Below are 46,572 nucleotides of genomic sequence, written 5' to 3'. Positions count from 1 at the left end.
CTCGGCCTGGCGCAGAAAGCCAATGATCTGCTCTTCGCTGAATTTGCTTGTTCTCATGTCCATCATTCTCCGGGTGGATGGACTTCTTGGAAATTTGGCTGGTACGGTTTATGGGGGGCAGGTCAGTGATGGCGTACTTATTTCGCCTTGCGCATAGCTTGGGACAACTCAACTTCACCGTGACTTGCAAGAACTTCAGCGGCATTGAGGCGGTCTCGGTCCTCACAGTTCTGGCTCAGCTTGGCCTTACCTTCCATCCGTGTGATGGTGATTTCAATGCCAACAATGGCTTTAAGCATGCCGTCAATGAACTCGGGGGTTGAATCTCCCATCTTCCATGGTTTTTCTTCTATGGCTTCATGCTTGCGAGTCAGGCGACCCACCACGCCACGCACAAACTTTTCCGTGTCCTGAACGACCATGCGTCCATGCACGTGCACGACCTCGTAATTCCAAGTGGGTACTTGGCGATGGAATTCGTGTTTGCTGGGATACCAGTTTGGGGATATGTAGCTTTCTTCGCCGCGAAAAATCACCAATGCGTCTATCCCATTGCCGCATTGTTGCCATACGGGATTGGCCCTCGCCACGTGCGCCGTGAGTACACCACGGGCAGCATCCAGTTCGAAAGGAATGTGATTGGCGTCCAGGCCTTCGGGGGTCATAGTCACCAGAACGCCCAAAGGGTGGGCCTGGATGATCTGTTGCATAAGCTCGGCATTTTTGATCGAAAAGTGGGCTGGAATGTACATGGTCTCAACGGGTCTCTGAAGAATTTGATGACCGGATTTTCAGACGATTCTGGTTTACCATGAAGATCTATTTTTGATTAAATTAAACATACCAGTTGATCATGCAAAAAATCGGATCGGTCCAGCGGGTCTGTGAAATTTTCCGACTCAAGATTCATGCTGGAGAACTCAGCCCGGGCGAAAAACTGTCCTCAACCCGGGCATTGGCATCCGATCTGGGCGTCTCTCGGTCTACTGTGGTCACCGTTTACGAACAACTCGCATCCGAGGGGTATATCGAAACAGCACCTGGTTCACGCGCTCGCGTGTCCTTGAACTTCCCTCTCCTCGCGAAGGCACATCGTCCATCCCTAAAACCTATTCAAAGCGAGCAACGCAAGCTGTCGGCCTACGGGCGACGTACCTCGGCATTGAAGTTACCTGTAACGCCTGAAATCAAACCAAGAGAAATCAACTTTCTCTACGGCGCCATTGCGGATGAAGACTTTCCCCGGCTCATGTGGCGAAAGCTCTACAACCAAGCGCTCATGAAGCGGCAATCAAGCCTGTACTATGCCGCGCCCGAAGGTGCAGCCGAGTTGCGTTCCGAACTTCAGGGCTATTTGCTGCGGGCAAGAGGTTTGTCGTGCTCTCAAGAGCAAATCATCATTGTTCAGGGCGCACAACAGGCCATTGATCTTTGTGCGAGGCTGCTGGTCGACCCAGGGTCTGAAGTATTGATGGAAGAGCCTTGCTATTTGGGTGCACGACTCAATTTTGAAGCCATGGGGGCTAAGGTGTCGCCGATCACCGTCGATGAGCAAGGGCTCATGTGCGACCAGTTGCCCAATGTCAAAAATGCGCTGGTCTATGTGACCCCGTCTCATCAATTCCCGCTTGGGTCCGTCATGTCCATCAGCCGCCGTCGTGAGCTCTTGGCGTGGGCGGCCAGAAACCGCTGCTGGATCATCGAGGACGACTATGACAGTGAATTTCGCTACGGCTTAAGACCTGTGCAGACGCTGCAATCGCTGGATGTCGATGGCTCAGTCATCTATATCGGGACGTTTTCAAAAACGCTTTCACCGCAGTTGCGACTCGGGTATCTGGTGTTGCCTGCGGAACTGGTGAATGTTTTCCGCCAGGCCAAGCAACTGACAGATAGACATACGCCGAGTCCTGATCAGCTAGTGATTGCCCAACTCATCCAAAGTGGGGCCTACGAAAGACATATCAGGCGGGTCAGAAGGGCGAACGAAAACAAAAGGGCTGTGCTGATCGAGGCGATCCACAAATTCCTGCCCAAACGTGTTGGAGTTGAAGGTACTGCTTCAGGTTTGCACATCGTCGTCTGGTTGGAAGATTTTCAAATCGAAGATGAACCAAATCTGATCGCGCGCGCCAAAGCTATGGGCATAGGCATTTGGAGCATCACGCCGCTTTACTCGGCAGGCGACAAGCTCAGACGGAAAAAGTGTGCCGGATTGGTTATGGGATATGCCGGGTTGACGCCGACTGAAATCAAAAAAGGTGTTGCGCGATTGGCTCAAGCAATTCAGCAGAACTGAGTTCGTTCAATGGCTCCAAAGGACCTGTCCCGGCAATCTCAAGAACACTCTTTTGAATGGTCATGATGGAGGGCCAGCATCACATAAAACCGCGTGCAATCGGTACGGTTCAAATTTGGGTTTTGAACGCGCTAGCTCAAGAGGTTTTGAGCAGAAAGCCGTCTCAACAGTTCGAATACCCCATCAAAGGGGTACTTTCTTCAAGAACGCGGAAAGCTTTGGAAGAAAAAAATCAATCAGATCAATCACTTGCAAACAGGTGTTTGAAGGATTGAAATATTGAAAGAAGTCACTGGCGGAGAGGGAGGGATTCGAACCCTCGGTAGGGTCGCCCCTACGCCTGATTTCGAGTCAGGTACATTCGACCACTCTGCCACCTCTCCGGGTCTGCGTCGTATTGGGCGAAGGCCAGATTCTAGCAGCGCAAGTCAGCCGCCAAGGCGCTCGGTGCCGCCCATGTAGGGGCGCAGCGCCTCGGGCACGGTGATGGAGCCGTCTGCGTTTTGGTAGTTCTCCAGCACGGCCACCAGCGTGCGGCCCACGGCCAGGCCCGAGCCGTTGAGGGTGTGCACCAGTTCGTTCTTGCCCTGCGCGTTTTTGAAGCGCGCCTGCAGGCGGCGCGACTGAAACGCCTCGCAGTTGGACACTGAGCTGATTTCGCGGAAGGTGTTTTGCGCGGGCAGCCAGACTTCGAGGTCGTGGGTTTTTGCCGCACCAAAACCCATGTCGCCGGTGCACAAGGCCATCACGCGATATGGCAAACCCAGCTTTTGCAGAATGGCTTCGGCGTGGCGGGTCATTTCTTCTAGCGCCTCGTAGCTGCGCTCGGGATGCACGATTTGCACCATTTCCACCTTGTCAAACTGGTGCTGGCGAATCAGCCCGCGCGTGTCGCGCCCAGCGCTGCCGGCCTCGGAGCGAAAACACGGCGTATGGGCGGTGAGCTTGATGGGCAGTGCCTCTTCGGGCAGCACGGTATCGCGCACAAAGTTGGTTAGTGGCACTTCGCTGGTGGGGATGAGGTAGTGGTAGGACTGCTCGGGCGCACTGACCGTTCCTTCTCCGCCACGCTCCGCCGAGGCTGCACTGTCCCGCTCAGCGGGCTGAGCCATGCCAAACGGCACCTTGAACAAATCGTCTTCAAACTTGGGCAACTGCCCGGTACCCACCAGGGACTCACGGTTGACCAGGTAGGGCGTGTAGCACTCGGTGTAGCCGTGCTCCTGGGTCTGCACATCCAGCATGAACTGGGCGAGCGCGCGGTGCAGCCGGGCCACGGGGCCCTTCATCACGCTAAAGCGCGCGCCGGAGAGTTTGACGCCCATCTCAAAGTCCAGCCCCAAGGGCGCGCCCAAGTCCACGTGGTCTTTGACCGCAAAGCCAAAGTCCTTGGGCGTGCCCCAGCTGCGCAGCACCACATTGCCGTGCTCATCGGCGCCAGGGGGCACGCTGGCATGCGGCAGGTTGGGCACGGCCAGCAACAGGGCCTGCATGTCGGATTGGATCTGGTCCAGGCGCGCGGCAGATTGGTCCAGCTCGGTCTTGATGCCCGCCACCTCGGCCATGGTGGCTTCCACCTGCGCTGCGGCACCTGGCCCTTGGGACTTGAGCACGCCTATTTGCTTGCTGAGGGTGTTGCGGCGGCTTTGCAATTCTTCGGTGCGAATTTGGTTGGCCTTGCGCTCGGTCTCCAGCGCGGTGAAGGCTTCCACATTCAAAAACGGCTGGGGCGATTTGCGGTTTTCCAGGCGCGCGACCACCGAGGCCAGGTCTTTGCGAAGTAAGTTGATGTCTAGCATGGTTGTTGGGGCAAGTAGCAGATAGTCAGGCCAAGGTGGCCGGGTCCAGATTGGCGCCGCAAAGAATCAGGCACACGGTCTCATTCGGGGCGCAAGCGTACACACCGGTTTGCAGTGCGGCCAAGCCCAGCGCGGCGGCGGGTTCTACGCCAAGTTTAAGCTCCCGCCACAGCCAAATCTGCGCTGCGCGGATGGCGCTGTCTTCCAGCAGGTAGGCGTCTTTCACATAGCGTTGCGTCACGCTCCAGCCGATGGCGCCTATGCGCCGCGCGCCCAGCGCGTCCGCAGCGATGCCCCCCACCTCCACATCGACCGGCTCGCCAGCTTGTCGTGCCGCCACCAGCGTAGGCGCCAGCACCGGCTCCAAGGCGACCACGCGGGCGCGGGCTTCAAACCAAGCCGCAACGCCGCCCACCAGACCGCCACCACCTACGCTCACCAGCACGCTGTCGGGCACGCCGCCTTGGGCTTCGATCTCGGCGGCCAAGGTGGCAGCACCGGCGACCACCTCGGGCTGGTCGTAGGCGTGCATCGCCAAGGCACCGGTTTGCAGTTGTCGCGCAAGGCAAGCCTCATGGGCCTGCGCGTAGGCAGAGCCTGCCACCACCACGTGTGCGCCCAGTTGGCGCAAGCGGGCGCGCTTGGCCTCGCTGGACACCTCGGGCACGAACACCTCGCAGCGCACGCCCAGCATCTGCGCCGCAGCGGCGGTGGCAATGCCCGCGTTGCCGCCCGACGCAATCACCACGCCGCTGGCGGGCACCGGCTGCGCCAGCATGCGGTTGAGCATGCCACGCGCCTTGAAGCTCCCGCCCACTTGCAAGTGCTCCAGCTTGAGCCAGACCTCGCGGCAGGGCAGGCCCAGCTGCGCGCCGGGCAGTTTCCACAAGGGGGTTTCGCGCAGAAAGCCACAGTAGCCACCGTGCAGGCCCTGCTGCGCAGCGGCGATGTCGCTGCGGGTCAGCGCAGGTGCCGTCATTCGCGGTCCAGGCGCAGGCCTTTGGGCAGGGGAAACTTCACCGTTTCCTGGATGCCATCGACCTTGCGCACCGACACCGCGCCCATGGCACGGATGCGGTCAATCACCGCTTGCACCAGCACCTCCGGGGCGGAGGCACCGGCGGTCAGGCCCACGCGCTGGCGGCCCTCGAACCACTCGGCGCGCAACTCGTCGGCGTGGTCGACCATGTGGCTCTCGGTGCCCAGCTTGTGAGCCACTTCGCGCAGGCGGTTGCTGTTGGAACTGGTGGGGCTGCCCACCACAATGACGATGTCCACCTGCGGACTCATGAACTTCACCGCGTCCTGGCGGTTCTGGGTGGCGTAGCAAATGTCTTGTTGCTTGGGCTCGCGCACTTGCGGAAAACGCGCTTTAACGGCAGCGGCGATCTCGGCGGCGTCGTCCATGCTCAGGGTCGTCTGGGTGACTACCGCCAGCTTCTCGGTTTGGTTGGGGGCCACGCGCGCCACATCGGCCACGTCTTCGACCAGATGGATGCCGCTGTCGAGCTGCCCCATGGTGCCCTCCACCTCGGGGTGGCCCTTGTGGCCGATCATGATGAATTCAAAACCCTCTTTGTGCAGCTTGGCCACCTCCACATGCACCTTGGTGACCAGCGGGCAGGTGGCATCAAAAATCTGGAAGCCGCGCGCCGTCGCCTCGTTTTGGACCGCGCGGCTGACACCGTGGGCCGAGAACACCAGCGTGGCGCCGGGTGGCACGTCGTCAAGGTCTTCTATGAACACCGCGCCCTTGGACTTGAGGTCGTTGACCACATAGGTGTTGTGCACAATTTCGTGGCGCACGTAAATAGGCGCACCAAACTTGGTGAGGGCGCGCTCGACAATCTCGATGGCCCGGTCTACGCCGGCGCAAAAGCCGCGCGGCTCGGCCAACAGAATTTCTTGGGGAGGGTGGCTCATAGCACTCCAATCAGTTGTACTTCAAAGGTCACAGGCTGACCCGCCAAGGGGTGGTTGAAGTCAAACAGCACCGCCGAATCGTCGCGCATCTGCAGCACCACACCGGCAAACTGGCCCTGCCCATCGGGGGTAGGAAACTGCACCACGTCGCCCACCTGGTAGGTCTCTAGCGGATCGCCCATGTCGCGCAGCACCTTGCGCGCCAGCCACTGCTGCATGTCGGGGTTGCGTGGTCCAAAGGCGGCACCGGCTGGGAGCTCGAAGGTGCGCCGGGTTCCCTCCTCCATGCCCATCAAACACTGCTCCACCGCAGGTGAGAGTTCGCCCGTGCCCAAACTCAGTGTGGCGGGCTTGTCGCTAAAGGTGTTGATGATGTCGCCATTGGGCCCACCGAGCCGGTAGTGCAAGGTGAGGAAGGATCCCGCCTCGACGCGGGGAAGCACAGTGGTCATACAAGTCCCGATAAACTGGCCCGTATTGTAGAAAGCTGGACACCATGTCCGTCAAAGACCTCCCCCGCGAAGCCCGTCCCCGCGAAAAGCTGCTGGCCCGTGGTGCCGGGGCCTTGGGTGATGCGGAGTTGCTGGCGCTGCTGCTGCGCACCGGCATCGCCGGCAAAGGCGTGCTGCAAATGGCCGACGAGCTGCTGCAAATTCGCAGCAAGCGCCCAAGCGCCGACGCAGCGCCCGGCTTTGGCGGTATCGCAGGCTTGCTCAACGCTACCGCTGACGACCTTAAAGTGGTCAAAGGACTGGGGCCGGCCAAGCGCGCAGAGATCATCGCGGTACTGGAACTGGCGCGCCGCGCCGTGGCCCAGCAATTGCAGGAACGCGCGGTGCTGTCGGACCCCAGCACCGTCAAGCAGTACCTGCAATTGCACCTGGGCCAGCGCCATCACGAGGTGTTTGCGGTGGTGTTTTTGGATGCACAAAACAAGCTGCTGTGTATGGAGGAACTGTTTCGCGGCACCCTCACCCAAACCAGCGTGTACCCGCGCGAGGTGGTGCTGCGTGCGCTGCACCACCAGGCGGCAGCGGTCGTGCTGGCACACAACCACCCCAGCGGCACGGTGCAACCCTCGCGCGCTGACGAGGCCCTCACCAGCACCCTCAAGTCCGCGCTGGCGCTGGTGGATGTGCGGGTGCTGGACCACATCATCGTGGCACCGGGCAACGCGCTGTCCATGGCCGAGAGTGGACTGATGTGAGCTGCTGCCCATGAAAGTCAACACCCTGTCCGACCTCAAAAAGGTCAAGAAGGAAATTGAGCGCCAGGCCCAGCGCGCCGCCGCTTTGGCCGCCGAGCAAGCGGCGCAGGCGCAAAGGCAGATCGAGCAAGCGCAGCGGCTGGCGGCGCAGCGCAACCTGTTCCAGGTGGCGGTGGGCAAGGTGGCGCCGCTGCCCCATGCGGGACGAGCCGATCTGACACCGCAGCGTCCCGCGCCAGTGCCCATTCAGCACCAGCGCGACGAGGCAGCTGCCTACCAAGAGGCCATCAGCGACACGGTGGATATCAGCAGCTTGCTAGATACCGACGACCAGCTCAGCTTTCGCCGCCCGGGTGTGGGAACAGATGTGACGCAAAAGCTGCGGCGCGGCAAGTGGTCCATCCAGGCGCAAGTCGACTTGCACGGCATGCGCAGCGACGAAGCCCGCAGCGCACTCACCGAGTTCATCAAAGACGCCCACAAGCGCGGCATCCGCTGCGTGCGGGTGATTCACGGCAAGGGCTTGGGTTCCCCTGGCCGCACGCCGGTGCTCAAGGACAAGGTGCACCGCTGGCTGGTGCAAAAGGCCGAAGTTGTGGCCTTTGTACAAGCACCGCCAGCGCAAGGCGGTGCGGGTGCGCTGGTGGTGTTGCTGCAGCCGGTGCGCAAGGCGGTTGGCGCGGCGTAGAGCGGTAGCGCCTCTAGCGCGCGCAGGACGCTTAGGACACTGAGCGCAGTTTCAAGATTCCGTCACACAGCTTTCACAAGCTTGTCTGATCATTCCCCGTGCACTGGAAGAACACCAGCGCACTCACACCCCTGAAGTGCTTCGCTTTGGACCACTTCAGCGTGGTGACACATCAATCCATTGGGAATGTCTATGAAACTCAAATCCACCTTTGCAGCGCTGGCTGTCGCACTTGCGTCCTTCAGCGCCCAGGCCCAAACCGAAATTCAGATGTGGCACTCCATGAGTGGCGCATTGGGTGAGTGGGTCAACGATCTGGCCAACGGCTACAACCAAACGCAAAAAGATTACAAAGTCGTGCCGGTGTTCAAAGGCAATTACGACGAATCGATGACCGCTGCCATGGCAGCGTTTCGCGGTGGGAATGCCCCGCACATCCTGCAAGTTTTTGAGGTTGGCACCGCCACAATGATGTACAGCAAGGGCGCCATCGTTCCGGTTGCCAAGGTGATGAAAGATGCAGGCTACAAGTTTGACCCCTCGGTGTACATCCCTGCGGTGGCTGGCTATTACACCGCGCCCAACGGTGACATCCAAAGCCTGCCGTTCAACAGCTCAACGCCCGTGTTCTGGTACAACAAGGACGCGTTCAAGGCGGCTGGTCTGGACCCCGAATCGCCTCCCAAAACCTGGACTGAACTCACCCTTGCCGCGAGCAAGCTCAAAGCGAGCGGCCACAAGTGCCCCTACACCACCGCATGGCAAACCTGGGTGCATCTGGAAACCTTTTCTGCCTGGCATGACGTGGAGTTTGCAACCCAGCGCAATGGCTTTAAGGGCTTGAACGCGCGCCTGAACGTGACCTCGCCGCTGCATGTGCGCCACATCGAAAACTTGGCCAACATGGCCGCCAATGGCCTGTTCGTTTACAAGGGCCGCGCGGGCGCTGCCGGCGCGACATTTGAGTCCGGTGAGTGTGCGATGTACACCAACTCCTCGGCTGCGTATGCAGGCATCAAGCGCAACGCCAAGTTTGCATTCGGTGTGGGAACGCTGCCCTATTACCCCGACGTCAAAGGTGCGCCGCAAAACACCATCATCGGTGGCGCCAGCCTGTGGGCGATGGCCGGCAAAAAACCCAATGAGTACAAGGGCGTTGCAGGGTTCTTCAACTACTTGTCCAGCACCGACGTCCAAACGCAGACGCACCAGCGTACTGGCTACCTGCCCATCACCAAGGCAGCGTATGAAGCCACCGAAAAGTCCGGCTTTTACAAACAAAATCCTGGCACCGATGTTTCGGTAACACAGATGGTTCGCAAAACCACCGACCGCTCACAAGGCGTGCGATTGGGCAGTTTTGTGCAGATTCGCACCATCATGGACGAAGAGCTGGAGCTGGTTTGGGCGGGCAAGAAAAGCGCTAAAGACAGCCTGGCTGCCATCAAGACGCGCGGCGATGAATTGCTAGTGCGCTTTGAGAATGCCAATCGCAAGTAAGCGATAGCAAGGCAACGCTGCGGGCCCGACTTGCCATCTGAGGCAAGTCGGGCCCCACTGGCTGATATTTCCGCCCACGCCTTTCGCTGCAATTTGCGAAGCCCCTCTCCCCATGAGCACCGAGAAACGCGTTCGATTCAAGTCCACATGGCTGCCCTGGGCCTTGGTAGCTCCGCAGTTGGCGGTGGTGGTGCTCTTCTTCTTTTGGCCAGCGGCTCAAGCCCTGCTGGAAAGCGTCTATGAGTCCGACGCGTTTGGCACCAGCGCAAGCTTTGTGGGTTTAGACAACTTCCAGCGTCTGTTTGCAGACAGCACCTACCTCCAGTCGTTTACCACCACTGCCATCTTTTCGGTCCTTGTTGCAGGCCTGGGGCTGACCATTTCTCTGCTGCTGGCAGTCATGGCCGACCGGATCGTTCGCGGGGCCTTCTTCTACAAGACGGCTCTGATTGTTCCCTACGCGGTGGCGCCCGCAGTGGTGGGCGTTTTGTGGGTGTTCATGTTCGCGCCGTCGATGGGGGTGGTGAGCCATGTGTTGCAGCAGGCAGGCATCCCTTGGAACCACCTGCTCAACAGCACCCATGCGATGGTGCTGATCGTGACGGCGGCGGTGTGGAAGCAAATCTCTTACAACTTCTTGTTCTTCCTGGCCGCGCTGCACTCGGTTCCCAAGAGCTTGATTGAGGCGGCGGCTATCGACGGGGCCGGTCCGTGGTCCCGCTTTTGGACCATTCAACTGCCACTGATCACGCCCACGGCGTTTTTCCTGCTGGTGGTCAACATCGTCTATGCATTTTTCGAGACCTTCGCCATCGTGGATGCCACTACCAATGGGGGCCCAGGCAAGGACACCGCCATTCTTGTGTACAAGGTCTACCAAGACGGCTTCAAGTCGATGGACCTTGGCGGCTCTGCGGCACAGTCGGTGGTGTTGATGGCGATCGTCATTGCGCTCACCGTGGTGCAGTTTCGCTTTGTCGAAAAGCGTGTCAATTACTGACGCAGCATGGAGCCCAAGCCATGATTGAACGGCGCCCGTTCTCCACCTTTCTCGCCCATGCGCTGGTCAGTGTTGGCGTGCTGCTGGTGGCGTTTCCGGTCGCTTTGGCCATTGTTGCCGCGACGCAAACCAGCGAACAGATCGCCCAAAGTTTTCCGATGTCGATGGTGCCCGGCGACAACCTGTTCGCCAGCTTTCACCAGGCGCTTTTTGGCGGCCAAACCGGCAAGGGCAACACCCTGCCGGCCGTTGCGCCCATGCTGTGGGTCAGCCTGGTCAGCGCCCTGACGATTGCGATTGGAAAAATCGCCATCTCGCTGCTCTCGGCATTCGCGATCGTGTACTTCCGCTTCCCGCTGCGCAACCTGGTCTTCTGGATGATTTTCATCACCCTGATGCTGCCCGTGGAAGTGCGCATTCTCCCGACCTACGCGGTGGTGTCATCTTTGGGCATGTTGGACTCGTATGCGGGCCTCACGCTGCCGCTCATTGCCTCGGCAACCGCCACTTTTTTGTTCCGCCAATTCTTTCTCACCGTGCCCGATGAGTTGGTAGAGGCCGCGCGCATCGATGGCGCAGGCCCCATACGCTTCTTCTTCGATGTGCTGCTGCCGCTGAGCCGCACCTCCATTGCCGCCTTGTTTGTGATCCAGTTCATTTACGGCTGGAACCAGTACCTCTGGCCCTTGCTAGTCACCACGCGCGAAGACATGTACCCCATCGTCATGGGCATCCGGCGCCTGATGGCCGGCGGTGACGCTGCCACCGAATGGAACGTGGTCATGGCCACCGCGCTACTGGCCATGCTGCCCCCGGCCTTGGTCGTGGTTCTGATGCAGAAATGGTTTGTCAAAGGCCTGGTCGACACCGAGAAGTAATTCCACACATGGCAGCTATCACACTCACCCACCTCTCCAAGATCTATGGGCAAGGGGCCAAGGCCAACCGGGTCATCCATGACCTCAGCGCAGAAATCGCCCATGGAGAGTTCATCGTCATCGTCGGCCCTTCGGGTTGCGGCAAGTCCACGCTTTTGCGCATGGTGGCGGGCCTCGAAGAGGTTTCGGGTGGCACCATCGCCATTGGCGATCGCGTGGTCAACACGCTGGAGCCCGCCGAACGCGATATCGCCATGGTGTTCCAGAACTATGCGCTGTATCCGCACATGAGCGTGTTCGACAACATGGCGTATGGCCTGAAAATCGCCAAAGTGCCGATGGCCGAAATCAAGGCCCGGGTCGACAAAGCCGCAGGCATTCTTGAACTGGGCGGTCTGCTGCAACGCAAGCCGCGCGAGCTGTCTGGCGGCCAACGCCAGCGGGTGGCCATGGGCCGCGCCATCGTGCGCCAGCCGCAGGTCTTTTTATTTGACGAGCCACTGTCCAACTTGGACGCCAAACTGCGTGCCCAGACCCGCCTCGAGATCCAAAAGCTGCACCGGGAGTTGGGTATCACCAGCCTGTTCGTGACGCATGACCAAGTCGAAGCGATGACCTTGGCCCAGCGCATGGTGGTGATGAATGCGGGGCACATGGAACAGTTTGGAACCCCAGAGGAGGTCTACAACCGACCGGCCAGCACCTTTGTTGCCAGCTTCATCGGCTCGCCCCCGATGAATTTGCTGCACCAGGCGCCCAACACACCGGCGGGACGCATTCTGGGCATTCGTCCAGAGCACATGGATATCAGCGCAAGTGGTTGGCCACTTGTCGCAGAAACCGTGGAGTTGCTGGGCGCCGAACGCTTGGTTTACGCCCGCTTGGGAACAGAAACCCTGACCTTGCGCCTGGATGCCTCGCATCCCGCGCCATCGGCGGGCGATTCGTTCTGCGTCACCCCACGCCCCAACCAACTGCACTGGTTTGACGCCCAAACTCGCCGACGCCTTCCTGATGCCTGAGCGGCGTCAGTGACGCCAGCGTCAAGAGCGCACGATCAGCACGGTGCGGTCGTCCCAGAAGTCGTGGGGCGTACTGCATTTGATGTGCGCAAAAGGCCCGATTTTGAAGGGGTCCTTGGTTTCCACCGCAAGCCATGCGGCCTCCCAGCTTGCAACGGTAGGCTCGGCCCCTGTTGCCATGTAGCCATCGGTAAAAAACTCCAATGAATCCACTTCTGCGCGGGGTCGGCTAAAAACCAGTAGGTCCGGCCCCTGGACCCGGTTGCCATCGAGCACAGCGTAGCCCAGGCTGTGGTCGGGACGGTTCATATAGGGTGGCTGTCCTTTGCTGATGCCTTGGGCCAGCAAGGTAGGGATCTGTTCTACGGCGTCAGGCGCGAGCAGATGCCGCAGTTGATCGCTGACAGTGCAACTCAAGTGCTGCAGCACCTCCTCAGACAAGGCAACACCCATCCCAAGCGCGATGGTTTGCCGGGTGCGCAACTCCAAGCTAATCCAGTCGTCGGGAGCCACAGAAGGTGACGCCATTGCGCGCTTGAACAATGCCACACGCGCCGCGGTGAAGATGGCGTCCACCGGCTTGTGGACTTGCACCTGCTCGCTGCCATTGATACGCACGCCAGAGTCTCCAACCAGCAAGAAGTGCAAGGTATCACCCGCATCGAGTGCCAAAGCGGCTGTGGTGGCCGCTTGAACTCCCGCCACTCCCTTGGCACGCAGCGCGGCCGAAAGATGCGATCCCATGCTTTGCAACAGTTGCAAACACGAGAACTCGGATGGCGGCCGGGTCAGGACAAAGTTTTGCGCCGCCAGTGCGCACTGCAGGGCCGCAAACCGGCCTGTGCTGAGCCCCCCAATGGTCTGGCCAGTAAGCGATGTTGCGCCATCGAACACGCCGTACAGGCGGCCTTGCTGGTACACCACGACATCGTCGGGCAATGCACGTCCGGACTTGTCCTTGCTAACGCACAGCGCCTCGACGTGTGGAAAGTGGGGAACCATTGCCATCTCACCCGCACGTTACGCAGCGGCGGACACATTTTGGCGCGCCGGATCGATGTCGCCAAAAAGCATGGACAGACCGATGCTCACCGAGGTGACCGCAATCAACAGCCCCGAGTAGGCTGCAGCCAAACCAAAATCTCCGCCGACCGCTTGTTGATAGGCTGCAATCGGCAGCGTCTTGGTCGCGCCGGTGTACAACACGATGGAGGCCGAAAGTTCATTGAAGATTTCCAGCCATGCCAACACCATGCCCGCAAAGATTCCTGGTCGCATCAAGGGCAACATGATTTTTGTGAATGTGCCCATTGGCCGGGCACCCAAGCTGGCAGAGGCATCTTCCAGAGAGATATCGATCTGATGAACCATACTGGCGGACGACCGGCTGACATAGGGCAGGCGGCGAATGACATAGATGATGACGATGATCGATGCCGTGCCAGTCAGCAACACAGGGGGAGTGTTAAACACCTGGACAAAACCGATTCCGAGCACCGTGCCCGGAACAATGAAGGGCACCATCAGGAAGAAGTCCAGGCAGCGACTGAGCACGGTTTTTTGTCGTGTCAGCACATACCCCAAAACCGCACCAAGTACCGTGACGATCACCAAGGCCGTGCCGGCAAACACCAGGCTGTTGGTCAGTGCGTTGCCCATGAGCGCAAACGCCTTTTGGTAGTTGCCCAAGGTCAGCTCGGGCTGAAAAACGGCACCCCGGACCTCCAGAAACGAGGAGACCAGGACCACAATGATCGGTGCATTGGCAAGCAGCACCACGCCAATTGCCGCGCCCGCTAGCAAGCCTTGTTGGGTTTTGCTGGGCGTCTTCAGGACCGCCCTCTGGGAGCCATCGTTAAAGACGCGGTTGGACCGGTTAAGCCATTGCCCCAGGCCCACCACCAAACCCGCCATCAGCACCAGCACCACCGAGGTGACTGCGGCCATTCCGGGTTCTTCGCCGATCTCGCTCAGAAACAGGTTGTATGCCAACGTGGCCAGCACCTGAAAGCGCTCACCCTCACCCAGCAGATTGGGCAAACCAAAATCGGCCAAGACAGCCAGAAAGACCAGCATTGCCGAGGTGACCACTGCGGGCCGCAGCAAGGGCAAGGTAACGCTGAAAAACACTCCCATAGGCCTGCGTCCCAGCACACTGGCTGCCTCCTCTACGCTGTGGTCGAGTTGCCGCATCGCTGCGGCGACGATCCAGAAAACGATCGGATACAGACTCAATGCGCTGGCCACAATGATGCCGGTGGGGCCATAGATGGTGGGTGTTTGCACCCCCAAGTCATGTGCCCACTGGGTCACGATGCCGCCACGTCCAAGCAAAATAATCCAAGCGTAGGCGCCAATAAAGGGTGGCGACATCATGGATAACAGCACCAGCACACGCAGCACGGGCTTGCCAGGAAAGGCAAATCGCGAAAACGCATAGGCCAGTGGAACCCCAATAAGCAGCGCCAACAACATGGTGCCAGTGGCGACCGCCAGGCTGTTGTAGGTCGCCCGCATGAAGTAGGACGAAGAGAAAAACGTGATGTAGTTCTCCAGACCAAACCGTTGGCTGTTTTGGCCAATCAGGCTTTGCCGAGCCAGCTCAAAGAGGGGCAAAACGACAAACGCAGAGCACAACACAAGCCCTGCAATAACGACCCAGCGCCACACATCGGTCGAGTGTCTGGAAGAGGCCACAGGTCTACCTAAGGCGCTCGCCCGATTCGGCATCAAACACGCACGCGCCCAAGGGATTGAAGCGGATAGAGCGCGGGCCTTGCACACTGGGCGCAAGCACTGTGCAAGCCATATCGAACACCAGCAAGGCACCTTGCGATGTGCGCACGCGGTACTGAAGGCGGGTCCCCAAGTAGGTGGTGAGCTCCACGCGGACATGGTCCCAACCTGGCAGGCTGGGGTCGTCACTAAAAGTCACGGCGTCCAAGCGAATGCCCAAATGAACCGCCCGGCCATTCCAATGCTGAGCGCCCGGCCAGGGCAAGACCTGTTCCAGCGCCAAGCGATGATCGCCATCGGTGCGCAACTGCACTTCGTGCGCATTCACCTCCAGCACGCCTTGGACCCAATTACAGCCGCCGACAAAGTCCATGACGAAGGCCTGATGGGGGTCGCCATAAATGCTTTGCGGTGTGCCCAGCTGGGCAATAACGCCCGCATTCATCACCGCGATCCGGTCTGACACCGCTAGCGCCTCTTCTTGGTCATGGGTCACGTAAAGCGTGGTGATACCTAAGTCACGTTGCAGCAATCGGATCTCTTGCCGCATTTCAATGCGCAGCTTTGCATCCAGGTTAGAGAGCGGCTCGTCCATCAGCAACAGCGTGGGATTGATCACCAGTGCGCGGGCCAGGCCAACGCGTTGCTTTTGCCCGCCCGACAGCTCGGTGGGAAACCGCTCTCCCAAGTGACCCAACTGAACTTTTTGGAGCGCATCACTCACGCGCACTCGAATGTCCTGTGGCGTACACCGTCTGGCTTGGAGTCCATAGGCCACGTTGGCGGCCACAGTCATGTGCGGAAACACCGCATAGTTTTGAAACACCATGCCCATGTCACGCAAATGCGTGGGCTGGGAGGTGATGTCTGTCTCATTCGCATAAATCTGGCCCGCGTCTGGCGGATAGAAGCCCGCCAAGGCGCGCAGCAAGGTGGTCTTTCCGCAACCCGAAGGCCCCAGCAAGGTGAGCAGTTCCCCGGGTTGGATGTCGAGGTCCACTGCATCAAGCACCACATGCGCACCAAAGCGCTTGCTCAGGCCCTTCAACGAAAAGCGATAGCCCATCCGTGCGCAACCAAACGCTTTAGCGGCGCAGCAACTGCTGGTAGCGGTTCATGTATTCCTTGCTGTTGGCAGTCGACCATTCGCGAGAGTAGTTGTTCACCGGCAGTCGAGCGGCCGTCGGGCTGTTGCCCGGGGCAGCCACATCGCCGCGCACGGGTCGGCGACCAGAGGCTTTCACCAGCATGGACTGGCCTTCAGCGGAAGACAGGTAGTCCAGTACAGCCTTTGCGCCCGCAGGATTGGGGCCCTTTGCCACCAAGGCCATGGCATCTGCGGAGGCGTTGATGCCTTCTTTGGGATACACAATGCGGATCGGCGCACCGCCATCAATGAATCGCTGAGCACTGTCTTCCAACGTCAGGGACATCGCATACTCGCCTTGGGCTGTGCCGCGGATGACAGAGGTAGAGCTTCCGGTGATCACGAAGTTTTTCATGATCTCAGAGAACAATGCCCATCCCTTGGTGTCCCCTTCGTTGTGCACGATCTGGAGCATTTGGGTCAGAGCAGAGCTGGATTTGTCGGCACCTGCAAATGCAATCTTTCCTTTCCATTTGGGGTCTGCCAACTCGGCCCAGGTCGAGGGAATCTCGGAGGCTGGAACCAGTTTGGTGTTCACCGCCAGAACCGTGGGAATGGTTTCAGCAAACGGGGTCCACAAGGGGTTGGTGGTGTAGTGCGGGTACAGCTTGGACAAGTCCTTGACCTTGTATGCCTCAAACAAATCGGCATTGGCTTCCACCACATCAACACCGGTGGACACCACCACATCGGCCAGTGGACGGGCGCTTTCTGCCCTGAGTCGCTTGACGAGCTCGCCGCCGCCCGCAGAAATCACCTGGATGTCCACACCCAGCTTGGCCTTGAGTGCGGGAACCATGGCGTTTTGAATCTCGGCAGGTGCCGAGGTGTACACCACCACCGTGCCTTGCGCGAAACCCAGCGTGGGAACCAATGCAGCGATAAGCAGTGCCTTCTTAAGGAGGCTGGTAATCGAACGATTCAAGGGTTGGAACGACATGGTCATGGGGTGCACCTTTATTCAGAACATGAATGACGGGTGCGATGTTGCGTTGGCGGTGTGAAGGTTTTGTGACCTGGCCAAGTCAGGCATTGCGGGGCGCCGGCATCTAACGCAGAGCATTCGGAAAAAACAACTGCTGGCCCTCGATCTTGTAGCCCGCAATCACCGCCTGCCCAGCCGGTGACTTGACCCAATCGACAAACTTTTGCGCGTCGGCAACTTTGACATGCGGGTGCTTGGCGGGGTTAACCGCCATCACGCCGTACTGGTTGAACAAGCGGGTATCGCCCTCCACCAGCACCGTCATATCGCCGCGATTTTTAAAGCTCAGCCAAGTGCCACGGTCGGTGAGCACATAGGCGCCGGTGGCGGCGGCCATGTTGAGGGCTGGGCCCATGCCGCAACCGCATTCGCGGTAGCCGCTGCCCTTGGGCAAGGTGTCGCCCGCGGCCTTCCAATACCGCAGCTCGGCCGCGTGGGTGCCGCTCTTGTCGCCGCGCGAAATGAAGGCAGCGTTGGCCGCCGACACCTTTTTCAAGGCCTCCACAATGTCTTTGCCCTTGACTTTGGCCGCGTCGGCCGCCGGGCCCACCAGCACAAAGTCGTTGTACATCACCGCAAAGCGCTGAATGGCAAAGCCTTCGGCCACCACCTTTTCCTCGGCCACTTGGTCGTGCACAAACAGCACGTCGGCGTCGCCCCGGCGGCCCATGTCGATGGCTTGGCCGGTGCCGACCGCCACCACTTTCACATCGACGCCGGTCGCCTTTTTGAACTCGGGCAGCAGGTGGCCGAACAGCCCCGACTGTTCTGTCGAGGTGGTGGACGCCATCACGATGGTTTGGGCAGACGCAGCGGTGCAGGCCAAGAGCGCAGCGGCACACCACAAAGACTTCAGCAACTTCATACGAGCTCTCCTTTGACAAACAAATCGGCTTGGGGGTAGTGCGTTTGCAGGGTCGTTCCGCCAAAAAATTCCTGCACTGGCAGATCGGCCAGCAAGCGGCCCTGCTCCAGGTAGATGACGCGGGTGGCCAGGCGCTTGACCTGGCCGAGGTTGTGGCTGGCAAACACCAGGGTCATGGACGGGTCCTGCGCCGCGAACTGCTGCACCAGCGCTTCCACCTCGCGCTTGGCATGCGGGTCCAGGCTGGAGGTGGGTTCATCCAGCAGCAACAGCTGCGGTGCGGTAGCCCAGGCCCGCGCTAATGCCAGGCGTTGCTGTTGTCCGCCAGACAGGGTGTGCGCCGGGCGCCGTGCAAGCGCCTCCAGCCCCACTAGCCGCAAGGCCTCCAGCGCGCGCGCGCGGGCTGTGCCCCAAGGCACACCCGCCAACCACTGTCCCAACGCTACGTTGGTTTGCACTGAGAGCCGCAGCATGCGCGGGCGCTGGAACACCATGGCCTGCGCCAACTTGGGCGCGCTCCACACGCTGCCGCTGGTGGGTGGCACGAGGCCGTGCAGCAGGCGCAGCAAGGTGCTTTTTCCGCAGCCGTTGGCGCCGATCAGTGCCAACCGTTCGCCTGGGTGCAGGGTGAGCGAAACATCTGCCAAAGCCTGTACGCCGGGCCGCGGTCCCAGGCGCACACCCGCATGTTGGACACGCAGCACCGGCGCGGGCGCATCCTGGGAGACGATGGAGCGGGCGGCTGGTGTGGCCGTGGCCTTGGGGTCAAGGTCCTGCGTCTGCATCTGGCCCCTCATGTGCCCAGACCCGGCACGGTCATGGCGTAGGCCTTTCCATCAACCCGGCTGCGCCAGTGGCGCAAGCCCGCCAGGCCACTGTTGAGCAGCAACACCACCAAGAGCAAGACCAGCCCCAGGCCCAGTGCCAGAGGCAAATCGCCCTTGCTGGTCTCTAGTGCAATGGCCGTGGTCATGACGCGGGTGAAACCTTCGACATTGCCACCCACCACCATCACCGCGCCCACCTCGGAGATGGCCCGGCCAAACGAGGCCACCACCACCATCAGCATCGCGTAGCGCTCGTCCCAGGCCAGCAAAGCCGCGCGCAGCAGCGCACCGGCACCCAGCGATTGCAGTTGCTCGCCGTGCTGGTGGTCAGCGTCTTCGACCACCTGGCGGGTCAGTGCGGTGACCACCGGCAAGACCAGCAGCGTTTGCGCCAGCACCATGGCCTGGAAGGAAAACAGCCAGCCCAAAAAACCCAAGGGCCCCGAGCGCGACAGCAGCAGGTACACGACCAAACCCACCACCACCGACGGCACCGCCAGCAAGGTGTTGAGCACCGTCAGCAGCACGGGCCGCAACGCAAACCGCGCCACCCCCAGCCACGCCCCCAGCAGCAAGCCCAGCCCACAGGCCAGCGCACACGCGGTGGCGCTGACCGCCAATGAGCGCCCCACGATGGCCAGCAGGCCCGCATCGAGCGACACCACCAACTGCAGTGCCGTGGCGAGGCTGTCAGAAAAGCTGCTCATAGGACCGGTACATAACTTGGGTTATCGTAGTTCCCAGCGCAATCTCCAGCGATATGAAACTGCGTGCATAGAGTCCAATTCCACTACGCCCTCACACGCGACAGCAGCCCGGCGCAACTGCGCAACCCGCTCATCGATCTGTTGCAGGCGGTGTCGCAGCAGGGCTCCATCTCGGGCGGTGCGCGTGCGCTCAACCTGAGCTACCGCCATGTGTGGGGGGAGCTCAAGCGCTGGGAACACGAGCTGGGCAACGAGCTGCTGGTGTGGGAAAAAGGTCGCTCGGCACGGCTCACTGAGTTCGGCACCAAGCTGATGTGGGCCGAGCGCCAAGCGCAGGCCCGGCTGGCACCACAGATCGAGGCACTGCGCAACGAGCTAGAACGCGCCTTTGCGGTTGCGTTTGATGCACACGCCCATGTAGTCACCCTCTACGCCAGCCACGACCATGCGCTGGCAGCCCTGCGCGAGCAAGCGCGCGGCGGCACCTTCGGGGACGGTGTGACCGAGCAGCTGCACCTGGACATCCGTTTTTGCGGCAGCGTGGACGCCATCCGGGGGCTCAACGAAGGCCGCTGCGTGATGGCCGGGTTCCACACTCTGCAAACCCCGGCTCCGGGCTCACTCATTGAGAAGGTCTACAAACCGCTGCTCAAGCCTGGCTTGCACAAAATCATCGGCTTTGCGCGGCGCACGCAAGGTCTGATGTTGGCGCCTGGCAACCCGCTGGGCCTGCACAGCCTGGCCGATGTGCACACCAAGCACGCGCGCTTTGTGAACCGCGACATCGGCACCGGCACGCGGGTGGTGCTCGATGCGTTGTTGACGCAAAGCGGCTTGGATACCACCACCTTCCCCGGCTACGAACGCACCGAACCCTCGCACAGCGCGGTCGCACAGGCGATAGCGGCGGGCGCCGCTGACGTGGGCTTGGGCATCGAGGCAGCCGCCCATGCGCAGGGCCTGGGTTTTATTCCACTGGTGCAAGAGCACTACCAGCTGGTGTGCCTGAAGTCCGCCCTGGACGACCCGGCCATTGCCGCCATGCTGCAGCTGCTGCAAAGCCCGCAGTGGCAAGCGCAACTCGCCGCCCTGCCCGGCTACACGCCGTGGCGCTGTGGCGAGGTGCTGTCGCTGCGCGAAGTGCTGCCGTGGTGGAATTTTGCTGACAAGCCGGTGCGCTGATCCACCACCAGCCGCAGCGGCGCTGGGGAAACCCCAGCGCAACAGGCTAGACGTTGCGCATCCAGTCCGCCGTCTGGAAGAAAGCCTGTTGCAGGCGCCCACGCAAGTCCGCTGGCACTTGCAGTTCCACCATGGCTTGGGCCATGCACGCCAACCACTGGTCGCGCTCCAAGATGCCGATGCGAAACGGCATATGCCGCATGCGCAGCCGCGGGTGGCCAAAGCGCTCGGTGTAGTGCTGCGGCCCGCCCATCCAGCCGCACAAAAACCAAAAGGTCTTGTCCCGCGCCTGCGCCAGCGAATCGCCATGCGCCGCGCGCAAAGCCGCGTACTGCGGCTCCAGGTCCATCAGGTCGTAAAAGCGCTCCACCAAAGCGCGTACATTGGCCTCACCGCCGATGAGGTCGAAGGCGGATGCAGTGGTGGTCTGCGGGTCTTCCAACTCAGTTCACCACCGCCCGCCGCAGCGTTTCCACCACCGGGCGGCGCAGCACCTCGCGCAGGCCCCACCAACCGGCTGCCAAGGCCAGCACTGCGCCAGCTGCCGAACCCGCCAGCGGAATCCACCAGGTGAACGACCACTCAAACTCAAACACAAAGCGTGCCAGCGCCCACCCCACTACCACCGCGACCAGCGAGGCCAAGAACCCCGCCAGCAAACCCACACCGGCCAGCTCGGCGCGCTGCACCTGGCGCAGCAAGCTGCCCTGTGCACCGACGGCACGCATGATGGCGAACTCGCGGGCGCGCTCCTCGCGGGTGGCCGTCACTGCCGCAAACAGCACCACCAAGCCGGCGGCCAAGGTGAAGCCAAACAAAAACTCCACAGCGCGTATCACCTGGTCAAGCACCCGCGTCACCTGTGCCAAGGTGGCGGTCATGTCCACATTGGTCACGTTGGGGAACTGGCGCACCAGTGCGTTGTCAAAGCCCTTGACCTCGGGCGCCTTGAACGCGCCCATGTAGGTCAGCGGCACGTTCTCCAAGCGGCTTACCGGGTAGATCACAAAGAAGTTGGCCCGCATCGAGCCCCAGTCCACCTTGCGCAGGCTGGTGATGCGGGACTCGGTTTGTACGCCGCCAATGTCAAAGCGCAAGGTGTCACCGAGCTTGAGGTTCAGGGTTTCGGCAATGCCGTCCTCGACGCTGATGGCGCCCTGCTCCTCTTCGGTCCAGCGGCCCGCCACGATTTCGTTGTGGCTGGGGTTGGTGGCGTTGTTGGACACATTGAATTCGCGGTCCACGAGGCGTTTGGCCCGCTCGTCGGTGTACTGGTCGGGGGACACCGCTGTGCCGTTGATGGCGACCAGGCGGGCGCGGATCATGGGAAACCAGTCAAACTTTTGCACCCCACCGTCGGTCAGCGCCTTTTGAAACGCGTCGCTCTGCTCGGGCATGACATTGATGACAAAGCGGTTGGGCGCATCCGGCGGCGTGGCCTGGCGCCAGCTGCCAATGAGATCGGTGCGCAGCAGCACCAAAAGCACCAAGGCCAAAAGCCCCACCGCCAGCGCGCTGACCTGCACCACGGTGTAGGCCGGTCGGGCCGACACCTGCCGCGTGGCCAGCACCAGCCAGCGCGGTGCGGTGGTCTCGCTCACGCTGCGCCGAAGCAGCCACACTGCCGCCCAGCTCAGGGACGCAAACACCAGCACCGCCCCGGCAAAGCCGCCTACGGCAATTAGGCCCAGTTTCAAATCGCTACTGGCCGCTAAGAGCAGCGTGGCAAAACCCACCACGCCCAGCGCCAGCACACCCAGCGAGGCGGGCCGCAGGTTGCCCACGTCGCGCCGAATCACCCGCAGCGGCGGCACCTGGGCGAGTTGCAGCACCGGGGGCAAGCCAAAGGCGAACAACAAGGTCATGCCCACGCCCAAGCCCAGGCCCACTGGCCACAGGGTGGCCGCAGGCAAAGCGGTTTCCACCAGCCCGGCCATCAACAACACAAACAGGTAGTGCACCCCAAAGCCCAACGCCACACCGGCCACGCTGGCAAACAGTCCCACCAGCGCGAACTCGGTGGTGTAGGCCAAGGCAATCGCACGCTGGCTCAGGCCCAGCACCCGCAGCATGGCGCAGTCATCGAGGTGGCTGGCAGCGAAGGCGCGCGCCGCCAAGGCCACCGCCACCGCGCTCAAGAGTGCCGCGAGCAAGGCCACCAGGCTCAGAAACTTCTCGGCGCGGTCCAAGGTTTGGCCCATCTCGGGGCGCCCGCTCTCGATGGACTCCACCCGCACCCCGCGCACCCCGCGCTCCGCGCGCTGGCTGGACTCCTTGACCTGCGCATCGGCCCACTGCACAAACTGGCGCACCTGCGGGTTTTCGCCCGCTACGGCGAATCGGTAGTTCAGGCGGCTGGCCGGCTGCACCAAGCCCGTGGCGGGTACATCGGCTTGGTTGATCATCACTCTGGGCGAAAAGCTCATGAAGCCGCCACCCCGGTCGGGCTCGATGGCGATCACTGCCGACACGGTCAAGGCGCTGTCGCCCAGCAGCAGCACATCGCCCACGGCGATACCCAGAGAGTCCAGCAACCCCGGATCGACCCAGGCCTGGCCGGGCTGCGGAATGGCGCGCGTGGGCTCGTGCCCCGCCCCGTCGGAGCGCGCCAGCCGCACGGTGCCGCGCAACGGGTAGCCACTCTCCACCGCCTTGAGCGACACCAGTTTGGATGCGCCACCGGCCGCGTCGGTCGCACGCGCCATGGTGGGAAAGCCCAGGGTGCTGGACATCTGCAACCCCAGCGCGCGCGCCTGGGCTACGAAGGACTCGGGCGTGGGGTTGTCGCTTGCAATGACCGCGTCGCCCCCCAAAAGCTGGCGCGCATCGCGCTGCAAGCCGCCTTTGAGCCGGTCGGCAAAAAAGCCGACCGCCGTGAGTGCCGCGACCGCCAAAGTGACCGCCACGATCAGCAGTCGCAGGTCGCCAGAGCGCAGATCGCGCCAAAGGGTGCGCCAGCCAAGGCGCCAAAATGAAATTTGCATAGGCGCTACCTTATCGCACTTGGTCAAGGGCACGCCGGTGCGGGGGATAACTCGGCCGCTATGCAGGGTTGCCTTGGTGTGTAGCCCAAGGCGTTGTCACTTACGGCAACTCTGCCTGCCACTCCAGCCGCTGCGGCGCGCTAAAGCACACAAAGCGCTTGTGGGTGGCGCGGCCGATGGCACACAGGCCCAGGCGCTGGGCCACGGCGTGGCCCATTTGGGTCATGCCGCTGCGCGAGACCACCACGGCCACGCCCATTTGGGCGGCCTTGATGACCATCTCGCTGGTGAGGCGCCCGGTGGTGTAGAACACCGCGTCGGTGCTGGCGATTTGCTGCAAGGCCATCCAACCCGCAATGGTGTCGATGGCGTTGTGGCGGCCCACGTCTTCCACAAACAGCAACGCGCGGTCGCGCACAAACAGGCCACAGCCGTGCACCGAGCCGGCGCGCTTGTAAACACTGTCACGCAAGCGCGCTGCCTCCACGATGGCGTACAGCTCGGTCTGGGTGATGCGGGTGTCGGGCAGGCGGACTTGGTCCAGCGCGTCCATCCAGTGGCCAAACACGCTGCCTTGGCCGCAGCCGGTGGTCACCACCCGCTGCGCGGTTTTTTCACCCAGCGACTCGATGCCGTGGCGCGTCTTCACCGCCGCCGCGCCCACGTCCCAGTCCACCGTCACCGACAGCACATCGGCGGCGCTTTGCAGCAAGCGCTGGTTGATGAGGTAACCCAACACCAACCACTCGGGGTGCTCGCCCAGCGTCATCAGGGTGATCAGCTCGCGCTTGTCCACGTACACCGTGAGCGCGCGCTCCGAGGGAATCGCCAACGCATAGCGCTCGCCGCGCTCGTTGACCACGTCCACGCTGTGCGTCAACGGCGCCTGCGCGTGGGTCAGCAATGGTGCGTGGTCCATGCTCGAAATTTCGAAGCGGTATCTCAGCGGCGCATCCGCACGCGACTTAGGCGCAATGCTTCACATCCGTAGGTCAATGCGCCACCTCCGTGGCGTACCCGCTGCGCCCCGGCGTGCCACCACGGCGGATGGCCACCGCGCAGTACTTGAACTCGGGGATTTTTCCAAACGGGTCCAGCGCCGCATTGGTCATCAGGTTGGCCGCCGCCTCGTAGTAGGCAAAGGGCATGAACACCGCGCCCTTGGGCGTGCCGTCGTCACGTCGCACATGCAACGCGACCTCGCCCCGGCGCGACTTCACCGTGATCACGTCGCCGGGCTCCAAGCCCAGCGCCAGCAAGTCGTCACCGCACAGCGACGCGGTAGCAATGGGCTCCAGGGCATCGAGCACCGTGGCGCGGCGCGTCATGCTGCCGGTGTGCCAGTGCTCCAGCTGGCGCCCGGTGATCAGCACAAACGGAAATTCGGCATCGGGCCGCTCGTTGGCCGGAATGATGTCGGCTGGCACCAACTGCACCCGGCCGTCGGGGGTGGGAAAATCATCGATGAACACCGTGGGTGACCCCGGGTCGTCCGCACCCAGACACGGGTAGGTCACGCTGGACTCGCGCTGCAGCCGCTCCCAGGTGATGCCACCAATCGCCGCGTGCATGGCCTGTCGCATCTCCTCGTACACCTCGGCCACCCCATCAAACTCGCCCTCGTAGCCACACGCCAAAGGACGGGCAGAACCTGGCAGCGACGACACGGAGTGCGGAGCGTGGGGGCCGTCCAGACCAGCGCCGGGCCGCCCCAAGCTGGGCTGCGCCCCCTCGGGGGGCAGCGACGACACAGAGTGCGGAGCGTGGGGGCCCAATCTCTGCGCGATCTGCTGAATGATCCACAAGTCGGGCTTGGCTTGTCTGGGTGGGTTGATGGCCTGTTTGCCGAGTTGCACCATGCGGTCGGTGTTGCTAACGGTGCCGGTCTTCTCGGGCCAGGCGGTGGCGGGCAGCACCACGTCGGCCAGCCAGGCGGTTTCGGTCATGAAGATGTCTTGCACCACCAAATGCTCAAGCGAAGCCAGCGCGTGGCGGGCGTGGTGGAGGTCGGGGTCGCTCATGGCCGGGTTCTCGCCCATGATGTACATGCCGCGCACCTTGTGCGGATCACTGTCAGGCGCCAAGGCTTTGTGCATGATCTCGACCACGGTGTAGCCGGGCTGGGCGTCCAGCCGCGCGTTCCAAAACTGCTCGAACCAGCCGTGCGCAGCGGTGTTGGTCACGCGCTGGTAGTTGGGAAACATCATCGGGATCAAGCCCGCATCCGACGCGCCCTGGACGTTGTTTTGCCCCCGCAGCGGATGCAGGCCGCTGCCCGGTTTGCCGATTTGGCCGGTGACGGTCACCAGCGCGATCAGGCAACGCGCGTTGTCGGTGCCGTGCACATGCTGGCTCACGCCCATGCCCCACAACACCATCGCACTCTTGGCGGTGGCAAAGGCGCGGGCCACTTCACGCAAGGTCTGCGCCGGGATGCCGCAGATAGGCGCCATGGCCTCAGGGCTGTAGCCCTTGACGTTGTCGCGCAGGGCCTCAAAGTTACTGGCACGCCGGGCAATGAAGTCCTGGTCGGCCAGGCCTTCTTCGATCACGACATGGATGAGCGCGTTGAGCATGGCCACGTCGGTGTCGGCCTTGAACTGCAGCGTGCGCCAGGCGTGTTTGCCGATGTCGGTCACGCGCGGGTCGGCCAGCACAATTTTGGCGCCGCGCTTGGCGGCGTTTTTCATCCAGGTGGCCGCCACCGGGTGGTTGGCCGTGGGGTTGGAGCCAATCACAAAAATCAGCTCGGAATGCTCTACGTCGTTGACCTGGTTGCTCACCGCGCCCGAGCCTACGCCCTCCAACAGCGCGGCCACGCTGGACGCATGGCACAGCCGGGTGCAGTGGTCCACGTTGTTGGAACCAAAGCCGGTGCGCACCAGCTTTTGGAACAGGTAGGCCTCTTCGTTACTGCCCTTGGCCGAGCCAAACCCGGCCAGCGACTTGCTGCCGTGCTTGTCGCGCAAACCCTTGAGCGTGCCTGCGGTCAGCTCCAGCGCCTCGTCCCACGTGGCTTCGCGGAACACCTCGGACCAATCTGCCGTGTCGCGGTTCAAGTGGTTGAGCATCTCCGGGTCTTTGGGCACACCGGCTTTGCGGATCAGCGGCACGGTCAGGCGCTGGGGCGACGCGGCGTAATCGAAACCAAAGCGGCCTTTGACGCACAAGCGGCTGTGGTTGGCCGGGCCGTCGCGGCCATCGACGCTGACGATGGTGTTGTCTTTCACGTTGTAGGTGAGCAAGCAGCCCACGCCACAAAACGGGCAGACCGAATCCACCTTTTTGTCCACCGCCTGGGAGCCGACCAGCGTTTTGGGCATGAGCGCGCCGGTGGGGCAGGCTTGGACGCATTCGCCGCAGGCCACGCAGGTGCTGTCACCCATGGGGTCATCCAGGTCGAACACGATGGCGCTGTGCGCGCCGCGCAGGGCGTAGCCGATGACGTCGTTCACTTGTTCTTCGCGGCAGGCGCGCACGCAGCGGTTGCATTGGATACAGGCATCCAAGTTGACGGCCATGGCGGGGTGCGACACATCGGCCTGGGGTTGGCTGCGGCGCAGTGCTTGCAGTGCGGGACGCACGGTGACGCCCAGGCGCGCGGCCCAGTCGCTGAGTTCGCCGTGTTGTCCTGGGTTGTTGGTGGGCTCTGCGTCGTTCCACTTGTAGCCCACGTCTGGCATGTCGGAGAGCAGCATCTCCAGCACCATCTTTTGGCTCTTGAGGGCGCGCTCGCTATTGGCCTTCACTTGCATGCCGGCAGTGGCGCTGCGGCAGCAGCTGGGCGCCAAGGTGCGCTCACCTTGGATTTCGACCACGCAGGCGCGGCAGTTGCCGTCGGCGCGCAGGCCGTCCTTGTAGCAAAGGTGGGGGATGCACACACCGCTGCGCTCGGCGGCTTTGAGGATCGACTCCCCCTCAAACGCCTCGATGGGTTTGCCATCCAAATGGAAGGTGATGACCTGCGGTGTGACTTCGGTGATTTTTGTGGGTGCGTTCATCTCAGGCCACCTCGTGGGCAAAGTACTTCTGGACGCAGCGCACCGGGTTGGGCGCTGCCTGGCCGAGGCCGCAAATCGACGCATCGGTCATCACCACATTCAGATCTTCCAGCGTGGCGTGGTCCCATACCGGGGCCTGCATCAACACCGCTGCTTTGGCGGTGCCCACGCGGCAGGGCGTGCACTGTCCGCAGCTCTCGTGCGCAAAAAAACGCATCATGTTCAGCGCCGCGTCTCGCGCCCTGTCGTGCTGGCTCAGCACGATCACCGCGGCCGAGCCGATAAAGCCACCATGCGGCTGCAAGGTGTCAAAGTCCAGCGGCACATGCGCCAGGCTCGCCGGAAAAATGCCGCCCGAGGCGCCGCCGGGCAAATAGGCATACAGCGTGTGCCCCTCGGCCATGCCGCCGCAGTATTCCGCTATGAGTTCAGCCAGCGTGATACCGGCCGGTGCCAACTTGACGCCGGGATGCTTGACGCGCCCGCTCACACTGAAACTGCGCAGCCCCTTGCGCCCGTTGCGCCCAAAGCCGCTGAACCACGCAGCGCCCTTTTCGACGATGTCGCGCACCCAGTACAGGGTCTCGAAGTTGTGCTCCAACGTAGGCCGGCCAAACAAACCCACCTGCGCGATGTAGGGCGGGCGCATGCGCGGCTCGCCACGTTTTCCTTCGATGCTCTCGATCATTGCGGACTCTTCGCCGCAGATGTAGGCACCCGCGCCCCGACGCAGCTCGATATGCGGCAGCGGGCATGGCGGGTCGGCTTGCAGCAGGGCGATTTCGGTCTCCAGAATTGCACGGCAGCCGTGGTACTCGTCACGCAAATAGATGTAGCAAGCGTCCACCCCCACCGCCAGCGCCGCCACCAGCATGCCCTCCAGAAAACGGTGCGGATCGCGCTCCAGGTAGGTGCGGTCCTTGAAGGTGCCGGGCTCGCCCTCGTCGATGTTGACGGCCATCAGCTTCGGAGCGGGCTGGTCGCGCACGATGCGCCATTTGCGCCCCGCCGGAAAGCCCGCGCCGCCCAGGCCGCGCAGACCCGAGTCCTCCATGGCTTGTAGGACGGCTTCGGTGTCTTGCGCTTTGCTGGCCATGGCCGCAGGCAGTGCGTAGCCGCCGTGGGCGCGGTAGCTTGCATAGCCGGTGTAACCGGGCGCAAGGTCAATTGCATGCGGCATGGGCGACACGCTGCGCTCTGCGTGGCTGGACGCCTCAAACACCGCGTCGAACGCGGCCAGCGGATGCTGGGTTTGCGCATCTTTCACCCGCGCGACCACGGCCTCGGCGCTTGCCAGCGCAACCGGGTGCTGGTGCACCACCGCCACCGGCGCCTGCTCACAACGACCCAGGCAGGGCGCAGGGATGACGCGCACATCGACAGCACCCTCACCGTCACCCAAGAGCGCGGGCAGACGCTTGAGCAAATCTTGCGCACCGGCCAGTTCACAACTGAGTCCATCGCACACGCGCACCGTCAGGCCAGGCGCCTTGTCGTCGCCGCGCACCACCTCGAAGTGGTGGTAGAACGTGGCCACCTCAAACACCTCGGCCATGGGGATGTTCATCTCCTTGGCCAGTGCCACCAAATGCCGGTCGTGCAGGCAGCGGTAGGCGTCGTTGAGCTGGTGCAGGTGCTCGATGAGCAGGTCGCGCCGGTGCGGCGCAGGGCCCACCAAGGCGCGCACTTCCTCCAGCGCCTGTACATCGGGTTGGCGGCCTTTGAGCTTGGATTTCACCCGGATGCGCTGGCGCATGTCGTCGGGCGTGGCCAGCACCACGGCGGTCGGGTTGGCGGTGGGGGTGGGGGCGGCAGTGGGCTCGCTGGCGTGGGGCATCGGGTGGTCTCTTGGTTATTCGGTTCGCAAGGTGGTGACGCGCGTCAGTGGCAATGTCACGGGCCGGGCCTCAGGTGGTCTTGCTGATGGTGATGCTGGGAAACTTGGAAGAAAAGTCCTTGTTTTTGGCGGCAATCGCCAGTGCCACGCGGCGGGCTACCGCCTTGTAGATGCCGGCGACTTCGCCGTCGGGGTCGGCCACCACCGTGGGCTTGCCGCCATCGGCCTGCACCCGAATTTGCATGGACAGGGGCAGCGCACCCAGGTAGTCCATGCCGTAGTCGGCGGCCATTTTCTTGCCGCCGTCCACCCCAAAAATATGCTCGGTATGGCCGCACTGGCTGCACACATGCACCGCCATGTTTTCGACAATGCCCAAAATCGGCACGCCCACTTTTTCAAACATCTTGATGCCCTTTTTGGCGTCCAACAACGCAATGTCTTGCGGTGTGGTCACCACCACCGCGCCGGTCAAGGGGACGCGCTGGCTCAGGGTGAGCTGGATGTCGCCGGTGCCCGGCGGCAAGTCGATGATCAGGTAGTCCAGGTCTTTCCAGTTGGTCTGGCGCAGCAACTGCTCCAGCGCCTGGGTGGCCATGGGGCCGCGCCAGATCATGGCCTCGTCTTGTGCCACCAAGAAACCAATCGACATCACCTGCACGCCGTAGTTTTCCATGGGCTCCATCGTCTTGCCGTCCTCGGACGCGGGCTTGCCCTCAATGCCCATCATCATGGGCTGGCTGGGGCCATAAATGTCAGCGTCCAGCAAACCCACCCGCGCCCCTTCGGCGGCCAGCGCCAGCGCCAGGTTGGCGGCGGTGGTGCTCTTGCCCACACCGCCTTTGCCCGAAGCCACGGCCACCATGTTTTTGACACCTGCAAGCAGCTGCACCCCGCGCTGCACCGCATGGGCCGCCACCGCCAACCGGTGGCTGACTTCGACCTGCTGCACACCCGGCACCGTCTTGGCCGCTGCGCTCAGGGCGGCAGCAAACTCGGGCAACTGGCTCTGGGCCGGGTAGCCCAGCTCCAACTGCAGGTGCACGGTGCCGCCGTCCACCGACACCACCTTGACACATTTGCTGCTGACGAAATCTTTGCCGGTATTGGGATCGGTGACGCCTTGCAGGGCGCCCAGGATTGCTTGCTCGGTCACGGCCATCGATGCTCCTTGTTTGGGTAGCGAGTCTATCGAACCACAACACCCCGACCGGCGGCATGGTCGGCGTATCGGCCGCGCGGTGGCTACGGGTTTTCCCCCGTGCAGCCACGCTGTGGCAAGGGCACGGTGCATTCCATAATGTTTTGCATGCAGCCCAGCGAAGCCCCTGCGCCCTCCACACCACCCACCACGGCCCTGCTGCTCACAGGCGGTGGCGCGCGCGCGGCCTACCAAGTGGGCGTGCTCGAAGCCATTGCCAGCATCCGCCGCGAGTGCGGTGCCCAGGCACAGCCCAACCCCTTTCCCATCATCGTGGGGACCTCGGCGGGGGCCATCAACGCCGCAGCGCTGGCCTGCGGTGCCGACGACTTTGACAGCAGCGTGTCACTCATCGCCACCACCTGGCGCAATTTCCACGCCCACGAGGTCTACCGCGCCGACCACCTGAGCATGCTGCGCTCGGGCGCGACCTGGCTGACCTTGCTGTCGCTGGGCTGGATATTGGCGAAGTTTCGGCGCGTCAAGCCCAAGTCACTGTTGGACAACGCGCCGCTGGGCCAGCTGTTGCAACGGCTGGTGCCCCTGGAGCGGCTGCCCGATCTGGTGCGGCAAGGCCATCTGCAGGCGCTGGCGGTGTCGGCATCGAGCTACAGCACCGGCGACCATGTCACGTTTTTTGAAGGCGACAAGCGCCTGATGCCCTGGGTGCGCACCCAGCGCTATGCGGTGCGCGACCGCATCACCCACGAACACCTGCTGGCGTCCAGCGCCATCCCCTTTGTGTTCCCCGCCACTGCCTTGCACATCCACGGCCGCCACGAGTTTTTTGGCGACGGCTCCATGCGCCAAAGTGCACCGATAGCGCCCACCATCCACCTGGGTGCGCAGCGCGTGCTGGTGGTGGGCGCGGGCCGAATGCACGAGCCCAAAGGCGAAGCGCACCTGCACACCACCAACGCCTACCCCAGCCTTGCGCAAATTGCCGGCCACGCGCTGTCCAACATCTTTCTGGATGCGCTGGCGGTGGATGTGGAGCGGGTGCGGCGCGTCAACCAAACCCTGCAACTGGTGCCCGAGGCCGCCCGCCAGGCCAGCAACCTCAAGCCGGTGGAACTGCTGGTGATCGCACCCAGCCAACGCCTGGACGCCGTGGCCGCCCGCCACGTGCACGAACTACCCCACGCGGTGCGCACCATGCTGGGCGGCGTGGGCGTGTCCTCCGAGAAGGCCGACGTGAAAGGCGCAGCCTTGGCCAGCTACCTGCTGTTTGAGAGCGGCTACACCTCGGAGCTGATGGCGCTGGGGATAGCGGATGCGCAGCGGCAGCGCGCGGAGATATGTCGGTTTTTTGGGTGGACGGATCCGGCTGCTGGGCCCGCAAGTGAGCCTGGCGCGGGACGGCCGGAGCGCAGGACGGATCCGTTGCGGATTCGGATCACCTAAGGCGGTTGAAAAATCGCAGCAAGTAGTGTCCCCAAAAATGGGGCCCTCCCCTGCGACCACTGTGGCGTGAACGTTCGAGTCAGCAACCATCAGGGGCCGACAAAAGCGTTTACACGCACAGGCCGTTTCAATATCAAAGTTGGACCCGTCTTGAAAGGGCAGAGACTCAATCTACTTCCTTGGCAGATCGATTGAAGCTGAACCCCAGCAGATTGCGCGCGCTGCGCAAGTTTTCGAGATACGCTGGCATGTTTTGGGTTGGAACTGAATCCGACAAGCTTCGATAGGAATCCATAAGGGTCAAAAGACCTGGTGAAAACTTGACGGAGCTTTCGACTTCAAAAGCAGGATCTTTGACTTTAGACGCTTCCGCCTTGAAGGTCCACGATTCAGGTAGCAGCACATAGGTGGTTTGCCGCACAGTCACTGGGTGCTGCAACCCCAATGGCTCGGTGCGTACCCTATCTCGCGGAGCACGCAAATAGTCGTTCACATCCGGGCTGGCAGCATACGCTGTCATTCGGTTATCTTTGTCCGCGGTCCAAAAATCAGGAATTGCGTAGTATTCGGTGAACGTAAGCTGGTTAGTGGCCAAGTTATCATTCAGCTCAAAAGGGCGAACAACTACAAGGTTCGGATAAAAATCCGCAAAGAAGTTAACCAGTCGCTTTTGCACCTCCTCAGCAGAATCATTGGCCAACTGGTTACGCATGCGTTCTGCGCTCAAACCTTCCAAGACTGTGGTCACAGTAAAGGGCACGGGTTGGTGCATGCCCGCCTTGCTATCAAACACAACCAGCACATTACGCTTGTACTCGGCAGCGCTACGCGGCAGCATTTCAGTGAGGCCCAATTCTCGCGGCTCCAAAACCAGCGCATATCCAAAGTCGGATTGAGAAATATCCTGCAGCCCCCCCATCTGTGGCTGCAAAGTGGGGTCAAGCCAGAAAAATGCATCACCGATTTTGGCTCGGACAATCACATGATCAAATGCGCCGGGCGAGGGTTGCCATTGCGCAATCGCCCTTTCATACCTGGTGTTTACCAATGCAGGGCTCGCCTGGATATCTAATGCCTTCAACAGAGTGAGGGTCAGCAAGGTTTTGTCCTTGCAGTCGCCGAATCGGCGGGACAAAACAACTTCCGGTCGCGTGGGAGCGTGCGACCCTGGACCCACCTGGACAGCAAGATAACGAATTGTCCTTTGCACATATCTCAATGCTTCCACCGTCCGGTCGGCGGGATCAGCAAACCTGCTCTTGATTCGTTGTGCCTCAGCTGCCAACTCAGCAGGGATACGTGTTGGGGGTGTATAAAGGGGCGCTGCCCACTTCACCACAGATTGCCAATCCGGGAATTCACTCCATTGCGCGCTGGGAAATGGGTCAAACCAGGCAGGCGCATCGTTGCGCACGCGAAGCGACACCATATCGCGCTGGTCCCATATGTATTCATCCCTACCGTTTACAGATCGTCGGGTTGGCTCAGGATGGTCGTTTTGCAACTTGATCGTGGGATTGCGACCTGTTTCGGTTACCAGGCGCGAATACACCTGCTGTACCGGAATACCCCACTGGGACTCAAACAAACCGTAATGCTTTCCGCCGAAAACAGGATTGCTACCACGCACACTGTATGCATACTCAACCACATCTCCAACGCGAACGTCTTCCAAAAGCAAATTCGCCGTTTTGGAACCATTGAATATCAACTTTTCTAGTGACTTTTCCCGTTGCAGAATCTTAACGGCCGATGGAGCCAGTTTAGATATCTTCTTGTCACCGCGGAGTATATCCACTGAATGTAGTAGCAACGTTTGGTAAGAAGGATCAAAACGGATCTCGATATTAGAAGAGTTCTCCAAACCACGCTCATTTTGAATTTTGAAAGCATAGTGACTATAGGAGTGCCTGTTGCTTCCTTGAATGTAAACCTGCCTGTCTGCCAGCAGATAGGAAACACCATCGCTTTGCTTGCTTTGCGATGTCACCACATTCAAATCCGGAGCGATTGGGGTAACCCAGGCCGGAAGCTTCTCGATCTTGAACTCAGGAACAACTGGCATAGCATGAGTCCAACCCACGGTCAGCACAAAACAGCAAGCCGCACTCCACGCCATCAAGCACTTTTTTGAAATTGGCAAAACTCATCTCCCATCCTAAAAGTCAAGTTCAAAACTTCCAAGAACTCAACGAGCTCGATAAACGCATTTGCGAGCTACACGCATTGTTTCGACAAAGCAACTCTGGCCGATTTACCAAGTGTTGAATTGCAACTAGGCGAATCGAACTGCGGTCTAATTTTCAGCGACCTTGATCACATCGCAAACTAAACTTGAAAAACTACTGACTGATAGCGCGATCAAGAGAACTAATATACTGCCCCGGCATCAACATATCACGAATCAGTTGCGTAGCAAGCATAATCTGATCAGCCGTCATTTTGTCCTTTATGGATAAGTGACAGGTGTCAATCACATTATCCAAATCCTTGAGACCTCTACTGGTGGTAAACCGCAAGGCACATGCTGCCACCAAACTCTTTGGAACCACATATCCAGCCTCAAACATTTGGGCCAAACTCACCCTCGCTGGGACACTACCTTGTGCAGCAGCTACTCGCAGGTAATGTAGACCGCGTTTTGTATCGACTGGGATGCCGCCGTTCGCAAGATAAAATTTTCCCAATGAATATCGCCCCTCTGTATACGCCGAGTCTGCGTACCTTTGGTACCAACATAAAGCATCGGGGGGATTGCCTGAAGTCAAATAACTTTCCGCTTTGTGAACAAATGTCTCTGGTGTTCTAGTATGCATATTTCGGCGGAAATCTCGAGCATCGCGTTCGTTCAACTGGTCTTCAGGCAAAAAAGCACAAGAATCAATAAGCTCGTTCCGATGAACACGGTTATGCGATTTAAGTCTCAATCCAAACGCAATATCAAAATCCACAGGAGCGCCCAGTCCATACTCATAAGCAAGAGCGAGTGACGTATGCGCTTCGGGCATGTCCCGCTCAGCCGCCATGCGAAACCATCTCACGCCTTCGACAGGATTTTTTGCAACGCCAATGCCTCGGATATACATCCACCCAACGCGAACTTGGGCTGGTAGATGCTGATGTATCAACGCCATCCTCAACCACCAATGGAATGCCAGCGCTTTGTCGTACCGCATGCCTGCATCAAGTTCGTACAATTCGGCCAGTGCTTCCATGCCCGGCAGATACCCCTGCTCTACAGCAAATTGGTACCACTTGATAGCCTCGGTGTGATTTTTTTCAACCCCAACACCATATTCATACGCACGACCGATTTCGAGTTGCGCTTCCGAATGCCTTTGCTCTGCCGCCAATCGCCACCACTTTACCGCAGTGGCTGCGTCTCGCGCTTTTAAACCTAAACCATTGCGGTAAATACGCCCCATCAAATACTGCGCATCCTTACGACCCTGTAAAGCACTCAAGTTAAGCCATTTCAAAGCGTCGGAGTATCTTGTTGCGTCCAGGTAAACACTGCCCAGCTTCTCTTGCGCGTCGGCATTTCCTTGCCCGGCCGACCTCAACAAAAACCGCTCCGCTTGGGCAACATCCTTAGGAACAATCCCACCTTGCAGATACTCCATACCCAGTGCAAACTGCAATTCAGGGTCTCCCGTTTGCGCTGCGAATATCAGCCACTCTGCAGCCTTCACTTTATCTGGCGCATCCCCGAATTCCCCCATGTAGAAGGCAAATAGCATCAAAGAAGCAGCGTTGCGCCCTTCCAATGCAGCGGTTTTCCAAGTGGCGAGCGCTGCCTCAACATTCTTCGGTACACCTATTCCGCAGAACTGCATGAGACCCGGAACGACGCCAGCTATTTCAAGCTCCGCTTCGGCTTGATTTTGAAGTTCTGTCAACTCGGCTGATGACAGTTGCGACAGTTGCTCTCTGAACTGCAAGCCAGTTTTTTCTTCGAGCTCAATGCAAGGGAGCGGAGGAGCAGCATGCGCTAATGCTACGCACCCCCACAACGCGGCCAGAATCAGCCTCTTCATGCGAATCCTCCCCTTTTGTGCTCTTGTCATTCTAAAAGATGACCCCGACTAAAATGTGCGGCTACCGTGTGAAAGTCCATCCTCCATGCCCCGCCAACTCTTTGTCACCACCGCCCTGCCCTACGCCAATGGCAACTTCCACATCGGGCACATCATGGAGTACATCCAGGCCGACATTTGGGTGCGGTTTCAGCGGATGCAGGGGCATGTGGTCAACTTCTGCGGGGCGGACGATACGCATGGCGCGCCGATCATGATTGCGGCAGAGAAGGCGGGCAAAACGCCCGAGCAATTCGTGGCCGACATCGCCGCTGGGCGCAAGCCCTACCTGGACGGCTTTCACATCAGTTTTGACAACTGGCACAGCACCCACTCCCCCGAAAACACGGCGCTTGCGCGGCAGATTTATTGCGACCTGCGCGACATTCCGGCCAGCCAGGGCGGCTCGCTGATCGAGCGCAAAACCATTGAGCAGTTTTTCGATCCGCAGAAAAACATGTTTCTGCCGGACCGCTACATCAAGGGCGAGTGCCCCAAGTGCCACTCCAAAGACCAATACGGCGACAACTGTGAGGTGTGCGGCTCGGTGTATGCCCCCACCGACCTGATTAACCCCTACTCGACCTTGTCGGGCGTGAAGCCAGAGTTAAAGAACTCCGAGCACTTCTTCTTCAAACTCTCTGACCCGCGCTGCGTTGAGTTTTTGGAACGGTGGACGCAAGACGGCAAGTTGCAGCCCGAAGTCGCCAACAAAATCAAAGAGTGGTTCACGGTGCGCACCAACCCGGATGGCTCCACCAGCGAGGGTCTGGGCGACTGGGACATCAGCCGCGACGCGCCCTACTTTGGCATCGAGATTCCCGATGCGCCGGGCAAGTACTTTTATGTGTGGCTGGACGCACCTGTGGGCTACCTCGCGTCCTTGAAAAACTGGTTCGACCGCGGCGGCCCCCAAGCGAAGCACGGCGACAGCCGCAGCTTTGACGACTACATCGCCGCGCCCGACACCGAGCAGTACCACTTCATCGGCAAAGACATCGTCACCTTCCACACCCTGTTTTGGCCGGCCATGCTGCATTTCAGCGGCCGCAAGACGCCCACCAACGTGTTTGTGCATGGCTTCCTGACGGTGAACAACGGCGAAAAAATGAGCAAAAGCCGCGGCACCGGCCTGGACCCGCTCAAGTACCTGCGCCTGGGCATGAACCCCGAGTGGCTGCGCTACTACCTGGCCGCCAAACTGTCGGCGCGCAACGAAGACATCGACTTCAACGCCGACGACTTCATGGCGCGGGTCAACAGCGATTTGGTTGGCAAGTTTGTGAATATTGCGAGCCGGGCGGCTAAGTTCTTGCCAGAGGGAAAGTTGGTGTCTTCGGATTTCGATGCGCACTCCCCCAAGAAAAGCAGCGACCTCTTGAAGCTAGTCGCCGAGCACTACGAACAGCGCGAGTACGGCAAAGCTCTGCGCGAAATCATGACCTTTGCAGACGAAGTGAACTATCGCTTTGACACCGCAGCACCATGGAAGCTCGTGAAAGAAGGCAAATCAGAGCTAGCCGCAGAAAAAAGTTCTGAGGCTATTCAGATGTTTCGCGTGATGACGGCCTGCCTGAAACCCGTCATGCCGGGCGTCGCGAGTGCAGTAGAAGCATTCTTACGATGCGATGCATTGAGCTTGAAAAGTGCGGCAGCACCGCTGCCAGTAGGCCACCAAATCGGCCAGTACCAGCACCTCATGCAACGCGTCACCGCCGAGCAACTCGACGCGTTGTTCGAAGTACAGGAGCCTGAGCCCCAAGCAAAGCCTGCGCACGCAGCGCCCGAAGCAGCAGCAAAAGGCAAAACGCAAGCCGCCGCGACCACGCCCACAGACCCCAACGCCCCCGGCGGCGAAGACATCGCACCCACTATCACCATCGACGACTTCGCCAAGGTCGATCTGCGCATTGCAAAAATAGTGAACTGCGAGCCGGTCGAGGGCTCCACCAAGCTCTTGCGTTTAACGCTGGATGTGGGCGAAACCGACAACGCAGGCCAACCGCGCTTGCGCAATGTGTTCAGCGGCATTGCCAGTGCCTACCAACCCGAGCAGTTGGTGGGCCAGCTCACGGTGCTGGTAGCCAACCTAGCGCCGCGCAAGATGAAGTTCGGTGTGTCTGAGGGCATGGTGCTCGCCGCCAGCCACGGCGACGACAAAGCACATCCCGGCATTTACATTCTGAACCCCTGGCCAGGCGCTGCACCGGGCATGCGTATCCACTAAGCCTCCGTCCAAAAAAACCGGCCCTTACACTAGCCCCCAGAGGTACCACCATGAGTTTTTTCCGCCGTCCCGACTACCGCTCCGACACCACGCAGTTCATTGACCAGCTCAAAGCGGCCAAGCCCACGCTGGAGGCCGAGCAACGCTCAGGCCGCGCCCTGCTGTGGGACAAGGTGGTGGACCGGCTGGCTTGGCGGGGCTACCGCAAGGCCGAGGTCGCGCAAAAACCCTACGTCTACCAAACCGAAGCCAAGTAAGCCGGCATGACCGAAGTGGTCGACCACGTTGCGGTGGCGCGCCTGTATGGCGAGCCGCTGTTTGCAATGCCGCAGGATCTGTACATCCCGCCGGATGCGCTGGAGGTGTTCCTGGAGGCCTTTGAGGGGCCGCTGGACCTGCTGCTGTACCTGATCCGCAAACAAAACTTCAACATACTCGACATCCCCATGCTCAGCGTGACCAAGCAGTATTTGGTCTACGTAGACCAGATCAGGGCGCGCAACCTGGAGCTGGCCGCCGAATACCTGCTGATGGCGGCGATGCTGATCGAAATCAAGTCGCGCATGCTGCTGCCGCCCAAGAGAACCGCTGGTGGCGAAGAGGCCGAAGACCCGCGCGCCGAGCTGGTGCGCCGCCTGCTGGAGTACGAGCAAATCAAATTGGCCGCGGCCCGCCTGAATGCAATTCCGCAGTACGGCCGCGACTTTCTGAAAGCCGAAATCGCCATCGAGCAAAGCCTGGCACCGCGCTTCCCCGACGTGCATGTGGTCGATTTGCAAGAGGCATGGCGCGACATCCTCAAACGCGCCACGCTGGTGCAGCACCACAAAATCAGCCGCGAGGAGCTCTCGGTGCGCGAGCACATGGGCATGGTGCTCAAGCGGCTGCAGGGCCGGCGCTTTGTGGGTTTTGAAGACCTGTTTGATCCCTCGCGCGGCGCGCCGGTGCTGGTAGTCACCTTTATTGCGCTGCTGGAGCTGGCCAAAGAGACGCTGATTGAGATCACCCAGGCGGAGGCTTTTGCACCGATATACGTGCGGCTGGCCTACGTACCCACCTGAAACACCCGCGCGCATCAGGCCCACTGTCTGCGGTTAGCATTCGCCCCACTTTGTAGGAGCCACCCTATGACCGAAGTCAACGCCGCTGCCCTGCACGCCACGCCCTACGGCACCTTGCCACCCGCGTCGCCCATGCCCAGCCGCAAGCCCATGAGCCTGCCGCGCCTGCAAGAAATGCGATTGCGCGGCGAGAAAATTGCGGTGATCACCGCCTACGACGCCACCTTTGCCGCCGTGGCCGACGCCGCTGGCATCGAGTGCATTTTGGTGGGCGACTCGCTGGGCATGGTCTGCCAGGGCCTGGCCAGCACCGTGGGCGTCACGCTGGAAACCATGCGCCACCACACCGAGTGCGTGGCCCGCGGCTTGCGCCGTGCACAGGGCACAGCCTGGTTGATCGGCGATCTGCCTTTTGGCACCTACCAAGAGTCCAAGGAACAGGCGTTTCGCAACGCGGCGGTGCTGATGGCCGCCGGTGCCCACATGGTCAAACTCGAAGGCGGCGGCTGGACCACCGAGACGGTGCGCTTTTTGGTGGAGCGCGGCATTCCGGTGTGCGCCCACCTCGGGCTGACCCCGCAAACGGTGCATGCGCTGGGCGGCTACCGGGTGCAAGGCAAAACCCAGGCCTCGGCCGAGCTGCTCAAAAAGCAGGCGCACGAGCTGCAGGACGCTGGCGCCACCATGCTGGTGCTGGAGATGGTGCCGCACGATGTGGCCAGTGCGATCACCGCAGAGCTGCTGCAGTGCGCCACCATTGGCATCGGCGCGGGCAATGGCACTGCCGGTCAGGTATTGGTGTTGCACGACATGCTGGGCCTCAATTTGGGCAAGATGCCCAAGTTCGTGCGCAACTTTATGCATGACGCAGGCAGCATTCGCGGCGCGATGGAAAACTACGTAGCCGCAGTCAAGAACGGCAGCTTCCCCGACAACGCGGTACACGCCTGGTAGCCACCTTTGTTTGCCACGGCAAACCTAACTCTCATTTTTCATGCAGATCGTTCACACGCTGGCCCAGTTGCGCCAGGCCCTCAGCGCCTACCGCCATCCCGCCGTGGTGCCCACCATGGGCAACCTGCACGACGGTCACCTCGCGCTGGTGCGTGCGGCCCAGCCGCTGGGCGACATCACCCTGGCCACCATTTTTGTGAACCGCCTGCAGTTTGGCCCACACGAAGACTTTGAGCGCTACCCGCGCACCCTGGAGGCCGACTGCGCCCAGCTGGAGGCGGCCGGTTGCGATCTGGTGTTTGCGCCCAGCGAGGCCGAGTTCTACCCCGAGCCGCAAACCTACAAGGTGCAGCCACCTGCCGCGCTGGCCGACATTTTGGAAGGGCAGTTTCGGCCCGGCTTTTTTGTGGGCGTGTGCACGGTGGTGCTCAAGCTCTTGGCCTGCACCCAGGCGCGCAGCGCGGTGTTTGGCAAGAAGGATTACCAGCAACTGCTGCTGATCCGCCACATGGTCCGGCAGTTCGCGCTGCCGGTGGACATCGTCGGCATCGCGACCCACCGCAGCGCCGACGGCCTGGCCCTGTCCTCGCGCAACGGCTACCTCAACCCAGCGCAGCGGGCCCAGGCAGCAGAGCTTTCGCGCGCGCTGCATGGCGTGGCAGATGCACTGCGCGCGGGCAACACCGATTACGCGGCGCTGGAGTCGCAAGCGCTGCAGTCCTTGCGCACCAGTGGTTGGGCGCCCGACTATGTCAGTGTGCGCCGCCAGACTGATCTTCAAGCCCCCGCACCCCAAGACCCGATGGTGGTGCTGGCAGCGGCGCGCTTGGGCGAAACGCGATTGATCGACAACGTCGAGGTCTGAGCGCGCGTCTAGCGCACGCGGTGCAAGCCGCGCCTGACGTCAACGGACGATTAGACCTGCCAGTGCGGCAGCGTTCGCAGTGCGGCAAGCAAGCGCTGTCCAGTGTCCTCCAGCGTTGCGTCATTGCACACCTCCAAGTGGTGGAGCGCACCCGAGGGTGTGAATGCCTGTGCGCGCTGCAGCCGCGCCTCGATCTGCGCAGCCGACTCCCGACCGCGCGCCTGCAGCCGCTGCGCAAGGATGTGCGCGGACGCGGTGATGTGCAGCACATGCAGGGCGGGGTGGGTGTGCAGCGCTTGGGGCAAGTGGCCGCGCGAACCATTGACCAACACCCAACGGGTTCCGGGCGGGCCTTGCAGCTGCGCATGGCGGACGCCGTAGTGGTGGCCATTGGCTGTCCAGTGCATGGCAAAAGCCTGCTGCTGTAACAGGGCCGAAAAACCGGCAGTGTCCACCGCCTCATGCGCTTCATGCGACCCCTGGGACCCGGGCGACGTCACCGACTCGTGCTGCGGCTGCGAGACGGCCTGCACAGGCCGGTCAATGCAGCGCTGCGCAAAGTGCACGCCTTGCGATGCCGGGATTCGCTGACGCAGCCAGGCCAGCACGCTGTCCTTGCCCGCGCCCGAGGGGCCGACCACATAGATCAGGTGGGGCATGCGGTCCCCAAGGCAAACTGTTCTAGCAACACAAAGTCTGCGCCCGGCGCGGGCTCTGCAAACAAGGACAAGCTGTCCAACCCGGTGTGAGGCAGGCCATGGAATGCCCGCTCTGCCGCCGCTTGCAGGTCAGCGCGCAGCGGCGCTGGCAGGTCGCGCAAGGGTCCGGTGAGCGTCATGTGAAAGCGGTAATGCGCCAGCACATACGGGTAACCCCACGCAAGCAGCATGGCATCTTCGCTGGCCGACAAACCAGCCTTGCGGCGGCGCTGCAGTTCCAATTCGTCCAGCGGTGCCGCCAGCGGCTGCAATTCGGTGACGCAGGCGGCTGCAATTCGGTCGATGGCGGTGGTGTCGCCTTGCGGCACCAGGGCCAGAAAGTCGCCCAAGAGGCGCACCCGCAGCGCGGGCAGTGGCACGGGCTGCAGCTGCGCGGCCAAACGGCGCAGCGCGCTGCGCAGCATTTGCAGCCCATGTCCGTCGCGCAGCGCAAAGGGGGCTTTGAGGGTGGCGTGCCAGCCGTAGCGCCGTGGCACAACGGTGGCTGCGTCCAGCATGGCAGCATCGGGCCCGCCATCGCGGGCGCTGCGACCCAACCAACGGCTGCCCGCATCGCACCAAACGCTGCCCGGTGCAGGCGCGTAGTAGACCGCGTAGCGGTGGTGCACCGGCTCAGTCATGGTGCGCCACCACCAAGTGCACCCGGTCGCCAGCAAACCAAGTCACCGCAAATTCGATGGGCACGCCTGCGGTGTCCACGTTCACGCTGTCGACACGCAGCACCGGACGGCTGGGCGGCTGGCGTAGGTGCGCTGCAACTTCGGGGTCTGGCAAATGGGCCGTGATGCGGCTCTCGCGGCGGGTGTAGTCGGCCACATCCGCGGCCAGGAACGCTGCGGTGATGGAGCCAGTCTCGGCAACCACTGCATCCAGCCCAGCAAAGCGAGGCAGCGGGAACGCCCGCTCGCTCACATGCAAGGGCACGCCCTCGGCCTCGCCCAGCACATCCAGCAGCAGCAGCTTGCTGCGCGGAGCAAGCTGCAGCGCGCTGGCCTGTGCCTTGGTGGCGCGCGTGGTGCGTGCGCGCAGCACCCGCAAACCGCCCTTCAGACCGGCGTGCGACAGGTTGTGCTGGTGGCGTGTGCGCTTGGCCAGCACCAGGTCAACCGCAAAGTCCTCGACGTAGGTTCCGCTGCCCTGGGTGCTGCGCACCAGCCCCTTGCTGCACAGGCTCGCCAAGGACTTGCGAATGGTGTGGCGGTGCACGCCAAACTGCTCGGCCAGCACGTTCTCTGAAGGAAGCCGGTCGCCCGGGCGGTAGGCGCCACGGACGATGGCATCGGCCAGGTCCGATGCGATACGGGTCCAAAAAGGTTCGCGAGGGTCGGCCTTGGCCAAGGGGACGGATGAAGAAATGCTTGTCATGAAATCTACATGCGGGCTGGTTAAGCTTCGCTGCTGCAATAAATTTGTCTATACAACTATGCACAGTACCACCGAGATGTTTCAGGCATTTGACAGCGAGGCGGTGGATCCACGCGCCGACCGACAAGCGTGGATGGCCCTGCTGGCCCGTGCGCCTTTGGACCTGCTGGAGTCTGCCTTGGCGCCTTGGTCCAGCGCTGCACCCGACTGGCTGCGCAAGCCAGAAACCGGCTTGTACATGGTGCAGGGCCGCGCCGGTGCCACCGGTGAGCGCTTTAACCTCGGCGAAGTCACTGTAACCCGCTGCGCGCTGCGACTCGCGTCGGGCGGCGCGCGCCATGTCGGTGTGGCCTACGTGCTGGGACGCCTGCACCGCAAGGCGCACCTTGCGGCGACGGCCGACGCCTTGCTGCAAGACGTGGCGCACCGCGAGGCGCTGGACGCCAACTTGCTGCAGCCCCTAAGGCAATGGAGCGCCCAGCGCAGTGCACAACGGCAGGCGCAGGCGCAAAGCACCAAGGTCGAGTTCTTTACCGTAGCCCGCGAATCCGGCGGCGCCGACGGTGACGAGGATGCCCCATGAGCGCGCCCGACCTCGCCCAGATCGGCCCAGGCTTCTCCGATGCATCGCTGGGCAGCCAGGCGGTTTTTCGCGCCGCACTGCAGGCGCTGTCGCACCCGGGCCGACCCTTCACCGTGACGTGCGACGCCCACATTCCCGATAGCGCGCATCGCGCAGCAGGCGCCGTCTTGTTGGCCATGCTCGATGCCGACTGCACCGTCTGGCTTTCGCCACGCCATGCATCGGGCAACGCGGCTTGGCTGCGGTTTCACACCGGCTGCACAGTGGTCGCCAGCCCCCACGAAGCTGGGTTTGTGTGGGTGGCCCAAGGCGATGCCATGCCCCGCTTGGACGCACTGGCGCAGGGCTCGGATGCCTACCCCGACCAATCGGCCACCTGTGTGCTGGAGACAGCAGGCCTGGATACACAGGACGGCCCCGACGCCTGGGTGCTCAGCGGGCCGGGCATACAGTCCACTACCCGCTTGCGCGCCCATGGCCTGGCCGCCGACTTCGCCGCGCAGTGGAGCGCCAACCACGGTCGTTTTCCACGCGGCGTGGATGTCTTGCTGACCAGCGCCGAATGTCTGGTGGGCCTGCCACGCACCACCCGGATCTCTACCGCAGAAGGACGCTGAGCATGTATGTCGCAGTCAAAGGCGGCGAGACCGCCATCCTCAACAGCTACCACCGCTTGGCGCAGCAGCGCCGAGGCGACCCCGCCGTGCCCGAACTCAGCGTCGAGCAAATCGGGCAGCAGCTCAAACTCGCAGTGGACCGGGTGATGAACGAAGGCTCGGTGCACGACCGCGAACTCGCTGCGCTGGCCATCAAACAAGCCAGTGGCGATTTGGTGGAGGCCATCTTTTTGCTGCGCGCCTACCGTGCCACCTTGCCGCGCCTGGGCAACAGCGTGCCACTCAAGACCAGTTGCATGGAACTGGACCGCCGGATCTCGGCAACCTTCAAGGACCTGCCCGGCGGGCAGGTTTTGGGTCCGACCTACGACTACACCCAGCGCCTGCTGGACTTCACGTTGCTGGCGCAAGGTGAAACCCACATCCGGCATGCCGCGACAGCCTCGTCGCATGAATCCGCGCAGAGCGCAGCGGCCACCACCACACCCACCCCGACCCCGCGCGTAATGGACTTGCTCAACCACGAGGGCTTGATTGAAACCCGCCCCATTCCCCCGGGCGACCCCGCCCCCAAAGACCTGACCCGCGAGCCGCTGCAGTTTCCGGCCAACCGGGCCACCCGATTGCAGAACCTGGCGCGCGCCGACGAAGGCTTCATGCTCGCTATGGCCTATTCGACGCAGCGCGGCTACGCGCACAGCCACCCGTTCGTAGGCGAGGTGCGCGTGGGCAGCGTGGCGCTGGAGATCGAGCCCGAAGAGCTGGACTTTGCCCTCTCCATTGGCGACATCGATATCACCGAGTGCGAGATGGTCAACCAGTTCGCCGGCAGCAAGACCGAGCCACCGCAGTTCACCCGCGGCTATGGGCTGACCTTTGGCCACTGCGAGCGCAAAGCCATGGCGATGGCCTTGGTGGACCGGGCGCTGCGGGCCGACGAGCTTGGCGAGGCGGTGGAGGCACCGGCGCAGATGCAGGAGTTCGTGCTCTCGCACAGCGACAGCCTGGAGGCCTCTGGCTTTGTGCAGCACCTCAAGCTGCCGCATTACGTGGACTTCCAGTCCGAATTGGAGCTGATCCGAAAGATGCGGCTCGCACCCCACGGAGATGCAGCATGAACACAAGCGACGACGCGCAGCCCTTCAACTTTGCGTATCTGGACGAGCGCACCAAACGCATGATTCGGCGCACCTTGCTCAAAGCGGTTGCGATTCCAGGCTACCAGGTGCCGTTCGGCTCGCGCGAGATGCCTTTGCCCTACGGCTGGGGCACCGGCGGCATCCAGGTCACCGCTGCGGTCATCGGACCCCAGGAGGTGCTCAAGATCATCGACCAGGGCAGCGACGACACGGTCAACGCGGTCAACATTCGCCGCTTCTTCGAGCGCACCGCCGGGGTCCAAACCACCACCCGCACCGCCGAAGCCACGCTGATCCAAACCCGCCACCGTATCCCCGAGACGCCGCTGCAGGAGGGGCAAATCATCGTCTACCAGGTGCCGGTGCCCGAGCCAATGCAGCACCTTGAGCCGCGCGAGACCGAAACCCGCACCCTGCACGCGCTGGCCGAGTACGGGCTGATGCACGTCAAGTTGTACGAGGACATCGCGGTCTACGGCCACATCGCCACCACCTACGACTACCCCGTGCTGGTCAACGGTCGCTACCTGATGGCGCCCTCGCCGATTCCGAAATTTGACAACCCCAAAATGCACATGAACCCCGCGCTGCAGTTGTTCGGCGCCGGGCGCGAAAAGCGGATCTATGCGGTGCCGCCCTACACCACAGTGGAGAGCCTGGGCTTTGAGGACCATCCGTTTGAAGTGCAGCGCTGGGACGCCGCCTGCGCCCTGTGCGGAGCCACCGACAGCTTTCTCGACGAGGTCATAACCGACGACGCTGGCAAGCGCATGC

At 61.7% G+C, this 46,572-nt stretch carries 41 protein-coding genes and 1 tRNA gene; 18 read left to right on the top strand and 24 right to left on the bottom strand.

Annotated features, from left to right (window positions below; translation table 11 throughout):
- Positions 1 to 137: 137 nt before the first annotated feature.
- Positions 138 to 752 (bottom strand): FMN-binding negative transcriptional regulator, encoded by a 615-nt coding sequence (locus ACILRC_RS13725; RefSeq protein ID WP_395669942.1) that lies wholly within the window; start codon positions 750 to 752, stop codon positions 138 to 140.
- A 101-nt stretch (positions 753 to 853) separates the two neighbouring features.
- On the opposite strand from ACILRC_RS13725, the gene ACILRC_RS13720 reads away from it, so the two are divergent.
- On the top strand, positions 854 to 2,299 hold the full coding sequence (locus tag ACILRC_RS13720; RefSeq protein WP_395669941.1) for a PLP-dependent aminotransferase family protein: 1,446 nt from the start codon (positions 854 to 856) through the stop codon (positions 2,297 to 2,299).
- Between the two features lie 293 nt (positions 2,300 to 2,592).
- Here the strand turns inward: ACILRC_RS13720 and ACILRC_RS13715 are convergent.
- From ACILRC_RS13715 to ACILRC_RS13695, 5 genes are all read right to left on the bottom strand, one after another.
- Positions 2,593 to 2,682: transfer RNA gene (locus tag ACILRC_RS13715), tRNA-Ser, on the bottom strand.
- A 45-nt stretch (positions 2,683 to 2,727) separates the two neighbouring features.
- Positions 2,728 to 4,098 carry a serine--tRNA ligase gene (serS, locus tag ACILRC_RS13710; protein ID WP_395669940.1) on the bottom strand — a complete coding sequence of 457 codons (1,371 nt, stop codon included), beginning with the start codon at positions 4,096 to 4,098 and terminating at the stop codon, positions 2,728 to 2,730.
- Positions 4,099 to 4,123: 25 nt separating this feature from the next.
- On the bottom strand, positions 4,124 to 5,077 hold the full coding sequence (locus tag ACILRC_RS13705) for a threonine/serine dehydratase (protein WP_395669939.1): 954 nt from the start codon (positions 5,075 to 5,077) through the stop codon (positions 4,124 to 4,126).
- Positions 5,074 to 6,021 (bottom strand): 4-hydroxy-3-methylbut-2-enyl diphosphate reductase, encoded by a 948-nt coding sequence (gene ispH, locus ACILRC_RS13700; RefSeq protein WP_395669938.1) that lies wholly within the window; start codon positions 6,019 to 6,021, stop codon positions 5,074 to 5,076. The genes ACILRC_RS13705 and ispH overlap by 4 nt, the downstream gene beginning before the upstream one ends.
- The gene (locus tag ACILRC_RS13695; protein WP_395669937.1) at positions 6,018 to 6,473 is read right to left on the bottom strand and encodes a peptidylprolyl isomerase; all 456 of its coding nucleotides are present in this window, start codon (positions 6,471 to 6,473) and stop codon (positions 6,018 to 6,020) included. Before ACILRC_RS13695 ends, ispH begins: the two co-directional genes overlap by 4 nt.
- 44 nt (positions 6,474 to 6,517) lie before the next feature.
- Here ACILRC_RS13695 and radC point away from each other — a divergent pair, with 44 nt between their 5' ends.
- From radC to ugpC, 6 genes are all read left to right on the top strand, one after another.
- The gene (gene radC / locus ACILRC_RS13690; protein ID WP_395669936.1) at positions 6,518 to 7,228 is read left to right on the top strand and encodes a DNA repair protein RadC; all 711 of its coding nucleotides are present in this window, start codon (positions 6,518 to 6,520) and stop codon (positions 7,226 to 7,228) included.
- Between the two features lie 10 nt (positions 7,229 to 7,238).
- A complete protein-coding gene (locus ACILRC_RS13685) occupies positions 7,239 to 7,916 on the top strand; it encodes a Smr/MutS family protein (RefSeq protein ID WP_395669935.1) in 678 nt (225 codons plus the stop codon).
- A gap of 192 nt (positions 7,917 to 8,108) precedes the next feature.
- A complete protein-coding gene (gene ugpB, locus ACILRC_RS13680) occupies positions 8,109 to 9,416 on the top strand; it encodes a sn-glycerol-3-phosphate ABC transporter substrate-binding protein UgpB (protein WP_395669934.1) in 1,308 nt (435 codons plus the stop codon).
- Positions 9,417 to 9,528: 112 nt separating this feature from the next.
- On the top strand, positions 9,529 to 10,416 hold the full coding sequence (gene ugpA, locus ACILRC_RS13675; protein WP_395669933.1) for a sn-glycerol-3-phosphate ABC transporter permease UgpA: 888 nt from the start codon (positions 9,529 to 9,531) through the stop codon (positions 10,414 to 10,416).
- Positions 10,417 to 10,436: 20 nt separating this feature from the next.
- Positions 10,437 to 11,294, top strand: a complete 858-nt coding sequence (gene ugpE, locus ACILRC_RS13670) for a sn-glycerol-3-phosphate ABC transporter permease UgpE (RefSeq protein ID WP_395669932.1) — start codon at positions 10,437 to 10,439, stop codon at positions 11,292 to 11,294.
- An 8-nt stretch (positions 11,295 to 11,302) separates the two neighbouring features.
- Positions 11,303 to 12,316: a sn-glycerol-3-phosphate ABC transporter ATP-binding protein UgpC gene (gene ugpC, locus ACILRC_RS13665; RefSeq protein WP_395669931.1), complete on the top strand. Its 1,014-nt coding sequence runs from the start codon at positions 11,303 to 11,305 to the stop codon at positions 12,314 to 12,316.
- Between the two features lie 21 nt (positions 12,317 to 12,337).
- Here ugpC and ACILRC_RS13660 read toward each other — a convergent pair whose 3' ends face one another.
- The 7 genes from ACILRC_RS13660 to ACILRC_RS13630 all read right to left on the bottom strand — a co-directional run bounded on the left by ACILRC_RS13660 (position 12,338) and on the right by ACILRC_RS13630 (position 19,583).
- On the bottom strand, positions 12,338 to 13,324 hold the full coding sequence (locus ACILRC_RS13660) for a hypothetical protein (protein ID WP_395669930.1): 987 nt from the start codon (positions 13,322 to 13,324) through the stop codon (positions 12,338 to 12,340).
- 12 nt (positions 13,325 to 13,336) lie between these two features.
- Positions 13,337 to 15,013 carry an ABC transporter permease gene (locus ACILRC_RS13655; RefSeq protein ID WP_395669929.1) on the bottom strand — a complete coding sequence of 559 codons (1,677 nt, stop codon included), beginning with the start codon at positions 15,011 to 15,013 and terminating at the stop codon, positions 13,337 to 13,339.
- Between the two features lie 4 nt (positions 15,014 to 15,017).
- Positions 15,018 to 16,118: an ABC transporter ATP-binding protein gene (locus ACILRC_RS13650; protein ID WP_395669928.1), complete on the bottom strand. Its 1,101-nt coding sequence runs from the start codon at positions 16,116 to 16,118 to the stop codon at positions 15,018 to 15,020.
- A 19-nt stretch (positions 16,119 to 16,137) separates the two neighbouring features.
- Positions 16,138 to 17,145: an extracellular solute-binding protein gene (locus ACILRC_RS13645; protein WP_395669927.1), complete on the bottom strand. Its 1,008-nt coding sequence runs from the start codon at positions 17,143 to 17,145 to the stop codon at positions 16,138 to 16,140.
- Between the two features lie 103 nt (positions 17,146 to 17,248).
- Positions 17,249 to 18,049, bottom strand: a complete 801-nt coding sequence (locus ACILRC_RS13640) for an extracellular solute-binding protein (protein ID WP_395669926.1) — start codon at positions 18,047 to 18,049, stop codon at positions 17,249 to 17,251.
- Entirely contained in the window at positions 18,046 to 18,846 is an 801-nt protein-coding gene (locus ACILRC_RS13635; protein ID WP_395669925.1) for a phosphate ABC transporter ATP-binding protein, read from the bottom strand. The genes ACILRC_RS13640 and ACILRC_RS13635 overlap by 4 nt, the downstream gene beginning before the upstream one ends.
- Positions 18,843 to 19,583, bottom strand: coding sequence for an ABC transporter permease (locus ACILRC_RS13630; RefSeq protein WP_395669924.1), 741 nt, complete (start codon positions 19,581 to 19,583; stop codon positions 18,843 to 18,845). The genes ACILRC_RS13635 and ACILRC_RS13630 overlap by 4 nt, the downstream gene beginning before the upstream one ends.
- A gap of 63 nt (positions 19,584 to 19,646) precedes the next feature.
- On the opposite strand from ACILRC_RS13630, the gene ACILRC_RS13625 reads away from it, so the two are divergent.
- Positions 19,647 to 20,765 (top strand): substrate-binding domain-containing protein, encoded by a 1,119-nt coding sequence (locus ACILRC_RS13625; RefSeq protein ID WP_395669923.1) that lies wholly within the window; start codon positions 19,647 to 19,649, stop codon positions 20,763 to 20,765.
- A gap of 46 nt (positions 20,766 to 20,811) precedes the next feature.
- On the opposite strand, the gene ACILRC_RS13620 is transcribed toward ACILRC_RS13625, so the two are convergent.
- The 6 genes from ACILRC_RS13620 to apbC all read right to left on the bottom strand — a co-directional run bounded on the left by ACILRC_RS13620 (position 20,812) and on the right by apbC (position 30,749).
- The gene (locus tag ACILRC_RS13620) at positions 20,812 to 21,207 is read right to left on the bottom strand and encodes a group II truncated hemoglobin (protein WP_395669922.1); all 396 of its coding nucleotides are present in this window, start codon (positions 21,205 to 21,207) and stop codon (positions 20,812 to 20,814) included.
- Position 21,208: 1 nt separating this feature from the next.
- Positions 21,209 to 23,749 carry an ABC transporter permease gene (locus tag ACILRC_RS13615; RefSeq protein ID WP_395669921.1) on the bottom strand — a complete coding sequence of 847 codons (2,541 nt, stop codon included), beginning with the start codon at positions 23,747 to 23,749 and terminating at the stop codon, positions 21,209 to 21,211.
- Between the two features lie 100 nt (positions 23,750 to 23,849).
- Entirely contained in the window at positions 23,850 to 24,668 is an 819-nt protein-coding gene (locus ACILRC_RS13610; protein ID WP_395669920.1) for a formate dehydrogenase accessory sulfurtransferase FdhD, read from the bottom strand.
- A gap of 73 nt (positions 24,669 to 24,741) precedes the next feature.
- Complete coding sequence (locus ACILRC_RS13605) at positions 24,742 to 27,750, bottom strand: molybdopterin-dependent oxidoreductase (protein WP_395669919.1); 3,009 nt, start codon at positions 27,748 to 27,750, stop codon at positions 24,742 to 24,744.
- A 1-nt stretch (position 27,751) separates the two neighbouring features.
- Complete coding sequence (locus ACILRC_RS13600; protein ID WP_395669918.1) at positions 27,752 to 29,587, bottom strand: NAD(P)H-dependent oxidoreductase subunit E; 1,836 nt, start codon at positions 29,585 to 29,587, stop codon at positions 27,752 to 27,754.
- A 70-nt stretch (positions 29,588 to 29,657) separates the two neighbouring features.
- Positions 29,658 to 30,749, bottom strand: coding sequence for an iron-sulfur cluster carrier protein ApbC (gene apbC / locus ACILRC_RS13595; protein ID WP_395669917.1), 1,092 nt, complete (start codon positions 30,747 to 30,749; stop codon positions 29,658 to 29,660).
- A 147-nt stretch (positions 30,750 to 30,896) separates the two neighbouring features.
- On the opposite strand from apbC, the gene ACILRC_RS13590 reads away from it, so the two are divergent.
- Entirely contained in the window at positions 30,897 to 32,192 is a 1,296-nt protein-coding gene (locus ACILRC_RS13590; protein WP_395669916.1) for a patatin-like phospholipase family protein, read from the top strand.
- Between the two features lie 166 nt (positions 32,193 to 32,358).
- Here ACILRC_RS13590 and ACILRC_RS13585 read toward each other — a convergent pair whose 3' ends face one another.
- Positions 32,359 to 34,257 carry a DUF3857 domain-containing protein gene (locus tag ACILRC_RS13585; protein ID WP_395669915.1) on the bottom strand — a complete coding sequence of 633 codons (1,899 nt, stop codon included), beginning with the start codon at positions 34,255 to 34,257 and terminating at the stop codon, positions 32,359 to 32,361.
- 277 nt (positions 34,258 to 34,534) lie between these two features.
- On the bottom strand, positions 34,535 to 36,229 hold the full coding sequence (locus ACILRC_RS13580) for a hypothetical protein (protein ID WP_395669914.1): 1,695 nt from the start codon (positions 36,227 to 36,229) through the stop codon (positions 34,535 to 34,537).
- An 85-nt stretch (positions 36,230 to 36,314) separates the two neighbouring features.
- On the opposite strand from ACILRC_RS13580, the gene metG reads away from it, so the two are divergent.
- From metG to panC, 5 genes are all read left to right on the top strand, one after another.
- Positions 36,315 to 38,495 (top strand): methionine--tRNA ligase, encoded by a 2,181-nt coding sequence (gene metG, locus ACILRC_RS13575; protein WP_395669913.1) that lies wholly within the window; start codon positions 36,315 to 36,317, stop codon positions 38,493 to 38,495.
- Between the two features lie 50 nt (positions 38,496 to 38,545).
- Positions 38,546 to 38,752, top strand: coding sequence for a DUF3460 family protein (locus tag ACILRC_RS13570; protein ID WP_395669912.1), 207 nt, complete (start codon positions 38,546 to 38,548; stop codon positions 38,750 to 38,752).
- Positions 38,753 to 38,758: 6 nt separating this feature from the next.
- Positions 38,759 to 39,556: a segregation and condensation protein A gene (locus ACILRC_RS13565; protein ID WP_395669911.1), complete on the top strand. Its 798-nt coding sequence runs from the start codon at positions 38,759 to 38,761 to the stop codon at positions 39,554 to 39,556.
- 66 nt (positions 39,557 to 39,622) lie between these two features.
- The gene (gene panB, locus ACILRC_RS13560; protein ID WP_395669910.1) at positions 39,623 to 40,510 is read left to right on the top strand and encodes a 3-methyl-2-oxobutanoate hydroxymethyltransferase; all 888 of its coding nucleotides are present in this window, start codon (positions 39,623 to 39,625) and stop codon (positions 40,508 to 40,510) included.
- 40 nt (positions 40,511 to 40,550) lie between these two features.
- A complete protein-coding gene (panC, locus tag ACILRC_RS13555) occupies positions 40,551 to 41,375 on the top strand; it encodes a pantoate--beta-alanine ligase (protein ID WP_395669909.1) in 825 nt (274 codons plus the stop codon).
- 50 nt (positions 41,376 to 41,425) lie between these two features.
- Here panC and ACILRC_RS13550 read toward each other — a convergent pair whose 3' ends face one another.
- Genes ACILRC_RS13550 through phnF form a run of 3 tightly spaced genes read right to left on the bottom strand, consistent with a single transcriptional unit; the run spans position 41,426 to position 43,459 of the window.
- On the bottom strand, positions 41,426 to 42,034 hold the full coding sequence (locus ACILRC_RS13550) for a phosphonate metabolism protein/1,5-bisphosphokinase (PRPP-forming) PhnN (RefSeq protein ID WP_395669908.1): 609 nt from the start codon (positions 42,032 to 42,034) through the stop codon (positions 41,426 to 41,428).
- Positions 42,022 to 42,714 (bottom strand): DUF1045 domain-containing protein, encoded by a 693-nt coding sequence (locus tag ACILRC_RS13545; RefSeq protein ID WP_395669907.1) that lies wholly within the window; start codon positions 42,712 to 42,714, stop codon positions 42,022 to 42,024. Before ACILRC_RS13545 ends, ACILRC_RS13550 begins: the two co-directional genes overlap by 13 nt.
- Complete coding sequence (gene phnF / locus ACILRC_RS13540; RefSeq protein ID WP_395669906.1) at positions 42,707 to 43,459, bottom strand: phosphonate metabolism transcriptional regulator PhnF; 753 nt, start codon at positions 43,457 to 43,459, stop codon at positions 42,707 to 42,709. Before phnF ends, ACILRC_RS13545 begins: the two co-directional genes overlap by 8 nt.
- Positions 43,460 to 43,535: 76 nt before the next feature.
- Between phnF and phnG the strand changes: the two genes are divergently transcribed.
- From phnG to ACILRC_RS13520, 4 genes are all read left to right on the top strand, one after another.
- A complete protein-coding gene (gene phnG / locus ACILRC_RS13535; protein WP_395669943.1) occupies positions 43,536 to 44,042 on the top strand; it encodes a phosphonate C-P lyase system protein PhnG in 507 nt (168 codons plus the stop codon).
- Positions 44,039 to 44,659, top strand: coding sequence for a phosphonate C-P lyase system protein PhnH (phnH, locus tag ACILRC_RS13530; protein WP_395669905.1), 621 nt, complete (start codon positions 44,039 to 44,041; stop codon positions 44,657 to 44,659). The genes phnG and phnH overlap by 4 nt, the downstream gene beginning before the upstream one ends.
- 2 nt (positions 44,660 to 44,661) lie before the next feature.
- The gene (locus ACILRC_RS13525) at positions 44,662 to 45,777 is read left to right on the top strand and encodes a carbon-phosphorus lyase complex subunit PhnI (protein WP_395669904.1); all 1,116 of its coding nucleotides are present in this window, start codon (positions 44,662 to 44,664) and stop codon (positions 45,775 to 45,777) included.
- On the top strand, positions 45,774 to 46,572 hold a 799-nt coding region (locus ACILRC_RS13520; protein ID WP_395669903.1), incomplete at its 3' end, for an alpha-D-ribose 1-methylphosphonate 5-phosphate C-P-lyase PhnJ. The genes ACILRC_RS13525 and ACILRC_RS13520, both read left to right, overlap by 4 nt.

The sequence above is a fragment of the Rhodoferax sp. genome (genome assembly GCF_044236835.1).
Taxonomy (GTDB): domain Bacteria; phylum Pseudomonadota; class Gammaproteobacteria; order Burkholderiales; family Burkholderiaceae_C; genus Allorhodoferax.
This window is presented reverse-complemented; position numbering and strand designations above follow the sequence as displayed.

Coding starts and splice junctions, on each gene's coding strand:
- ACILRC_RS13725 (WP_395669942.1), bottom strand. CDS start 752: ATGTACATTCCAGCCCACTTTTCGATCAAAAATGCCGAGCTTATGCAA.
- ACILRC_RS13720 (WP_395669941.1), top strand. CDS start 854: ATGCAAAAAATCGGATCGGTCCAGCGGGTCTGTGAAATTTTCCGACTC.
- serS (WP_395669940.1), bottom strand. CDS start 4,098: ATGCTAGACATCAACTTACTTCGCAAAGACCTGGCCTCGGTGGTCGCG.
- ACILRC_RS13705 (WP_395669939.1), bottom strand. CDS start 5,077: ATGACGGCACCTGCGCTGACCCGCAGCGACATCGCCGCTGCGCAGCAG.
- ispH (WP_395669938.1), bottom strand. CDS start 6,021: ATGAGCCACCCTCCCCAAGAAATTCTGTTGGCCGAGCCGCGCGGCTTT.
- ACILRC_RS13695 (WP_395669937.1), bottom strand. CDS start 6,473: ATGACCACTGTGCTTCCCCGCGTCGAGGCGGGATCCTTCCTCACCTTG.
- radC (WP_395669936.1), top strand. CDS start 6,518: ATGTCCGTCAAAGACCTCCCCCGCGAAGCCCGTCCCCGCGAAAAGCTG.
- ACILRC_RS13685 (WP_395669935.1), top strand. CDS start 7,239: ATGAAAGTCAACACCCTGTCCGACCTCAAAAAGGTCAAGAAGGAAATT.
- ugpB (WP_395669934.1), top strand. CDS start 8,109: ATGAAACTCAAATCCACCTTTGCAGCGCTGGCTGTCGCACTTGCGTCC.
- ugpA (WP_395669933.1), top strand. CDS start 9,529: ATGAGCACCGAGAAACGCGTTCGATTCAAGTCCACATGGCTGCCCTGG.
- ugpE (WP_395669932.1), top strand. CDS start 10,437: ATGATTGAACGGCGCCCGTTCTCCACCTTTCTCGCCCATGCGCTGGTC.
- ugpC (WP_395669931.1), top strand. CDS start 11,303: ATGGCAGCTATCACACTCACCCACCTCTCCAAGATCTATGGGCAAGGG.
- ACILRC_RS13660 (WP_395669930.1), bottom strand. CDS start 13,324: ATGGCAATGGTTCCCCACTTTCCACACGTCGAGGCGCTGTGCGTTAGC.
- ACILRC_RS13650 (WP_395669928.1), bottom strand. CDS start 16,118: ATGGGCTATCGCTTTTCGTTGAAGGGCCTGAGCAAGCGCTTTGGTGCG.
- ACILRC_RS13645 (WP_395669927.1), bottom strand. CDS start 17,145: ATGACCATGTCGTTCCAACCCTTGAATCGTTCGATTACCAGCCTCCTT.
- ACILRC_RS13640 (WP_395669926.1), bottom strand. CDS start 18,049: ATGAAGTTGCTGAAGTCTTTGTGGTGTGCCGCTGCGCTCTTGGCCTGC.
- ACILRC_RS13635 (WP_395669925.1), bottom strand. CDS start 18,846: ATGAGGGGCCAGATGCAGACGCAGGACCTTGACCCCAAGGCCACGGCC.
- ACILRC_RS13630 (WP_395669924.1), bottom strand. CDS start 19,583: ATGAGCAGCTTTTCTGACAGCCTCGCCACGGCACTGCAGTTGGTGGTG.
- ACILRC_RS13615 (WP_395669921.1), bottom strand. CDS start 23,749: ATGCAAATTTCATTTTGGCGCCTTGGCTGGCGCACCCTTTGGCGCGAT.
- ACILRC_RS13610 (WP_395669920.1), bottom strand. CDS start 24,668: ATGGACCACGCACCATTGCTGACCCACGCGCAGGCGCCGTTGACGCAC.
- ACILRC_RS13605 (WP_395669919.1), bottom strand. CDS start 27,750: ATGAACGCACCCACAAAAATCACCGAAGTCACACCGCAGGTCATCACC.
- ACILRC_RS13600 (WP_395669918.1), bottom strand. CDS start 29,587: ATGCCCCACGCCAGCGAGCCCACTGCCGCCCCCACCCCCACCGCCAAC.
- apbC (WP_395669917.1), bottom strand. CDS start 30,749: ATGGCCGTGACCGAGCAAGCAATCCTGGGCGCCCTGCAAGGCGTCACC.
- ACILRC_RS13590 (WP_395669916.1), top strand. CDS start 30,897: ATGCAGCCCAGCGAAGCCCCTGCGCCCTCCACACCACCCACCACGGCC.
- ACILRC_RS13585 (WP_395669915.1), bottom strand. CDS start 34,257: ATGCCAGTTGTTCCTGAGTTCAAGATCGAGAAGCTTCCGGCCTGGGTT.
- ACILRC_RS13580 (WP_395669914.1), bottom strand. CDS start 36,229: ATGAAGAGGCTGATTCTGGCCGCGTTGTGGGGGTGCGTAGCATTAGCG.
- metG (WP_395669913.1), top strand. CDS start 36,315: ATGCCCCGCCAACTCTTTGTCACCACCGCCCTGCCCTACGCCAATGGC.
- ACILRC_RS13570 (WP_395669912.1), top strand. CDS start 38,546: ATGAGTTTTTTCCGCCGTCCCGACTACCGCTCCGACACCACGCAGTTC.
- ACILRC_RS13565 (WP_395669911.1), top strand. CDS start 38,759: ATGACCGAAGTGGTCGACCACGTTGCGGTGGCGCGCCTGTATGGCGAG.
- panB (WP_395669910.1), top strand. CDS start 39,623: ATGACCGAAGTCAACGCCGCTGCCCTGCACGCCACGCCCTACGGCACC.
- panC (WP_395669909.1), top strand. CDS start 40,551: ATGCAGATCGTTCACACGCTGGCCCAGTTGCGCCAGGCCCTCAGCGCC.
- ACILRC_RS13550 (WP_395669908.1), bottom strand. CDS start 42,034: ATGCCCCACCTGATCTATGTGGTCGGCCCCTCGGGCGCGGGCAAGGAC.
- ACILRC_RS13545 (WP_395669907.1), bottom strand. CDS start 42,714: ATGACTGAGCCGGTGCACCACCGCTACGCGGTCTACTACGCGCCTGCA.
- phnF (WP_395669906.1), bottom strand. CDS start 43,459: ATGACAAGCATTTCTTCATCCGTCCCCTTGGCCAAGGCCGACCCTCGC.
- phnG (WP_395669943.1), top strand. CDS start 43,536: ATGTTTCAGGCATTTGACAGCGAGGCGGTGGATCCACGCGCCGACCGA.
- phnH (WP_395669905.1), top strand. CDS start 44,039: ATGAGCGCGCCCGACCTCGCCCAGATCGGCCCAGGCTTCTCCGATGCA.
- ACILRC_RS13525 (WP_395669904.1), top strand. CDS start 44,662: ATGTATGTCGCAGTCAAAGGCGGCGAGACCGCCATCCTCAACAGCTAC.